This is a genomic window from Massilia eburnea, assembly GCF_050709955.1.
GTDB lineage: Bacteria > Pseudomonadota > Gammaproteobacteria > Burkholderiales > Burkholderiaceae_D > Rugamonas > Rugamonas eburnea_A.
The window spans coordinates 1-57671 of record NZ_JBNZFX010000030.1; the positions used below are offsets into that span (position 1 = coordinate 1).

General features: G+C 63.0%; 48 protein-coding genes and 1 pseudogene (1 of these 49 running past the window's edge). 37 read left to right on the top strand and 12 right to left on the bottom strand.

Annotated elements, in window-relative coordinates; genetic code table 11:
• The 7 genes from ACQ4MM_RS15685 to ACQ4MM_RS15715 form a co-directional block, all read left to right on the top strand.
• On the top strand, nt 1–394 hold a 394-nt coding region (locus ACQ4MM_RS15685; RefSeq protein ID WP_431478216.1), incomplete at its 5' end, for a cytochrome C assembly family protein.
• Nucleotides 391–630, top strand: a complete 240-nt coding sequence (locus ACQ4MM_RS15690) for a PP0621 family protein (RefSeq protein WP_431478217.1) — start codon at nt 391–393, stop codon at nt 628–630. The genes ACQ4MM_RS15685 and ACQ4MM_RS15690, both read left to right, overlap by 4 nt.
• Before the next feature lie 8 nt (nt 631–638).
• Nucleotides 639–2285 carry a sensor histidine kinase gene (locus ACQ4MM_RS15695; RefSeq protein ID WP_431478218.1) on the top strand — a complete coding sequence of 549 codons (1647 nt, stop codon included), beginning with the start codon at nt 639–641 and terminating at the stop codon, nt 2283–2285.
• A complete protein-coding gene (locus ACQ4MM_RS15700; RefSeq protein WP_431478219.1) occupies nt 2282–3778 on the top strand; it encodes a sigma-54-dependent transcriptional regulator in 1497 nt (498 codons plus the stop codon). The genes ACQ4MM_RS15695 and ACQ4MM_RS15700 overlap by 4 nt, the downstream gene beginning before the upstream one ends.
• A gap of 337 nt (nt 3779–4115) precedes the next feature.
• Complete coding sequence (locus ACQ4MM_RS15705) at nt 4116–7007, top strand: ribonucleoside-diphosphate reductase subunit alpha (RefSeq protein WP_431478220.1); 2892 nt, start codon at nt 4116–4118, stop codon at nt 7005–7007.
• A gap of 167 nt (nt 7008–7174) precedes the next feature.
• Nucleotides 7175–8281 (top strand): ribonucleotide-diphosphate reductase subunit beta, encoded by a 1107-nt coding sequence (locus ACQ4MM_RS15710; RefSeq protein ID WP_431478221.1) that lies wholly within the window; start codon nt 7175–7177, stop codon nt 8279–8281.
• Nucleotides 8282–8950: 669 nt separating this feature from the next.
• Complete coding sequence (locus tag ACQ4MM_RS15715; protein WP_431478222.1) at nt 8951–9916, top strand: hypothetical protein; 966 nt, start codon at nt 8951–8953, stop codon at nt 9914–9916.
• 13 nt (nt 9917–9929) lie between these two features.
• Here the strand turns inward: ACQ4MM_RS15715 and ACQ4MM_RS15720 are convergent, their stop codons facing one another.
• A complete protein-coding gene (locus ACQ4MM_RS15720) occupies nt 9930–10652 on the bottom strand; it encodes a substrate-binding periplasmic protein (RefSeq protein ID WP_431478223.1) in 723 nt (240 codons plus the stop codon).
• A 67-nt stretch (nt 10653–10719) separates the two neighbouring features.
• On the opposite strand from ACQ4MM_RS15720, the gene ACQ4MM_RS15725 reads away from it, so the two are divergent.
• From ACQ4MM_RS15725 to ACQ4MM_RS15755, 7 genes are all read left to right on the top strand, one after another.
• Nucleotides 10720–12309 (top strand): mechanosensitive ion channel family protein, encoded by a 1590-nt coding sequence (locus ACQ4MM_RS15725; RefSeq protein WP_431478224.1) that lies wholly within the window; start codon nt 10720–10722, stop codon nt 12307–12309.
• A gap of 88 nt (nt 12310–12397) precedes the next feature.
• The gene (locus tag ACQ4MM_RS15730; protein WP_431478459.1) at nt 12398–13087 is read left to right on the top strand and encodes a substrate-binding periplasmic protein; all 690 of its coding nucleotides are present in this window, start codon (nt 12398–12400) and stop codon (nt 13085–13087) included.
• A 44-nt stretch (nt 13088–13131) separates the two neighbouring features.
• A complete protein-coding gene (locus ACQ4MM_RS15735; RefSeq protein ID WP_431478225.1) occupies nt 13132–13551 on the top strand; it encodes a MarR family winged helix-turn-helix transcriptional regulator in 420 nt (139 codons plus the stop codon).
• Nucleotides 13548–15290 (top strand): chloride channel protein, encoded by a 1743-nt coding sequence (locus ACQ4MM_RS15740; RefSeq protein WP_431478226.1) that lies wholly within the window; start codon nt 13548–13550, stop codon nt 15288–15290. Before ACQ4MM_RS15735 ends, ACQ4MM_RS15740 begins: the two co-directional genes overlap by 4 nt.
• Nucleotides 15291–15388: 98 nt before the next feature.
• Nucleotides 15389–18235, top strand: a complete 2847-nt coding sequence (locus tag ACQ4MM_RS15745; protein WP_431478227.1) for a type VI secretion system Vgr family protein — start codon at nt 15389–15391, stop codon at nt 18233–18235.
• A gap of 15 nt (nt 18236–18250) precedes the next feature.
• A complete protein-coding gene (locus ACQ4MM_RS15750) occupies nt 18251–20602 on the top strand; it encodes a hypothetical protein (RefSeq protein WP_431478228.1) in 2352 nt (783 codons plus the stop codon).
• Nucleotides 20603–21106: a hypothetical protein gene (locus tag ACQ4MM_RS15755; RefSeq protein WP_431478229.1), complete on the top strand. Its 504-nt coding sequence runs from the start codon at nt 20603–20605 to the stop codon at nt 21104–21106.
• A 22-nt stretch (nt 21107–21128) separates the two neighbouring features.
• Here the strand turns inward: ACQ4MM_RS15755 and ACQ4MM_RS15760 are convergent, their stop codons facing one another.
• Nucleotides 21129–21896: a substrate-binding periplasmic protein gene (locus ACQ4MM_RS15760; protein WP_431478230.1), complete on the bottom strand. Its 768-nt coding sequence runs from the start codon at nt 21894–21896 to the stop codon at nt 21129–21131.
• 134 nt (nt 21897–22030) lie between these two features.
• Between ACQ4MM_RS15760 and ACQ4MM_RS15765 the strand changes: the two genes are divergently transcribed.
• From ACQ4MM_RS15765 to ACQ4MM_RS15785, 5 genes are all read left to right on the top strand, one after another.
• Complete coding sequence (locus ACQ4MM_RS15765; protein ID WP_431478231.1) at nt 22031–23008, top strand: tripartite tricarboxylate transporter substrate binding protein BugD; 978 nt, start codon at nt 22031–22033, stop codon at nt 23006–23008.
• Between the two features lie 21 nt (nt 23009–23029).
• The gene (locus tag ACQ4MM_RS15770) at nt 23030–23491 is read left to right on the top strand and encodes a tripartite tricarboxylate transporter TctB family protein (protein WP_431478232.1); all 462 of its coding nucleotides are present in this window, start codon (nt 23030–23032) and stop codon (nt 23489–23491) included.
• A 9-nt stretch (nt 23492–23500) separates the two neighbouring features.
• Entirely contained in the window at nt 23501–25003 is a 1503-nt protein-coding gene (locus tag ACQ4MM_RS15775; RefSeq protein ID WP_431478233.1) for a tripartite tricarboxylate transporter permease, read from the top strand.
• Between the two features lie 331 nt (nt 25004–25334).
• Nucleotides 25335–27035 carry a methyl-accepting chemotaxis protein gene (locus ACQ4MM_RS15780; protein ID WP_431478234.1) on the top strand — a complete coding sequence of 567 codons (1701 nt, stop codon included), beginning with the start codon at nt 25335–25337 and terminating at the stop codon, nt 27033–27035.
• A gap of 3 nt (nt 27036–27038) precedes the next feature.
• A complete protein-coding gene (locus tag ACQ4MM_RS15785) occupies nt 27039–28544 on the top strand; it encodes a chemotaxis protein CheW (RefSeq protein WP_431478235.1) in 1506 nt (501 codons plus the stop codon).
• Nucleotides 28545–29220: 676 nt separating this feature from the next.
• Here the strand turns inward: ACQ4MM_RS15785 and ACQ4MM_RS15790 are convergent.
• Nucleotides 29221–30150, bottom strand: coding sequence for a hypothetical protein (locus tag ACQ4MM_RS15790; RefSeq protein WP_431478236.1), 930 nt, complete (start codon nt 30148–30150; stop codon nt 29221–29223).
• Nucleotides 30151–30178: 28 nt separating this feature from the next.
• Here ACQ4MM_RS15790 and ACQ4MM_RS15795 point away from each other — a divergent pair, with 28 nt between their 5' ends.
• A complete protein-coding gene (locus ACQ4MM_RS15795) occupies nt 30179–30307 on the top strand; it encodes a hypothetical protein (protein ID WP_255357324.1) in 129 nt (42 codons plus the stop codon).
• Nucleotides 30308–30390: 83 nt separating this feature from the next.
• The gene (locus ACQ4MM_RS15800) at nt 30391–30918 is read left to right on the top strand and encodes a YggT family protein (protein WP_255372299.1); all 528 of its coding nucleotides are present in this window, start codon (nt 30391–30393) and stop codon (nt 30916–30918) included.
• Nucleotides 30919–31117: 199 nt separating this feature from the next.
• On the opposite strand, the gene ACQ4MM_RS15805 is transcribed toward ACQ4MM_RS15800, so the two are convergent.
• The 9 genes and pseudogenes from ACQ4MM_RS15805 to ACQ4MM_RS15845 form a co-directional block, all read right to left on the bottom strand.
• Nucleotides 31118–32062: a carbohydrate kinase family protein gene (locus ACQ4MM_RS15805; protein ID WP_431478237.1), complete on the bottom strand. Its 945-nt coding sequence runs from the start codon at nt 32060–32062 to the stop codon at nt 31118–31120.
• Nucleotides 32063–32069: 7 nt separating this feature from the next.
• A complete protein-coding gene (locus ACQ4MM_RS15810; protein WP_431478460.1) occupies nt 32070–34694 on the bottom strand; it encodes a DUF3426 domain-containing protein in 2625 nt (874 codons plus the stop codon).
• A gap of 24 nt (nt 34695–34718) precedes the next feature.
• A pseudogene (locus tag ACQ4MM_RS15815) lies at nt 34719–34820 on the bottom strand (MJ0042-type zinc finger domain-containing protein); the annotation flags it as partial.
• 16 nt (nt 34821–34836) lie between these two features.
• Nucleotides 34837–35748 (bottom strand): 50S ribosomal protein L11 methyltransferase, encoded by a 912-nt coding sequence (gene prmA / locus ACQ4MM_RS15820; RefSeq protein ID WP_431478238.1) that lies wholly within the window; start codon nt 35746–35748, stop codon nt 34837–34839.
• 24 nt (nt 35749–35772) lie between these two features.
• A complete protein-coding gene (gene accC, locus ACQ4MM_RS15825; RefSeq protein ID WP_090435078.1) occupies nt 35773–37131 on the bottom strand; it encodes an acetyl-CoA carboxylase biotin carboxylase subunit in 1359 nt (452 codons plus the stop codon).
• A gap of 72 nt (nt 37132–37203) precedes the next feature.
• On the bottom strand, nt 37204–37668 hold the full coding sequence (accB, locus tag ACQ4MM_RS15830) for an acetyl-CoA carboxylase biotin carboxyl carrier protein (RefSeq protein WP_431478239.1): 465 nt from the start codon (nt 37666–37668) through the stop codon (nt 37204–37206).
• A 94-nt stretch (nt 37669–37762) separates the two neighbouring features.
• Nucleotides 37763–38200: a type II 3-dehydroquinate dehydratase gene (aroQ, locus tag ACQ4MM_RS15835; protein ID WP_431478240.1), complete on the bottom strand. Its 438-nt coding sequence runs from the start codon at nt 38198–38200 to the stop codon at nt 37763–37765.
• A 115-nt stretch (nt 38201–38315) separates the two neighbouring features.
• The gene (locus ACQ4MM_RS15840) at nt 38316–38861 is read right to left on the bottom strand and encodes a redoxin family protein (RefSeq protein ID WP_431478241.1); all 546 of its coding nucleotides are present in this window, start codon (nt 38859–38861) and stop codon (nt 38316–38318) included.
• On the bottom strand, nt 38858–39469 hold the full coding sequence (locus ACQ4MM_RS15845) for a hypothetical protein (protein ID WP_431478242.1): 612 nt from the start codon (nt 39467–39469) through the stop codon (nt 38858–38860). The genes ACQ4MM_RS15840 and ACQ4MM_RS15845 overlap by 4 nt, the downstream gene beginning before the upstream one ends.
• Before the next feature lie 193 nt (nt 39470–39662).
• Here ACQ4MM_RS15845 and mpl point away from each other — a divergent pair, with 193 nt between their 5' ends.
• The 16 genes from mpl to ACQ4MM_RS15925 form a co-directional block, all read left to right on the top strand.
• Nucleotides 39663–41030 (top strand): UDP-N-acetylmuramate:L-alanyl-gamma-D-glutamyl-meso-diaminopimelate ligase, encoded by a 1368-nt coding sequence (mpl, locus tag ACQ4MM_RS15850; protein ID WP_431478461.1) that lies wholly within the window; start codon nt 39663–39665, stop codon nt 41028–41030.
• Nucleotides 41030–41611, top strand: a complete 582-nt coding sequence (locus tag ACQ4MM_RS15855) for a YqiA/YcfP family alpha/beta fold hydrolase (protein WP_431478243.1) — start codon at nt 41030–41032, stop codon at nt 41609–41611. The genes mpl and ACQ4MM_RS15855 overlap by 1 nt, the downstream gene beginning before the upstream one ends.
• Nucleotides 41608–42192 carry a chorismate--pyruvate lyase family protein gene (locus tag ACQ4MM_RS15860; RefSeq protein WP_431478244.1) on the top strand — a complete coding sequence of 195 codons (585 nt, stop codon included), beginning with the start codon at nt 41608–41610 and terminating at the stop codon, nt 42190–42192. The genes ACQ4MM_RS15855 and ACQ4MM_RS15860 overlap by 4 nt, the downstream gene beginning before the upstream one ends.
• Nucleotides 42189–44222 carry a ribonuclease catalytic domain-containing protein gene (locus ACQ4MM_RS15865; protein WP_431478245.1) on the top strand — a complete coding sequence of 678 codons (2034 nt, stop codon included), beginning with the start codon at nt 42189–42191 and terminating at the stop codon, nt 44220–44222. The genes ACQ4MM_RS15860 and ACQ4MM_RS15865 overlap by 4 nt, the downstream gene beginning before the upstream one ends.
• A gap of 45 nt (nt 44223–44267) precedes the next feature.
• On the top strand, nt 44268–45149 hold the full coding sequence (locus ACQ4MM_RS15870; protein WP_431478246.1) for an energy transducer TonB: 882 nt from the start codon (nt 44268–44270) through the stop codon (nt 45147–45149).
• Nucleotides 45149–45970 (top strand): shikimate dehydrogenase, encoded by an 822-nt coding sequence (gene aroE, locus ACQ4MM_RS15875; RefSeq protein ID WP_431478247.1) that lies wholly within the window; start codon nt 45149–45151, stop codon nt 45968–45970. Before ACQ4MM_RS15870 ends, aroE begins: the two co-directional genes overlap by 1 nt.
• Nucleotides 45967–46659, top strand: a complete 693-nt coding sequence (mtgA, locus tag ACQ4MM_RS15880) for a monofunctional biosynthetic peptidoglycan transglycosylase (protein WP_431478248.1) — start codon at nt 45967–45969, stop codon at nt 46657–46659. The genes aroE and mtgA overlap by 4 nt, the downstream gene beginning before the upstream one ends.
• Nucleotides 46656–47033, top strand: a complete 378-nt coding sequence (locus ACQ4MM_RS15885; RefSeq protein WP_431478249.1) for a DUF4124 domain-containing protein — start codon at nt 46656–46658, stop codon at nt 47031–47033. Before mtgA ends, ACQ4MM_RS15885 begins: the two co-directional genes overlap by 4 nt.
• 102 nt (nt 47034–47135) lie before the next feature.
• A complete protein-coding gene (gene corA / locus ACQ4MM_RS15890) occupies nt 47136–48101 on the top strand; it encodes a magnesium/cobalt transporter CorA (RefSeq protein ID WP_431478250.1) in 966 nt (321 codons plus the stop codon).
• Nucleotides 48102–48107: 6 nt separating this feature from the next.
• Nucleotides 48108–50096 (top strand): acyltransferase family protein, encoded by a 1989-nt coding sequence (locus tag ACQ4MM_RS15895; protein WP_431478251.1) that lies wholly within the window; start codon nt 48108–48110, stop codon nt 50094–50096.
• A gap of 162 nt (nt 50097–50258) precedes the next feature.
• Nucleotides 50259–50951 carry a hypothetical protein gene (locus tag ACQ4MM_RS15900; RefSeq protein ID WP_431478252.1) on the top strand — a complete coding sequence of 231 codons (693 nt, stop codon included), beginning with the start codon at nt 50259–50261 and terminating at the stop codon, nt 50949–50951.
• A 3-nt stretch (nt 50952–50954) separates the two neighbouring features.
• On the top strand, nt 50955–51830 hold the full coding sequence (locus ACQ4MM_RS15905) for a hypothetical protein (RefSeq protein WP_431478253.1): 876 nt from the start codon (nt 50955–50957) through the stop codon (nt 51828–51830).
• 192 nt (nt 51831–52022) lie between these two features.
• Complete coding sequence (locus ACQ4MM_RS15910) at nt 52023–52715, top strand: hypothetical protein (protein WP_431478254.1); 693 nt, start codon at nt 52023–52025, stop codon at nt 52713–52715.
• Between the two features lie 4 nt (nt 52716–52719).
• The gene (locus tag ACQ4MM_RS15915; protein ID WP_431478255.1) at nt 52720–53601 is read left to right on the top strand and encodes a hypothetical protein; all 882 of its coding nucleotides are present in this window, start codon (nt 52720–52722) and stop codon (nt 53599–53601) included.
• Nucleotides 53602–53816: 215 nt separating this feature from the next.
• Nucleotides 53817–54935 (top strand): ATP-binding protein, encoded by a 1119-nt coding sequence (locus ACQ4MM_RS15920; protein ID WP_431478256.1) that lies wholly within the window; start codon nt 53817–53819, stop codon nt 54933–54935.
• A gap of 71 nt (nt 54936–55006) precedes the next feature.
• Nucleotides 55007–57671, top strand: partial view of an alpha-2-macroglobulin family protein gene (locus ACQ4MM_RS15925; RefSeq protein ID WP_431478257.1) — the 5' portion only. Its footprint extends 3206 nt past the window's final position; 2665 of the gene's 5871 nt are visible here — the first part of the coding sequence; it begins with the start codon at nt 55007–55009; its stop codon lies off the right edge, out of view.

Here is a 57671-nt window from a genome sequence, read left to right on the forward strand (position 1 = left end):
GCTGATGGCGCTGCAGGAGTCGCGCCTGCATACGCGCAGCGACAGGCCGGGGTTTTTCGCCGCGGCGCTGGACCAGTTGCCGGCCTTGCTGACGATGGAAAAGCTGCTGTTCCGCCTGATCGCCTTCGGCTTCGCGCTGCTTAGCCTGACTGTCCTGTCGGGCATCGTGTTCAGCGAAGAATTGTTTGGCCGGGCGCTGAAGTGGGACCATAAATCGGTCTTCACCCTGCTGTCCTGGGTGCTGTTCGCCGCCTTGCTGGCCGGCCGTCATTTCCGCGGCTGGCGCGGCAAGACGGCCCTCAGCTTCACGCTGGCGGGCTTTGCCACCCTGCTGCTGGCTTATGTCGGCAGCCGTTTTGTCCTGGAAGTGGTTTTACATCGAGGTTTGGCATGACACGACTCCTGTTCTGGCTGGCGCTGATCTTCCTGGTGATCGCCGCCATCCGCAGCAAATTGCGCAAGATGAGCGGCCCGCCGCAAGGCGGCCAGCCGCAACAGCCGCGCGCGGCCGAGCCGCAACAGATCGAAAAGATGCTGCAATGCGCCCATTGCGGCGTGCATTTCCCTGCGTCCGAAAACGTGCCGGCCAACGGCCTTGACTACTGCAGCGCGGCGCACGCGCCGCATTAAGATACAGCGTGTTTGCCCGTCTCCATACCCTGTCGGCCGCCTCGCGCGACACCTTCTGGCGTTCGCTGAAAGCGCTGGGCGCGACGCGCATTGTGATCGCCCTGGTCCTGGTGCTGTATTTCAGTGCCGGCGACCTGTTTTCGCGCGAACTGAAAGTGCAGGTCTGCGGGGTCTACCTGCTGACGGCGGTGGCGACGCAGGTGCTGGCCATGCGCTGGCGCCGCCACTTCATGCTGCAGCTGATGTCGCAGGTGGCCTGCGACCTGACCTGCATTTCTCTGCTCTACCTTGCGGCGGGCGGCTTGCGCTCCGGGCTGGCGATCCTGTACCTGTTCCCGCTGGCCGGCTGCGCCATCCTGGCGCCGCTTGTGCTGTCGCTGTTCAGCGCCTCGCTGGCTACCTTGTTCATGCTGGCCGACAGCACCTACCTCGCCATTTCGGGCGGCGAGTCGCTGGTCTTGCAGGCCGGCTTGTACGGCGTTGCCTGGTTTGCCGTGGTGTTGATCGTGAACCGCATGGCGGCGCGCCTGATCGGCCAGGAAGAGCTGGCGGCCCAGCGCGGTATTGAAATCGGCGTGCAGCAGGCCGTCAACCGGCTGGTGATCGCGCATTCAGCCGACGGCATCCTGGTGGTCGGGCCGGACGGCACCATCCATATGAGCAATCCGGCGGCGCAGCAAATGCTGGGCGGCGCGGCGCAGGTGCTGGACGGCGTGGCGCTGCAGCCGATCGCGGTCGCCTACGAAACCTGGCGCGGCGATCCGCAGCAGGCCAGTGCCTTCATCACCATCAAGCCGTTCGAAGACCCGGAGCAGGCAGACCTGACGGCCGCCTGGAATTCGCGGCGCGACGTCTCGCTGCACCTGAAGCTGCGCTTTGCCGCAGCCGATACCAACGGCCTGGATGTGGAACGCAACGTGATCTTCCTGGAGGACGTGACCGGCATTGAGGAAAAGGCGCAGCAGCTCAAACTGGCCTCGATGGGCCGCCTGACTGCCAGCATCGCGCATGAAGTGCGCAACCCGCTATCGGCTATCGGCCACGCCAATTCGCTGCTGGAAGAGGATTTGCAGGCGCCGGTGCACAAGCGCCTGCTGCGGATCATCAGCGACAACGTGGCGCGCGTGAACCGCATGGTGGAGGACATCCTGCAGCTGTCGCGCAAGGCGCAAAGCCACCATGACCCGATGGAACTGGAATCCTTCCTCAATGAGTTGAAGGCCGAGTTCGACGAAACCCATAAGCTGGACCGAAAGATCGTATGCCTGGGCGGCATGGCCCAGGTGATGGTGCGCTTCGACCCGCTGCATTTGCGCGAAGTGCTGATCAACCTGCTCAATAACGCGGTGCGCTACGCCAGCGGCACCCCGGCCAGCATCCGCGTCTTCGTCGTGCAGGTGGCCGGCCGGCCGCTGGAATTGCACGTGCAGGACGATGGCCCTGGCATTTCGCCGCAGGTGCGGGCCCACCTGTTCGAACCGTTTTATACAACATCGAGCAAGGGCACCGGCCTGGGCCTGTATCTGGCGCGCGAATTGTGTTTGAATAACGAAGCCATGCTGGACTACGAGCACCGTTTCGAAGACAGCGTGACAGAGGGCGGCGCGCGCAAGTCGAGTGGCCGCTTTGTGATTACATTTGCGAAAAACACATGACTTCTCCACGTGTCCTGGTCGTTGACGATGAAGCCGACCTGCGCGAATTGCTGGAAATTACCTTGCTGAAGATGGGGCTGGACGTGGACAGCTCCGAAACCCTTCAGCAAGCGCGCCAGCATTTTGCCGAAAAAGATTATCAATTGGTGCTGACCGACATGCGCCTGCCCGACGGCCTCGGGCTGGACCTGGTGCGCGAGGTGACTGCCAGCGGCAAGAACATCCCGATTGCGGTGGTCACGGCGTTCGGCAGCGCCGAAAATGCCGTGGTGGCGCTGAAGGCGGGTGCCTTTGATTATGTCAGCAAGCCGGTGCAGCTCGAGCAGCTGCGCATTCTGGTGCAGTCGGCCTTGAAGGTGAGCGACAGCGCGCCGGCCGCCGCCCCGGCGCGCGGCCAGCTGCAAAGCCGGCTGCGCGGCAGTTCGGCCGCGATCCAGGCCCTGCGGGCCCAGATTGCCCGGCTGGCGCGCTCGATGGCACCGATTGCCATCAATGGCGAGTCGGGCAGCGGCAAGGAGCTGGCGGCGCGCGAAATCCACGCCCAGAGCTCGCGCGCGGACAAGCCTTTCATTGCCGTCAACTGCGGCGCCATTCCGGAAGCGCTGATGGAGGCCGAGTTCTTCGGCTACCGCAAGGGCGCCTTCACCGGTGCGGCCGACGAACGCGATGGCTTCTTCCAGGCTGCCAATGGCGGCACCCTGATGCTGGACGAAGTGGCCGACCTGCCGCTGGCGATGCAGGTCAAGCTGCTGCGCGCGATCCAGGAACGGCGGGTGCGCAAGATCGGCGCCACGGCCGAAGAGCCGGTCGACGTGCGGATCATCTCCGCCACCCACAAGAACCTGGAAAAGCTGGTGGAAGATGGCCTGTTCCGGCAGGATTTGTTTTACCGCCTGAACGTGATCGAGCTGCGCCTGGCGCCGTTGCGCGAGCGGCTCGATGACCTGGATGAGCTGGTCGAAGCGATCCTGACGCGGCTCGGCAGCTTTGGCCAAAAGGTGGTGCTGGCGCCCGGCGTGCTGGACGTCTTGAAGGGCTATTCCTTCCCGGGCAATGTGCGGGAGCTGGAGAACATCCTGGAACGCGCGCTGGCATTTTCCAACGATGGCGTGATCTCGGCGGAAGACCTGGCGCTGAAGGGCGGCGCCTTGCCGCCGGCCGTGCCCGCCGCCGCGCCGGTGGCAGCACCGGCCGCACCCAGCGGCCAGCCGGCCGGTCCTGCCGGCACGGCAGCGGCGCCAAGCCTGGCGGCTGACGCTGCGGCTGCGGCGCCGGCGCCAACGGGCAGCGAGCCATCCATGCCGCCGCTGCCGGTGTTCGACGTCCTGCCCAGCAATCTGCCGGCCTATCTGGAAGCGGTCGAGCGCGATATCCTGACTCGCGCCCTGGCCCAGACCAATTTCAACCGCACCCAGGCTGCCCAGCTGTTGGGCATCAGCTTCCGCCAGCTGCGCTACCAGATGCAGAAGCTGAACATCCAGGATCCGGGCTGACGGTTGGCGGCGGCGGGGCAGCCGCCGCCCGATTGGTCTATAATCCCGCTCCGCCGCGAAAAACCCCTTGCCAGCTGTAGCGTTTTCGCCAATGCACAAGACTGTGCTGCACTGCAACATTGCTTATTAAATCAGCACACAAAAAGCAGTGTTAGTGCTCGCTCACCGCCGATCGCCTTTAGCGATGGGGGCTATGAAAAGTCAATAAGAAAACGTGGCCTAAACGAAAAAATTTCACCTTGTACGATCCGGATCCCGTCACTACAATTAGTGGACAGAATTCGATGGTTCACTAGATATAGTGGTCATAAACAAATACTGAATACGCGGAGCATAAATGCAATCTACCCAAGACATTTCCACCACTCAGGCATCTCAAGTGCCTGTTTCCGCTGGCGAAACCGCTGGCGGCGTCGCTGTTTCCGCTAGCCAACTGGCCGACTACCGCATCATCCGCCGCAACGGCGCCGTGGTAGCTTTCGAGCCATCCAAGATCGCCGTGGCAATGACCAAGGCCTTCCTGGCGGTGAATGGCGGCCAGGGTGCGGCTTCCGCCCGCATCCGCGAACTGGTGGAAGAACTGACCCAGAAAGTGGTGACCGCCCTGATGCGCCACCAGCCAACCGGCGGCACCTTCCATATCGAAGACGTGCAAGACCAGGTTGAACTGGCCCTGATGCGCTCCGGCGAACACGATGTGGCGCGTTCCTACGTGCTGTACCGCGCCAAGCACATGGAAGAACGCCGCCTGAAGAAAGAAGCTGCCGGCTCCGCCGCCGCCGCTGAACCGCAGATCAATGTCACCGAGAACGGCGTTGCCCGTCCGCTGGTGATGCAGGAAGTGCGCGACCTGATCGGCGCCGCCTGCAAGGGCCTGGAAAAGCACGTCGATGCCGACGCCATCCTGGCCGAAACCGTGAAGAACCTGTACGACGGCGTGCCGGTCGAAGAACTGCACAAGTCCGCCATCCTGGCTGCCCGCGCGCTGATGGAAAAGGACCCTGCGTACTCCCAGGTGACCGCCCGCATCCTCCTGCACACCATCCGCAAGGAAGTATTCGGCAAGGAAGTGCCGCAAGCCGGCGCCGCCGCAGCCTACATCGAGTACTTCCCACAGTACATCGCCAAGGGTATCGCCGCTGAACTGCTGAACGAAGAACTGGGCAAGTTCGACCTGGCCAAGCTGGCCAAGGCCCTGGTGGCCGACCGCGACCTGCAGTTCGGCTACATCGGCCTGCAAACCCTGTACGACCGCTACTTCCTGCACGTGCGCGATATCCGCATCGAAATGCCGCAGGCCTTCTATATGCGCGTCGCCATGGGCCTGGCCCTGAACGAAACCGACCGCGAAGCGCGCGCCATCGAGTTCTACAACCTGCTGTCGACCTTCGACTTCATGTCGTCGACCCCGACCCTGTTCAACTCCGGCACCCAGCGTTCGCAGCTGTCCTCCTGCTACCTGACCACCGTGTCCGACGACCTGGAAGGCATCTACGACGCCATCAAGGAAAACGCACTGCTGGCCAAGTTCGCTGGCGGCCTGGGTAACGACTGGACCCCGGTGCGTGCACTGGGCGCCCACATCAAGGGCACCAACGGCAAGTCGCAAGGCGTGGTTCCATTCCTGAAAGTGGTGAACGACACCGCGGTGGCAGTGAACCAGGGCGGCAAGCGCAAAGGTGCAGTCTGCGCCTACCTGGAAACCTGGCACATGGACATCGAGGAATTCCTCGACCTGCGCAAGAACACCGGCGACGACCGCCGCCGCACCCACGACATGAACACCGCGAACTGGATTCCGGACCTGTTCATGAAGCGCGTGATGGAAAAGTCCCACTGGACCCTGTTCTCGCCGTCCGAAACGCCTGACCTGCACGACAAGGTCGGCAAGGCCTTCGAAGAAGCCTACCTGGGCTACGAAGCCAAAGCCGCTGCCGGTGAAATCCGCGTGTTCAAGAAGATCGAAGCGCTGGACCTGTGGCGCAAGATGCTGTCGATGCTGTTCGAAACCGGCCACCCATGGATCACCTTCAAGGACCCATGCAACATCCGTTCGCCGCAGCAGCACGTCGGCGTGGTCCACAGCTCGAACCTGTGCACCGAGATCACCCTGAACACCAGCGACGACGAAATCGCCGTCTGCAACCTGGGTTCCGTGAACATGCCTGCCCACATGAAAGAGGGCAAGATCGACCACGTCAAGCTGCAAAAGACCATCCGCACCGCGATGCGCATGCTGGACAACGTCATCGACATCAACTACTACGCAGTTGAAAAAGCACGCAACGCCAATATGCGCCACCGTCCGGTCGGCATGGGCGTGATGGGCTTCCAGGACTGCCTGCACATGATGCGCGTACCGTACGCCTCGATGGAAGCGGTGCAGTTTGCCGACACTTCGATGGAAGCGGTCTGCTACTACGCCTACCTGGCATCGACCGAACTGGCCGAAGAACGCGGCAAGTACGAGTCCTATGAAGGTTCCCTGTGGTCGCGCGGCATCCTGCCGCAAGACTCCGTGCGCCTGCTGGCAGAACAGCGTGGCGGCTACCTGGAGCAGGACCTGTCGTCCGCGATGGACTGGACCCCGGTACGTGAACGCATCGCCAAGTTCGGCATGCGTAACTCGAACTGCGTAGCGATCGCCCCGACCGCGACCATTTCGAACATCATCGGCGTGTCGGCTTGCATCGAACCGACCTTCCAGAACCTGTACGTGAAGTCCAACCTGTCCGGCGAATTCACCGAGATCAACGCCTACCTGGTGCGCGACCTGAAGGCACGCGACCTGTGGGACGAAGTGATGATCGCCGACCTGAAATACTTCGACGGCTCGCTGAGCAAGATCGATCGCGCACCGCAAGACCTGCGCGACATCTACGCCACCGCGTTCGAAGTGTCGCCAAGCTGGCTGGTGGAAGCCGCATCGCGCCGCCAGAAGTGGATCGACCAGGCCCAATCGCTGAACATCTACATGGCTGGCGCATCCGGCAAGACCCTGGACGAAACCTACAAGCTGGCGTGGCTGCGTGGCCTGAAGACCACCTACTACCTGCGCACCATAGCTGCTTCGCACATGGAGAAGTCGACTTCCCGCACCGGCGCCCTGAACGCCGTGTCCGCGAACGTGCCGGACGCCCCAGCTGCCGTAGTTGCTGAGCCAGATGGCGCCGCCTGCTACCTGCGTCCTGGTGACGACGGTTTCGAGGAATGCGAAGCCTGCCAGTAATACAATAAGGTAAACCCGGCAAACCAGGGTCTGACCCAAGGGTCAGACCCAGTCAATTCAAAGTTCGCGGCCTAAAAGCACCGCCGACAGTCGAGCAGACAGGGTCAGACCCTTGGGTCTGACCCAGGTTTGCCGGTTCAAAGAATAAATCAAAGAGGAAAAAACAAATGCTATCCTGGGACGATGAAGCCGCGGCCGCCCCGCGCCAAACCCCACCACAGGGCGCCACTGCCGAAGCCAGCGCCGAACAAGTCGCCCTGCGCGTCAACGCCGACGACAAGCGCATCATCAATGGCCAGACCGACGTCAACCAGCTGGTGCCGTTCAAATACAAATGGGCCTGGGACAAATACCTGGCCGGCTGCGCCAACCACTGGATGCCGCAGGAAGTGAACATGCAGCGCGACATCGAGCTGTGGAAGAATCCGAACGGCCTGACGGAAGACGAGCGCCGCCTGGTCAAGCGTAACCTGGGCTTCTTCGTTACCGCCGACTCGCTGGCAGCCAACAACATCGTGCTGGGCACCTACCGCCACATCACCGCTCCCGAGTGCCGCCAGTACCTGCTGCGCCAGGCGTTTGAAGAGGCGATCCACACCCACGCCTACCAGTACATCGTTGAGTCCCTGGGCCTGGACGAGCAAGAGATCTTCAACGCCTACAACGAAGTAGCGTCGATCCGCGACAAGGACCAGTTCCTGATCCCGTTCATCAACGTGCTGACTGAACCAACCTTCAAGACCGGCACCCTGGAGACCGACCAGCAACTGCTGAAGTCCCTGATCGTGTTCGCCTGCCTGATGGAAGGCCTGTTCTTCTACGTCGGCTTCACCCAGATCCTGGCGCTGGGCCGCCAGAACAAGATGATGGGCGCCGCCGAGCAGTACCAGTACATCCTGCGCGACGAATCGATGCACTGCAACTTCGGTATCGACCTGATCAACACCATCAAGCTGGAAAATCCACAACTGTGGACCCCGGCCTTCAAGGAAGAGATCAAGGGCCTGTTCCTGCAGGCAGTCGAGCTGGAATACCGCTATGCGGAAGACACCATGCCACGTGGCGTGCTGGGCCTGAACGCAGCCATGTTCAAAGGCTACCTGCGCTTCATCGCCAACCGCCGCGCCACCCAGATCGGCCTGGAAACCCTGTTCGACCAGGACGAGAATCCATTCCCATGGATGTCGGAAATGATCGACCTGAAGAAGGAACGCAACTTCTTCGAAACCCGCGTGACCGAGTACCAGACCGGTGGCGCGCTGAGCTGGGATTAATTCCCGGTTGTCCCCAAGCAAAAGCCCGGCCAATGCCGGGCTTTTGCTTTTTCATGGATTTTGCAAACAGCAATGCTCGACTAACAGTGCAGAAGGCGCAATTGGGCCTTTTTGTCGATTCGCCGCTGCTTCGCTCGTCGTGTCTTTACGAACCCGAGGAGACGACGATGACACCCACCATCCTGCTGGCGTATGCGCGCCCAATGGCAATCTGGGGTTGGCACGTGGCATATGCCTTCGCCGAACGCTTTCGATTCTTGGATCAAGTTCTACGGGTGTATGAGCATCCTTACTTTTAGGGAGGAGCACTTGGGACGGCGAAGTCTGGAAGCTGGACGCCAGCATGCGCAAGTAAATAAACACTGCGGTCGCCATCAACTGCGAGGCCGGCGATAACAGAGTGAATGCGAAATTCTCCGCTGGCTTTTGGCTCGGTGAGCGAAGCTATCACGTGGTCCAAAATACAGCCGTCGCCATCCGCCCGATAGATTGCGTGGGCATTGCCTAGCTTGTCAGTGCCAACGAACCGTCTTCAGCGGCGGAAATGACCGCGCCATAGCTATCCCATTCGGCAACAGGCTGCTAGTTCCATTCGGGTGCGCACGGCTGAACTCAAGTTTCCTTGGCTTTTGTATAATTGCGCGTCTATTAACATTGCCAGTGTACAACATGGAAGAAACCACTATCCCGGAACAGCCAAAACGCGTCAAAAAGCTGGGCCGCATTGCTATCTATATCTTTGCCGCAGTCGGCCTGCTGTTTTCGGTGCTGATCGCCGTGATGGCGCTGCAATCCAAGCCGCAAGCGCCGCGCACCTTCGACGCCAACGAAGCTATCGACGGCGTCATGACGCGCAACTATGGCAAGTACTCTGAGACCCAGCAAGGCTGGCTCTATGTCGATGAAACGAGCCATGTAACGTACCTCGTGACCGTTGTGCAGCAAAAGAAAGTGGACGGCAAAGAAGGGGATGAGCTCTACCTGGTCACCAGCGGCCGTGCCATCGCATCGAAGGACGAGGACGATTCGTTCTACGGCGTGTTCCAACTGCGTTACCGCGATGGCCAGCTTTATGAACACAGCGATCCGCGCCGCCCGAGCGGTGTCGATCCGGTGACGCCGGAACGCGTGCATTTCGAAGCCCTGAGTGCGGATGTGTGGGGATGGGTGGTGAAGACCATCTCGAATGAGTCTGGCGTGGGCGAACATTTCACCACCACCAGCAACGTGGTGCTGGCGCCTCGCAACGAGCAGATCGCCGTGCTGACTGAGTTCAACGCCGCATTCCAGGTCCTCGGGGCCGGCAACTGCAAGGAAACCGAGAGCCAGTATGCCGACTGGGAAAAGGCCAAAGGTGAAAAGAAGACGGCTCCAGCGGAAGGCGAGGGCGCGCAGGAAGCCTCGGGTGAAGAGGGGGAGGAGGAGTTCGAGCTTGTTCCACCACGTTGCACCCAACTGCAATGGTCTTATCGTACAGACCCTGTGACTGATGCGACCTTTACCCCGCTGTACATCACGCGCAATGCCGGCATGGAGGGCGGCTCGCAGGTCGAGGCCAAGACGTGGAAGGTGATGTTCGATCCCAAGAGCTACACCTACCTGATGCCGGAAGAGCTGAAGAACGTCGGCTCGTGAGCCGAACCGGTGCCTAACGGAACTGGGCCAAGATTCGCGCGAGCGTGCCGTCCTTGCTGGCGGCAGCGATCGCGCGATTAGCCTCTTCCAGGCTGAGATGGCCCTTGCGTGAGACCGCGCAGCGTGTGTTGAAACTTGCCGCGGGCAGCGGCGGATGCAATTTCAGCGGAATGGCCCGCAGGCGCTGCCGGTATTCGAGGACGCCGCGCGCAATCAAGATGTGGTGCACGCGGCCGCGCGCGAGTTTCTCGAGGTTGGTTTCCATATTGGGCGAATCGTCCCGCACAAAGCCGGCACCCAGGATCTTTTCGATTTCCGGGTGCTGGTAGCCGAGGATGGTGCCGATGGCCTGTCCGCGCAGGTCGGCAATGGCATGCGGTTGCGGCTGGCTGGCATCGGTCACCAGCACTTCCTCCGCCGTGAATACTGTCTCGGTCCAAAGATAGTCCCCCTCGATCCATTCCGGCGTGTAGCCGCACAGGATGTCGGCCTCGCCTTGCTGCAAGGCCCTGGCAATTCGCTTGCGCGGCAACAGCAGGAAACGCAGTTCGCGCCCGGTGCCGCGGGCCAGCGCCTCTCCCAGCATTTTGTGCACGCCGTCCGTCAGGCGGCCATTCTCGATGCGCGACATGGGCATGTCGGCGGCGCGGTCGACCAGCACGACGAGTTCACCGCACCATCCGCGCGGGGCGGACAGCAGCAGGCAGAAGAGGGTGAGCAGGCGCAACGTTTTCATACGTAGGGGCGCGAGGGCACCAATTGAGTTGTACGGCATTGTGTGCAATGATGACACGCAAATTGACATGAAGGAATCCATGCTGCTACGCGCGTTTTTCTGTCTCTTCCTGCTCACGCTTAGCCAGTTCAGCCACGCCCAGCAAGCGGTCACGCCTCCTGTCCAAGCACAGGCACCTGCCGCGCGGCTCGCAGTCGGCAACCGGACCGTCTTCGTGTTCCGCGCCATGCTGAGCGGCTACACCCCGCACGATCGCGCCGAAGCGGCGGATAAACGCCTCGAACGCGCGCTTGCGCAAGGTGGGCCGCAGCAGGCAGGCATTCGCTCGATCGCCGAAGGCACGCAAGTCCTGCTCGACGGTTCGCTGCTGTTCCTGGTGTCGCCCGGCGACGTCAATGCCCTGGCGGGCGATACCACCGACCTCCTTGCCCATGAAAGCGCGGCGCAATTGAGCAAGGCGCTGCTGGAGCGGCGCGAGCAGCGCAGTCCTGCGTATATCGCGCAAGCGCTGGCCCTGTGCGCCCTGGCCAGCTGTGCGCTGGTGCTGTTCCTGTGGCTGCTGGCGGCGCTGCGCCGCCAGGCCCGGCGGCGGCTGGAGGCGATCCTGGGCCGGCGCCTGGCACAGGTCAAAGTCCGCAACGTGCGCGTGCTGGATGCCGAACACCTGGTGCATTTCATGCGGCTCACCATGAACGTTGTAGTCTGGTTCCTGGGACTGCTCGCTGCTTACGTCTGGCTGGCTTTCGTCCTGGCGCGGATTCCTTTTGCACGCAACTGGGGCGAGCGCCTGCAGCAGTTCCTGCTTGATACCGCCGCCGAAATCGGTAGCAACGTGGCCGGCGCTATCCCCGGCCTGCTGTTGGTTGCCGTGATCGTGGTCCTGGCCCGTCTTGCCAGCGCCACGCTGGCCTCCATTTTCAAGCGCATCGAAAGCGGCGAGCTGCATTTCGGCTGGCTCGATCGCGACACGGCTGTGCCGACGCGCAGGCTGGGAACCGTGGTGATCTGGCTGTTTGCGCTGGCCATGGCTTATCCCTACCTGCCCGGTTCGCACACTGCCGCATTCCAGGGCGTGACGGTACTGGCGGGGCTGATGCTGTCGATTGGCGCGTCCAGCATTGTGGGCCAGGGCGCGGCGGGCCTGATCCTGATGTACACCAGGGCGCTGCGCAAGGGCGACTACGTCAGCATCGGCGACGTGCAGGGCACTGTGGTGGAGCCCGGAATCTTCGACACCCGCCTGCGCACCGGCATGGGCGTGGACGTCGCGATGCCCAATGCCTGGGTACTGTCGAATACGATCAAGAACTATTCGCGCGCCGTCCCTGGCGCCTACGTGCTGGATACCACCGTGACCATCGGCTACGACACGCCCTGGCGCCAGGTCTACGCAATGCTGGAGGAAGCGGCTGCGACGACCGAGGGCATTGCTGCCGAACCGCGGCCGTATGTGATCCAGAGCGCGCTGTCCGATTTCTATATCGAATACAAGCTCGTGGCGTGCTCGGTATTGAGCTCGCCCAGCAGTCGCGCCGAGCTGATCAGCCTCCTTCACCAGAAGGTGGTCGACGTGTTCAACCGCGAAGGTGTCCAGATCATGTCGCCGCACTTCACGCAGGAGCCGCAGCAACTGCACATCGTGCCTCCCGTGAAGTAGGGTGCCGGCTATGCGCCTTCATGTCCACGTCTTCGCAGCTGCATGGATCTTGGTTAGCGCGTCGAGTTGGGCCGGGTAGCCGGCGGCGATTCGCGTTGCCGCGCAAATCGATTCCGAGCCGAAGTTTGTCGCGCAGGGCGCTGCGGTCGCCGGCAGTTGCATCGATATATTCCGGGCGATCGAGAGAGTGGATCCTGGGCTCAAGTTTGTCGGCGACCAGCAATGGATGCCGCTCAAGCGCATCGAAGCAATGATCGCGGGGCGCAAGCTGGATGCGGCTTGCGGGCTGGTGCGCAGCGATGAGCGCATCGCAGCTTACAAGATTCCGGATACGCCTCTGTTCTCAGTCAACTACCACATGCTGGTTCGTGCCGATGACACGGTCATTGCCAAGAACTTCGACGACGTGCGCAAGCTGAATGAGGATGGCGTGGTGCTTGTCAACGCGGGCAGCGGGGCGATTGCGGCGCTCAAGAAAGCGGGCAACCTGAAGATAGACAGCACAGCCAATACCACCGCACAGAATATCGACAAGCTGCTGGCGGGCAGGGGGCGCTTTTTTTATTACCGCATTCCAGGCCTGGCCTCGGAGATCAGGAGGGGCCGGCACGAACAGAAGGTGCGGATGCTGCCTTCGGTGTTCGACACGCAGGTTTTCTACATGGTGCTGGGACGGCATGTCGGCAAAGAGCTTGAGGACAGGATCGCACTGGCGCTGGGCCGGCTCAACGAGCACGGCGAAATGAAGCAAATCGCGGAAAAGTGGTCGGCTTATTGATGGTGGTACGATGATCGGCTATTTACATCATATTGTGATACAAAATGCCGTCTCCACCCGATTCGCTGGCCAAGGCCGACTTCATGGCCCTCTCCGAATTCCGCTACCAGATGCGGCGCTTCGAGCGCTTCTCCGAAAACGCCGCCCAGGCAGAGGGCATCACGCCGCTGCAGTACCTGCTGCTGCTGCATATCAAAGGCTTTCCCGGCCGCGACTGGGCCACGGTCGGCGAGCTGGCTGAACGGTTGCAGGCGCAGCAGCATGGCGTGGTGGCCTTGCTGGGCCGCTGCGAAGCGGCCGGGCTGGTGCAGCGCCGCCCCAATGCGCAGGACCGGCGCCGGGTCGAAGTCCACCTGCAGCCGGCCGGCGAAGAAGTGCTGCTGCGCCTGGCTGCCATCCACCGCGCCGAACTGCAATCGCTGCACGGCGTGTTCACCATTCCCCACCTGCCGTCCAAACCATGAAACCGTACGACCCACGCCGCGACTTCAGCGGCGACGCGCGCCTGTTGCCGATCGGCGCCATGGCGGCCTTGATCGGCATGCTGAGCACGGGCACCGCCTGGCTGCTGCTGAAGGCGATATCGCTATTTACCAACCTGTTTTTCTTCCAGACCCTGTCTACCGCGCCGCAGTCGCCGGCGGCCCATGCGCTGGGCGCCTGGGTCATCGCGGTGCCGGTCATCGGCGCCGTGCTGATCGGGCTGATCGCGCGTTACGGCTCGGAGCAGATCCGCGGCCACGGCATTCCGGAAGCGATCGAGGCCATCCTGTTCAAGCGCAGCGCCATGTCGCCCAAGGTGGCGGTGCTCAAGCCGCTGGCGTCGGCGATTGCCATCGGCAGCGGTGGTCCGTTCGGCGCCGAGGGGCCGATCATCATGACCGGCGGTGCGGTCGGCTCGCTGTTTGCCCAGCATTTCCACCTGAGCGACGCCGAGCGCAAGACGCTGCTGGTGGCGGGCGCGGTCGCCGGCATGACGGCTGTTTTCGGCACGCCGATTGCTGCGCTGTTGCTGGCGGTCGAATTGCTGTTGTTCGAACTGCGTCCGCGCAGCCTGCTGCCGGTGGCCGTTGCCTGCGCGGTCGCCGGCTTCCTGCGGCCGCTGCTGATGGAAACCGGGCCGCTGTTCCCGCAGCAAAGCCCGGTGCTGCCGCCGGTGGCCTTGCTGTCCTGCGCTGTGGCAGGGGTGCTGTGCGGCGCCATGGCGTGGCTGCTGTCGACTGCCCTGTACCGCGTGGAAGACGGCTTCCACCAGCTGCCCATTCACTGGATGTGGTGGCCGGCGCTGGGCGCCCTCGCCATCGGCATCGGCGGCTACTTCCAGCCGCGCGCGCTGGGTGTTGGCTATGACGTGATCGGGGACCTGCTGCAAAACCACCTGGCCGCCGGCGTGGTGGCGACGCTGCTGGTGGCCAAGGCCGTCATGTGGTTGATTGCGCTCGGTTCGGGCACGTCCGGTGGCGTGCTGGCGCCCTTGCTGATGCTGGGCGCCGGCCTGGGCACAGTGCTGGCGCCCTACCTGCCGGGCGGCACGCCTGCCGTCTGGCCGCTGGTGTTCATGGCCGCCACGCTGGGCGGCATGATGCGCGCACCGATCATGGCCACCGTGTTCGCCTATGAGCTGACGCATGACGCCAATGCCCTGCTGCCGGTACTGGCCGCGTCGGTGGTGGCATATGGCTTTACCGTCATCACCATGCACCGTTCGATCCTGACCGAGAAGATCGCCCGCCGCGGCCATCATATCTACCGCGAATACGGCATTGATCCGCTGGAGCGGCATAGCGTGGAGGAGGTGATGACGGCCACCCCGATGTCGATCGACGCCGATGCGCGGGTGGCCGAGGTGCTGCTTTCCCACTTCGGCACCACGCAGCGCCACCGCGCCTATCCGGTCACCAGCCAGGGCATGGTGCTCGGCATGCTCGATCGCGCGACGCTGGAGCAGGCCGGCCATGCCGTGCACGTGCGCGAACTGTATGGCGTGAACGCCCCCATCGTGGCGCTCCGCGGCGAGACTTGCCGCACGGTGGCGGTGCGGCTGGCGGTGCATGGGCTGGAGCGTTTGCCGGTGGTGGCCGATGCCGCCGGCCGGCAACTGGTGGGCGTGATCAGCCGCAGCGACATGGTCAAGTCGTCGCTTGCGCTGGACAACGAGGAGCACCGGCGCCACCGCTTCCGCCGCTTGACGCTGCGGCCCTGAAAGGAAGGCGCGGCGCTCCGTTAGCTCAACAGTGCGAACGCATTTCTGTAATGCTGTTATCGTTTGCGTTTTGATAATTATTGCTGCGCGGATATTCGATGCGGAACGAGCTCCTCACCCAGGTTTACGCTGGCCTGGCACAGTTTTCCAGTGCCAGCCGTTTGTATGAGTTAAAGCTGGAGTCGGAAGGAGAGTATGGTTCCGGCGGCTTGCTGGTGGAAGCCTTCCTGGCCGATGACGCCTTGCAGGAAGTTGGCGCGCGCGAGCTGATCGTGCTGTCCACCAGCGCCGGGGTCGCCCTGCAATCGCTGCTGGGCCGGCGCGCCGCCGTCCAGGCCAGCCTGGCCGATGGCAGCCGGACCAGCTTCCACGGCTATATCAGCGGCGCCGCCATGCTGGGCAGCGAAGGCGGCCTGGCGCGCTATCGCCTGCGCCTGACACCCTGGCTCTGGCTGGCGACCCAGCGCCGCAACAGCCGGGTATGGCAGGACAAGAGCGTGGCCGACATCGTCGATGCCGTCTTCGCCGACTATTCCCCGCACGCCAAATGGCGCTGGAGCGACGACGCACACACTGCCATGCAGGCGATCCCGCCGCGCAGCTATTGCTGCCAGTACCGCGAATCCGATTACGACTTCGTGCGCCGCCTGTTGACGGAGGAGGGTATCGGCTGGCGCTTCGAAGATGGCGACCAGGAGCAGACCATGCTGCTGTTCGCCGACAGCACGCTCAAGGAAGCCACGCCGGAGGACGCCAGCAGCGCCGCCGGCGGCGGCTTGCGCTACCACGCCGCGCGCGCTGGCGAGCAGCGCGACAGCATCCAGTCGCTGCGCGCTGCGCGCAGCCTGATCAGCGGCGCTGTCGCCGTGACCAGCTACGACTACAAGGCCAAGAAAGCGGTCAGCAAGAGCGTGCCGACGCGCCTGAACAACTTCGGCAAGCATGCCCAGTTGCCGGAAAGCTTCGATTATCCCGGCCAGTATTTTTACGCCGATGGCGGCGAGGCGGAGCGCTATGCCACGCTCCATATGCAGGCCCTGGAAGCCAATAGCCAGCTGTGGCAGGCCCGCTCCACGGTGCGCACGCTGCGCGCCGGCACCCGCTTCACCCTCACGCAGGGCCCGCTCGATAGCGCTGGCGGCAGCCAGCATATGGTGGCGCTGCGCGTGATCAGCGTCGGCGTCAACAACTTGCCGGTGGCGCTCAAGCAAGGACTGGCTGAATTATTCGGGCCTGTTCCGGAATTGCTGGAAGACCTGGGTGCGCCGCTGGCCGGCTTGCCGGAAGATTTCAGCGCTACGCTGGCGCAGGCGGCCGACAGCGGTTACGCCAACGGCTTCACGGCGCTGGACGCAGCCTTGCCATGGCGGCCCGTGCATGCCGGCGGCGAGGCCCGCCAGCATTGCAAGCCTACGGCCCTGGGCTCCCAGAGCGCAATCGTGGTGGGGGCCGATGGCAACGACCGGCCAAACGGCGCAGACGAAATTTACTGCGATAGCCTGGGGCGGGTGCGCATCCGCTTCCACTGGCAGGATCAAGCCGATGCCACGTGCTGGGTGCGCGTAGCCCAGCGCCTGGCCGGCGGCGGCATGGGCAGCCAGTTCCTGCCGCGCATTGGCCAGGAGGTGCTGGTGCAGTTCCTGGAAAACGACATTGACCGGCCACTGATCGTGGGCGCCCTGTACAACGGCCAGGGCGAAGGCGGCGTGCCGCACACGCCGGGCGGCGCCACGCGCGAGCAGGCCGCCGATGCCTTCGGGCAGGCGCATGACCATGCCGTCTCGGGCCAGGGTAACCTGGCGGGCGGCCATAGCCCGGCATGGCACGGCGCGGCCGGCGGCAGTCCGGGCCACCGCAACGCGGCGGCGCAGTGGGGCGTGCGCAGCAAGGAGTTCGGCGGCGAAGGCTATAACCAGCTGCTGTTCGACGACACCGACAACCAGGGCCGCGTCCAGCTGCGCAGCACCTTGGCCGCGACTGAATTGAACCTGGGGCACCTGGTGCATGGCACCGATAATTTCCGTGGCAGCCTGCGCGGCCAGGGCGCGGAATTGCGCAGCGATGCCTACGGTGCGGTGCGGGCCGGCGCCGGGTTGCTGGTCACCAGCTACCGGATCCAGCATGGCGCCGGGCAGCGCGATCCGGCCGGCGACAACACGGCCGGCATCGCAATGCTGAAGCAGGCGGTCAAGCTGGCAGAAACCTTCAGCGATGCGGCCGTCAAGCACCAGACGGTTGGCATGGCTGCGCACGTGGGGGCGCGCAAGGCCAAGGCCAGCGTGCTGGATGCGAAGGAAGCGCCGTTGCAGGCCTTGCTGACCACCGTTTCCGGCATGGTCGGCGAGCGCCATCTCGATGCGGCATTCAACGATGCCGGCGCGCGCAAGACGGCGCCGGGCGCAGGCCGCTTGCCGCATGTGAGCGCCGCGCTGGTGGCGATTTCGGCCAAGGATGGCCTGGCGCTGACCGCGGCCAGGGATGTGCAGCTGGCAGCGGGCGAAGTGGTGGTTGTCGCCAGCGGCCAGGACAGCCAGTTCGCCACCGGCGGCCAGCTGCGCGTGCACAGCGGGCAGGCGCTGGGCGTGCTGGGCGGGGCGGTCGGCCCGGGCGCGCAGGATGTCGGCGTGCAGCTGATCGCGGCGCGCGACCCGATCGACGTCCAGGCCCAGGCAGGCGCGCTGGGCGTGCAGGCGCACGGCATGGTCGACGTGAAGAGCGCGAACGCCCATATCGACTTTGCGTCCGCCAAAAGAATCAGCCTGTCCACCGTGGGCGGCGCCAACATCACCATCGATGGCGGCAATATCACCATCCAGTGCCCGGGCAAGATCACGGTCAACGCCGGGAAAAAAGCCTTTGTCGGGCCGGCCCGCAGCAATTACGCCATGGCGACCTTGCCGCGCTCCGAAATGAAGCTCAAGAAGAAGTATGCCTTTTCGTCTTAAAGTGTCCGGTTCCAGATGATTATCAGTCCCCCATTCCTGCCGACGCGCGCCAATAATGCAGAGGATGCCGCTTATGTGGCAGCGGCGATGCCGGCGGCGACCGTCAACTGTCCTGCCAGCAGCGTTCCTGAAGGCAGTTTTCCCGTCAGCCTGAACCTGGGCTGGCACGGCGGGGTGCACCTGCACGCGCCGGCCCAAGCCGGCACCGCGCTGCCGCTGTGCGCCATTGCCGACGGCGAGATCGTGTATGCGCGACGGCCGACCGCGCAGGTGGCCGAGCCCACCCACGCGCTCAATTACAACCCGTATGGCGAGGCGGCGGCGTGGACCGACGACGGCATGGTCATCGTGCGGCACCGCACCGAGACCGGCGCCGGCGCCAATGCCGAGGATATCGAGTTCTATTCCGTCTTTGCGCATTTGTCCGCATTGCGCGGCAACGCACTGGTGGTGGCCGGCGGCAATGCCACTGCCGCGCAGCGGCGCATCTTCCGCAAGGATGAAATCGGCGTGGCAGGGCGCATTTACAACGCCGCCGATCACCTGCATATGGAGATTGTGTGCGATGACGCCAACCTCAACAAACTGGTCGGACGCCGCACCGGCACGTTGCCGCTGACCGCCGATGGGCGGGCCGACGCCGTGTACGGCGAGGTGTATTTCCACGTGCCGGCCGGGGCCGCCCTGTATGGCGGCAACCAGCCAGCTGGCCATACCCAGACGCCGGCCAGTGCCGCCATCGAAACCACCACGACTGACCTGATCATCGGCATGCGCTACGCCAGCGGCGACGGCGCCGCCGCACAGCGCGGCAGTGCCTGGATGACGACCTACCAGCTGGACGGAACGCGCATCGGCGCACCGCTGGAAGACGACGATGCCGACTACGATATGTATACGCGGGCGAACAACATCAGCGAGCACTATGTGGGGGGCCGCCCCGCGCCCAGCGCCGTCTATGAAATGCTGCGCTTTGGCCGGCTGCTGGCTGGCTCGGCCGAAACGCTGACGCCGGCGAATTGTCCGCACTGGCGCCGGGTCCAGGGCAACCAGCAAATCGGCTGGATCAATCTTGCGGCAGCCGGGATCCGGAAATTCAGCGATGCCGACTTCCCGCATTGGAAGGGCTGGCGCCTGGTGGACGACGACGCCGATGACGATAGCCGCTCGGAGTCAGCCATGCTGCGCGCGCTGATCGAAGATGCCAGCAATGCCGATGGCCAGTTGACGCGCGAAGAAATGGTCACGCGCATGGGTATCCCGGCGGTGCGGGACGCGCTGGCCAAATGCATCTGCAGATTTCCCAGCGAGTGGAACCGCGACAGTATCGATGCGCGTTGGGGCTGGCTGCAGTCGGATCCGGAGTATGGCCTGGATGCCGAGTCCTGGACCCGCCTGCGCAGCCATATTTCGGCCTTGACGGTGCCGGCTGCCGAATTGCCGGCGCCCTTGGTCGCAGCGCATTGGCATTTCCATCCGCAGCAGTTCATCACCCACTTCCGCAAATGCCATTGGCTTAGCGCGCGCGAGTTCAAGCAACTGGTGCCGCGCCATGCCATGCGGCGCCACCAGGGCCAGTATTTGTGGGAGGAGATTCTCACCAACCTGACGGCTGCGACGTCGGCGGCGGTCACCCAGCGGGTAGGCTTGAACCGGACCGCCCGCAAATTTGGCATCAATTCGCCGCTGAGGCTGGCTTCTTTCCTGGGCAACGGCATCCAGGAAACCCAGTGGCTGGGGCGCCTGTCGGAAGGTGGCGGCTCGGGATATTGGTACGCCCCCTGGTACGGCCGGGGCTTCCTGCAGCTGACCCACTCCAGTAATTATCTCGATTATTGGGCCTTCCGTGGCAGGCAGGTGCCGGCGGCCTTGAGCCAAGCCATGCGCGCTGCGCTCACCGTGCAAATGGATTTGCCGACGGCCCAGCGCAGCAGCGCGACCCTGGCTGATGCGAATTTCCCCCAGTTGACGCCGCAGATTCGGGGTTGGCGCGAGGAGGTGCGCGGGGTGGCCATGGCCGGTTCGACCGATTCGGGCTATGCGCCCTCCGATAGCGCCGGCTTTTACTGGGCGAAGTTGCGCATGGCATCGTATGCCGACGCCGACCACGTACTTGAGCGGCGCGCCATTACGGCAGGCGAGGCAACCCGCGTGTATTACCGCAGCCCCAGCTTCTGGCGCGCATCGGCGGCGGTCAACTTGCCAAGCCGCATCAACGACCTGTATGCAGCGGCCTTGAATGGCTACGATGCGCGTTGTGTGGCCTATGCCTGCTCGTTGGCCGTGTTGTCGGAGGTACGTTTCCCCAATGCCGCAGGGGCAGCCACATTTGCCTTCCCAGAAGGTTATGAATACAGGAGAAATTGAATGAAGTGCAAACCGTATTTGTTGGGCTTGTTGTTGCTGTGTGGATGCGCCGCAGCGGAGCCCGCACCCGATTCGCCGGCAATGCAGGAAGTGACAGTGCCAAACCAGATGCCGAAAGAAGCTGCTTGCGTTGCCAAGCTGCCCCCGGCAAAGTTCGCGTGTACCGCCAATGGCTGTTCCATGCCGGCACCCGCGAAAAGCTCGCTGAAATCAATCGAGCTGACATTCAGCTGCATTTCCAAATCGTCTCCGAACGAGTTCGACAAGCCGGTAGAAGACATGAAGGTGCTGTCGCTGCGGGCGCGTAACGCCCGCGGTAATCTGGGCCTGATCGACGAAATTGACGGCGAACCGGAGGAGTTGATGCGGGAACTGAGTTTTTGCCTTTACGGCAAAACAGCCAATTTTTGCGGCTTCTCGAAAATCCTGCGCTTGAAAGATGGCGCCAAAGCAGACCCCACCAAAGCCATCAAGGCCTTCATCGAAGGCATCGAGTTACGCTGAGACCAGGGCCCGCGCGCGGCCTTCACCGTTCCGGCCGGGTCGCGCTGACCCGCTCGCCTGGCGGCGCTGGCCGCCAGTTGGCATACTTGCGGTCAATCGCTGCCGAAGTACCGTCTTTCACCATGTCGGCCATGGCCGCCGCCATCGCGGCGACCTGCGCATCCGGCACCGCCTTGTTGCAGGCCAGGTAAGCGCGTGAAGTGCGGAAGGTGAGCAGCGGCACGATCTTGCCGAGCAAGCCTTCCTGCGCCAGCACTCCGTTGGCCAGCTGGTGGCTGGTCACCCACAGGTCGATGCGCCCGCCAAGCAATTTGCGCGGGTTGGAAAAATTATCCGTTGCCGTATCCACCGTAAAGCCGCGCGCTACGAGGTATTGGGCGCGCACATCGCCGTTGTAGCCGCCGATGCGCAAGTGCCTGGCATCGTCCAGCGTCGCCAGCTGGAAGGGAGGATGGGCCAGGCCGTACAGCGTCCAGTCCACCTCGCGCAGCGGCCCCACCCATTTGAACAGCGCTTCCCGTTCCGGCGTGCGTGAGGTGGAAAACACACAGGAATCGGGCGTGCGCAGCGCCAGTTCGTAGGCGCGGCGCCAGGCCATGATCTCGATGGTGTAGCCGATGCCGGCGCGTGCCATGATTTCTTTCACCTTGTCCGGCGAGATGCCGACAATCTTTTCACCTTCGCGCATGATGTCGGGCGGCGTGTACTCGGTAAACAGCTGAAGCGAGCCCGCCGACGCCGCCAAAGGCAGCGCCAGGATGGTGGCGGCAAGGTGCTGCTTGGGAGCCATAGTCCGCCAATCATGTGCGCCTTGGCGGGCGAAGTCAATCAAAGTGAAGGGCCTTACTTGTGTCCTCGAATAATTGCTGGTACAACATTACTAGTAGCGCAAATCCAACAATTAATCAGCAACTGGAGAACCACATGAAACGACGCGCCCTCATCACCGCAATGGCATGCCTGCCGCTGTTCGGCGCCGGCCTCGCGCAGGCTCAGAGCTACCCAACCAAGACGATCACCATGATCGTGCCGTTCGCCGCCGGCGGACCGACCGACACCGTGGCGCGCCTGCTGGCGCAGTCCATGGGTACCAAGCTGAAACAGCAGATCATCGTGGAAAACGTCGGCGGCGCCGGCGGCACCATTGGCGCCGCGCGCGCCGCCAAGGCCACGCCCGACGGCTACACCATCTTCCTGCACCACATCGGCCATTCCACCGCACCAGCCCTGTACCGCAAGCTGAGCTACAACGCCATCGACAGCTTCGAGCCGATCGGCCTGGTGACCGACGTGCCGATGACCGTGGTGGCGCGCAAGGATTTCCCGGCCAAGGACTTCAAGGAAATGCTGACCTATATTAAGGCCAACAAGGCCAAGGTCACCTACGCCAATGCCGGCCTGGGTTCGGCGTCCCACCTGTGCGGCATGCTGTTCATGACCGCCATCCAGACCGACCTGACCACCGTGCCATATAAAGGCACCGGCCCGGCCATGAACGACCTGCTGGGCGGCCAGGTGGACTTCATGTGCGACCAGACCACCAATACCACCAGCCAGATCAAGAGTGGCAAGATCAAGGTCTACGGCGTGACCACCAAGACCCGCGTGCCGTCGATGCCGGATGTGCCGACCCTGAACGAGGCCGGCCTGCCGGGCTTTGAAGTGGCAGTGTGGCACGGCATGTACGCACCGAAAGGCACGCCGAAACCTGTGATCGACACCCTGGTCGGCGCGCTGCAGGTGGCGCTGAAAGATCCGGCCGTCAAGCAGCGCTTTGCCGACCTGGGCACCGAACCGGTGGATGCCAAGCGCGCCACGCCGGAAGCCCTGCGCACCCACCTGAAGGCCGATATCGACCGTTGGGGCCCGATCATCGGCAAAGCCGGTGTTTACGCTGACTAAGCGCCGCTCAAGGAGTCTGTGATGTCTTCCGCAATCCGTCACCCGAGAGATTTCTGGATCGGGGTGATATTTATCGCTGTCGGGCTGGGCGCCGTGTTCACGCGCGGCGACCTGGCCATGGGCACATCGTTGCGCATGGGGCCGGCCTTCTTCCCGGTCGTGCTGGGCGTCCTGCTGGCTGTGATCGGGGCAGCGGGCGTGCTGCGCTCCTTCTTCCGTCACGGCGCGCCGATGGAAAAGCTGCACCTCAAGCCGCTGGCCCTGGTCACGCTCGCTGTGGTGCTGTTCGGCATCCTGATGCGCGGCGCCGGCCTGGTGCCGGCCGCCATGGTGCTGGTGCTGGTAAGTGCGTATGCCAGCCCCAAGTTCCGCTGGAAAGAGGCGGCGCTGCTGGCCATTGGCCTGGCGGGGTTCGCCTATGCGCTGTTCATTAAACTGTTGGGATTGCCGATACCTGCGCTCGGCCCCTGGCTCGGTTTCTAGGGAGCTGGCATGGAAATTTTAAGCAACCTGGGTTTGGGCTTTGAAACCGCCTTCACCCTGACCAACCTGATGTACTGCCTGATGGGCGTGTTCATCGGCACCGCGGTCGGTGTGCTGCCGGGCCTGGGCCCGATCGCCACCATCGCCATGCTGCTGCCGGCCACCTTCGGCCTGCCGCCGGTGGCGGCGCTGATCATGCTGGCCGGTATTTATTACGGCGCCCAGTATGGCGGTTCCACCACGGCCATCCTGGTCAACCTGCCGGGGGAGTCATCCTCGGTGGTGACCGCCATCGACGGCTACCAGATGGCGCGCAACGGCCACGCCGGCAAGGCGCTGGCGACGGCCGCCATTGGCTCCTTCTTTGCCGGCACGGTGGCCACCGTGGTGGTGGCATGTTTCGCGCCGCCGCTGGCCGACCTGGCGCTGAAGTTCGGCCCGGCCGACTACTTCTCGCTGATGGTGCTGGGCCTGGTGGCCGCCGTGGTGCTGGCCAGCGGTTCCTTGCTCAACGCGATCGGCATGGTGGTCATGGGCCTGCTGCTGGGCATGATCGGCACCGACGTCAATTCCGGGCAGCAGCGCTACACCTACGATGTGCCGGAGCTGGCGGAAGGGATTTCCTTCGTGATCGTGGCGATGGGCATGTTCGGCATCGGCGAGATCGTGCGCAACCTGGAGCATAGCGAAGAGCGCCACATCCTGATGAAGAAGGTATCGGGGCTGATGCTGAACAAGGAAGACTTCAAGCGCATCCTGGCGCCGGTCTTGCGCGGCACCTTGCTCGGGTCGACGCTCGGCATCCTGCCCGGCGGCGGCGCCATGCTGGCTTCCTTCGCCTCCTACTCGATCGAGAAGAAGGTGTCGCCGAATGCCAAGGAGTTCGGCAAGGGCGCCATCGAAGGGGTGGCGGCGCCGGAGTCGGCCAACAACGCCGGCGCCCAGACTTCCTTCATCCCGATGCTGACGCTGGGCATCCCGTCCAACCCGGTGATGGCCCTGATGATCGGCGCCATGATCATCCAGGGCATCACGCCGGGACCGGCGGTGATGACGGAGAAGCCGGACTTGTTCTGGGGCCTGATCGTGTCGATGTGGTTCGGCAACCTGTTCCTGGTGGTGCTGAACCTGCCGATGATCGGCCTGTGGGTCAAGATGATCACCGTGCCTTACCATCGCCTGTTCCCGGCCATCCTGATGTTCTGCGCGATCGGCGTGTTCAGCCTGAACAACTCGCAGTTCGATGTCTGGCTGATGGCGTTGTTCGGGGTGTTCGGCTACATCTGCGCCAAGCTCGATGCCGAGCCGGCGCCGATGCTGCTCGGCTTCATCATCGGACCGATGCTGGAAGAGTACCTGCGGCGCGCCATGACGCTGTCGCACGGCGATCCGATGGTATTCGTCAACCGCCCGATCAGTGCCACCCTGCTGGCGCTGGCGGCCCTGGCGCTGGCGGTGGTGCTGTCGCCAGCCTTGCGCAAGAAGCGGGAAGAAGCATTCCACGAGGAATGAGCGACGGCGCTGCGGCCGTGGCCGTCTGGTCAAGGTTGCAGTGCCAGCCGTCGGCGCCATGAACTAGTCGGTTACACGCTGCAAGGCCAACCGGCTGCCGCGGCGGCCTTGATCGAAGCGGCATGGCGCATGCCGGACCTGGATGCCAGCTTGCCAAGTTGTGTCCAAGCCGGATAGCTTTCGTTGTGGCCCCGCAACGAAGCTATGCCCTTTATTTAACTGCTTAAAGCGCAGGCAGGGGCGGGTGACAAAGGGTGAGATTCCTGGCGGGGGTGCTGTCTATACTGAAGATTCTCAGTGGCAACACCCCCCCTTCAGGAGCTCACCCAAAATGAACAGCCCAGCCATCCAGCAAAGCCAGCTACAAGAAGTCGAACTGCAGGCCATCAACGCCGCCCTCAATCGCGTCCAGGCAGTCATCGAATTCCAGCTCGATGGCACCATCCTGCACGCCAACGACAACTTCCTGAGCGCGGTCGGCTACACGCTGGACGAAGTCCAGGGCCACCATCATTCGATGTTTTGCGACGCGGCTTTTGCGGCCAGCGAAGCTTATAAACAATTCTGGGAACGCCTGCGCGGCGGCCACTTCGAGCACGGCGAATACAAGCGCTGCGGCAAAGGCGGGCGCGAGATCTGGATCAACGCTTCCTACAACCCGGTGTTCGATGCCGACGGCAAGCCTTATAAAGTAATCAAGTTCGCCACCGACATCACCGCCAACAAGCTGCGCAACGCGGAGTACGAGGGCAAGGTCAGCGCGATGGACAAGGCGCAGGCCGTGATCGAGTTCGACATGGGCGGCCATGTGCTGACCGCCAACGGCAACTTCCTCGATGCGATGGGCTACACGCTGGACGACATCAAGGGCGAACACCACCGCATGTTCTGCGAGACCGAATACGCGTCCAGCGTCGACTACAAACGCTTCTGGCAAAAACTGAACCGCGGGGAATTCGACGGCGGCCGCTACAAACGGGTCGGCAATGGCGGCAAGGCGATCTGGATCCAGGCCACCTACAACCCGATCCTGGACATGAACGGCACGCCTTTCAAAATCGTCAAGTTCGCCTGCGACATCACCGAGCAGGTGCTGATGGAGCAGGGCATCAAGGACAAGGCAGCCAGCGACGCGGCCAAGATCGAGCGCCTGCTCGATGCAGTGGCGCGCGCGGCCAAAGGCGACCTGACGGCCGAAGTGCCGTTGGCCGGCGATGAACCGCTCGACCAGCTGGGCGCCGGCATCGGCAAGATGATGGGCGACTTGCGCGGCGTGATCGGGCAGGTGGTGATGTCGGCCACCGCCTTCGCCGACGACGCCGAGGAGATCGCCAACCGCGCCGGCGTGGTGGCCGGCGGCTCGCAGGAGCTGGGCGCCACGGTGGAGGAAATGAATGCCACGGTGGACGGCCTGACCCGTTCCATCGATGCGATTGCCACCAGCACCGGCCATGCCAATGAGCTGGCCAAGTCGACGCAAGACGAGGCCGAGGCGGGCGCCAAGGCGGTGGCGCGCTCGATCGAGGCGATGGACCTGATCAATCGTTCTTCGGAAGACATCGGCGAGATCGTGAAGGTAATCAGCGATATTGCCAACCAGACCAATATGCTGGCCTTCAATGCCGCCATCGAAGCTGCGCGCGCCGGCGAACACGGCCTCGGCTTCTCGGTGGTGGCGGACGAGGTGCGCAAGCTGGCCGAGCGGTCTTCGCAGGCGACCAAGGAGATCTCCAAGCTGATCAGCGAGTCGGTCAAGCGGGTGAATACCGGCACCGCCATCTCGCACCAGGCCAGCGAAGCCTTCGATCGCATCGTGAAGGGCGTCGGCAAGACCAGCGAGGCGATTGCCGAGATCTCGCACGAGGCCAGGGAGCAGCTGTTGTCGGCGCGCGAGGTCAGCGTGGCCATCAACCATATCGCCGAAGCGGCCGAGCAGTCCGCCGGCAGCTGCGACAGCATAGCCTCGTCGACTTCCAGCCTGAATTCGCGCGCCGGGGAATTGAACAAGCTGGTCGCCGGCTTCGTGGTGTAAGCCATGGAAGCCTTGCGTGTGGTGTCGGCGTCGCCGCAGGCGGACGCCGCGGCAACGGTCGAACTGTTCGGCTCCTTCATGCTGGGCGGGGACGAGTTCGCGCTGCCTGCCCTGAGCATCCGGGAGGTGGTCAACTTCCCTGAACGCATGACCAGCGTGCCGCTCGCTCCCTCTTATCTGGAAGGCATGTTCACGCTGCGCGGCAGTGTGATTCCGGTGGTGAACCTGGGGCGCCTGTTCGATCCGGCGGCGCCGGCGGCGCAAGCGTCGAACAAGATCGCCATCATCGACTACCTGGAAGCGCAGGTCGGTTTGCTGGTTCACGCAACCGGCGAAATCCTGCGCGTGCGGCCTGAACAACGCAGCCGGTTGCGTTATGCGGAGGGTTCGACACAAGGGGTAGTGGCCGGCACCATTTTGCTGGAGGAGGGCAGGCGCCTGGTCCAGGTGCTCGACATCGAGCGCCTGGTGCGTATCGAGAACGTGCCGCAGGTGCAATCGATGCGCGCCAGCGGTGCCGAAACGCGGCGTCAGTTGCGCGTGGTCGGCGAGCGCCGCCACGCGATCAGCTTCCGCGCTGCCGGCGCCCGCTTTGCGATGGAAATGAAGGCGATCCAGGAAATCATCCGCGTGCCCGAGCTGGCCGAATCGATCCTGGCCAGCCCCCTGTGCCGCGGTCGCATACAGTTCCGCGGCATGCAGGTGCCGGTGGTGGACTTTGCGGCGCTGGCAGGCGGCCAGCCGGCACAAGCCAGTGCCGAACAGCGCATCCTGGTGGCGCACATCGGCGAGGCGACGCTCGGTTTCCTGGTCGACGAAGTGGAAAGCATCCTGCATTTCACCAGTGATGAAGTACTGGCGATCCCTTTGCTGAGCAAAGAGCGCAGTGCCATGTTCGCTGGCTGCGTGGCGCGAGCCGGAGAGGAGGACGTGATCCTGCTGGACCACGAAGGCATCTTCTCGCGCAGCGAGATGGGCCAGATGGACCTGGGGCACCGGCAGCTGTATCCGGCCCAGGGTGGGGCATCCACAGCAGCCGGTCAGCGCGCCGGCCGCCAGGTCTACCTGAGCTTCCGGGTCGGCGAACTGTTCGCGCTGGAGTTGAAGCAGGTGCGCGAGATCATCGACCACGCCGGCGATATCAGCCATCCGCCCGGCATGCCGGACTACCTGTGCGGGGTGCTGAACCTGCGCCAACAGCTCATCAGTCTGGTCGACTTGCGCCGCCTGTACGGCATGGCGGCGGGCGAGGGCGCGGGCAAGGTGCTGGTCATCGAGCGCGACGAAGGGCGCTACGGCCTGGTGGTCGATGCGGTTGCCGACATCGTCACTGTCGGTGACGGCAAGCGTTTCGCCGCGCCCTCGCTGGTCAAGGTCTCGGCGACAGCGCAAGGCCTGTCGGCTGAATCGAACGAAGTGGTGGAGCTGCCGCAAACAGATGGAAGCACGCACAGCACCTGTTTGCTCGATCTTGAACGCGTGATGAAGCGAATTTTGCATGTCGCGTAATCGCGACGAAAAAAAAATTTCAAACGCATCCTTCAGCCGCCCCGGTCTCGCGCCCAAACGCGAACCGGGGCGCTTCACTTTTTATACAGCCTTTACCTAAAGGCGTTATGCGAAGGTTGTTGGCGACGCGATGCGCGATCGATGTGCGTGAGCGGCTCGTGAAGCGCACTTCAATGTGCGCGAACTCGCAGATCGACGCAAAAAAAGAAGAAGAAAATCATTCGTGCTGGTTGCGCATCGACAAGCTTTCGTGTACTTTGCGAACTTGAAATCGCGTGAATTTGCAAGCACTGTTTTTTGAGTGTGTTGTTACCGCAAAAATCGAAGAATAATGGGAACCAAAAACGCATAGGTATGCTTAAAGACCACACGACGACAGCGAAGCCGCTCACCTGATCTCTCGATCAGGCCGGGCGGTTTTTTCTTTGAACGCTGGTCGTATCACGTGGCCCGACGAGGGGTCGAGGAGCTGAATTCACGCCCCACCCGCGCAATCGTCGCGACAAAGAATTTGAGTCCTGCGCTGCCGAGCACCGGCGTAGGAATCGATGGCTGAAGCGCTGCACTTGTGAGGAGGTGCAGCAGTTCAGCCGGGTGCCGAATTCATTAGCGCAAACCGCAACCGTGTTTGTGCCGATGAATAATTCGCCTGGTCCAGCGCAGGGCCGGACGGGTTTTAAATTTGTGCGTGAATTTTTCCCATCCCAGATGAAGGAGAACTAAAAATGGCAACCGCCGCTAAGAAGAAACCAGCAGCCGCTAAAGCAGCTGCTCCAGCAAAGAAAGCTGCCGCTAAGCCGGCCGCTAAAGCCGCAGCGAAACCAGCTGCTAAACCAGCTGCAAAGAAAGCCGCTGCCAAGCCAGCTGCTAAACCAGCCGCTAAGAAAGCTGCCGCTAAGCCAGCAGCAAAACCAGCAGTGAAAAAAGCAGCAGCAAAACCAGCTGTGAAGAAAGCCGCTGCCAAGCCAGCAGCAAAACCAGCAGCTAAGAAAGCAGCAGCCAAGCCAGCAGCGAAGAAGACCGTCGCCAAGGCAGCAGCTAAGCCAGCAGCTAAAAAAGTAGCCGCTAAACCAGCAGCTAAAAAAGCCGTCGCTAAAAAAGCCGCAGCTAAGCCAGTAGCCAAGAAAGCCGCAGCTAAGCCTGCAGCCAAGAAAGCTGCAGCGAAACCAGCAGCGAAAAAGACCGTAGCGAAAGCTGCCGCCAAGCCAGCCGCCAAGAAAGCCGCTGCCAAACCAGCTGCCAAGAAAGTTGCTGCTAAACCAGCCGCTAAGAAAGCCGCTGCTAAACCTGCTGCCAAGAAAGCTGCTGCTAAACCAGCCGCCAAGAAAGCCGCTGCCAAGCCTGCTGCCAAGAAGGCCGCTCCTAAAGCTGCTGCCAAGCCAGCCGCAAAAAAGCCAGCCGCTAAGAAAGCTGCTGCCAAGCCAGCTGCTAAAAAAGCCGCTCCTAAAGCCGCCGCAAAACCAGCTGCCAAGCCTGCAGCTAAAAAGGCCGCCCCAAAAAAAGCCTCGGCTAAGCCAGCAGCTAAGCCAGCTGTTGCGCCAGTAGCCGTAGCACCGGCTGCAGCTCCTGCTGCAAAACCAGCTGCCCCTAAAAAGGCCGCTACCAAGAAACCTGCTGCTCCTAAGAAGGAAGCTGTGAAGCCAGCTGCCGCTCCAGCACCTGCTGCTGCAGCCGCTCCAGCTCCAGCTGCCGCTCCGGCAGCTAAGACCGTGATCGCCCCGGCAGCCGCCTGGCCGTTCCCGACCAGCACCCGTCCTGCCTAAGCCCTTAAACGCTTAGTGCCGGATGGCGAAAACACCGCTGTGTGAGACAATCGCACAGCGGTTTTTTTATTTGGAGTGAACTCGTGTTTAGTATTCTTAAGCTGATCGTCGATGTCGCAGCCGGCCTGCTTGGCGGCGTTCTGTTGCTGCGATTCTGGATGCAGGCTATCCGCGTCCGCCCGCCTTCGTCGGTGGCACAGTTTACTTTTCAGTTATCGGATTGGCTGGTGCGCCCTCTGCGCCGCATCGTCCCCGGCATGGGGGGCTACGACTGGGCCAGCCTGATTGGCGCGTTCCTGATCGTGATCCTGGCGACCTCGGTGCTGTTCCTGGTTGGCGCGACGCCGGAGATCGTGCTGCTGGCGGCTTTGCAGCGCTTCCTGGAATGGGTCTTGTTTGGCTTTATGGCGCTGCTGATCATCGAAGCGATTTTCAGTTGGGTCAATCCGCATGCGCCGCTGGCGCCCTTCGTGCGCGCGCTGAACGACCCGCTGCTCAGGCCTATCCGCAAAGTGGTGCCACTGGTCGGCAACCTGGACTTGTCGCTGCTGGTGGCCTTGATCCTGCTGCAAATCTGCCAGATCCTGCTTGGCATGTTGTTCGGCCGATGAGCCGTTGCGGGTGCTCGCCGCGGCCGGAACCCGGTAAGGCGGGGTCTGACCCAAGGGTCAGACCCCAGTAATGCGACGGCCGCGGGTCCGGGTTGTACGCCTCTGACCTTCGACGAAGATCAACATCGCACAACCCAAACCCGCGGCCGTGAGACCGTACTGGGTCTGACCCTGCGGGTCAGACCCAGGTTTACCGGTTTTAGAAACGATAGCCGAACGCCGCTTCGAACTTGTCGGCGATTTCGGCAGGCGTGAACACATGGTTCTGCGCGCCTTTGGTCACAATCTTGATCGCACCCAGCAAGCTGGCCAGGCGGCCGGTCGATTCCCAGCCCAGGTCGTTGACCAGGCCAAACAGCAAGCCGGCGCGATACGCATCGCCGCAGCCGGTCGGGTCCAGGTCGAGCGAAGAATCCACCACCACGGCAGGAATATCAATCCGCTTGCCCTGGGTATAAATCTCCGAACCCTTTTCGCCGCGCGTCACGATCAGCGCTTCCAGCTTGGCAGCGATATCCGGAATGGTCAGGCCGGTGCGCGACATCAGCAGCTCGATCTCATAGTCATTGCAGGTGACATAAGCAGCCTTCTCAATGAAGCCAATCAGCTGTTCAGGAGTGAACATCGGCATCTGCTGGCCCGGGTCGAAGACGAACGGGATGCCCAGGCGTGCCAGGTCATCCGCGTGCTTCAGCATGCCCAAGTGGCCGTCCGGCGAAATGATCGCAATGCGGGCCGCGCCGGCTTTCTCGATCGGGTTCTCATGCGCAAACGACATGGCGCCTGGGTGGAAGGCGTTGATCTGGTTGTGGTCCGCATCGGCGGTGACGAAGCACTGCGCGTTGTAGGCATCCTTCTTGATCAGGATGTTGTCGGTCGAGATGCCGAGCTTCTGCAAGCGTTCCAGGTAGGCCGCGCAATCCTGGCCCAGCACACCGACGATGCGCGGGTCGCCGCCCAGCATCTTCAGCGAGTAGGCGATATTGCCGGAGCAGCCGCCAAACTCAGTGCGCATGGTCGGCACCAGGAACGATACGTTGACTTTGTGCAGCTGATCAGCCAGCAGGGTGTCGCCGAAGCGGCCTTCGTATTGCATGATGATGTCGATAGCCAGCGAGCCACAGACAAGCGCGGTTTTAGTCATAGTATTTTTAAGGGTAGAAAATGGCGATGTGATAGCCGGAAGCTTTGAGCTCTTTCAGCTCGAAATACAGTTTAATGTTTTGTTCACTGCGCGGGCCGAAGCCTTTTTCGGCCTCGGTCGACGACGGCAGGTATTCGATCGGGGCGAACACTCGGCGCAGCACCGGCTTGTCGGCGTTGTCGTTCAGGGTCAGTTCGACGTGCGGCCAGGCTTGCGGGGTCTTGGACTGGTTGCGAAGGACGGTGCTGAAGCTGAAGGTGTTTTCAGTCATGCTGGCCAGCTCGCCCGGTTCGACGCTGAGGGCATCAAGCTGGCTTGGCAGGGCGATCTTGCAACCGAGCGGTTGGCAGACTGCCGTCAGGGCCGGCTTCAGTTGTGGATAGTTGGCGGCCAGTGTATCGCGGAAGGTGGTGGCGGCTTGCAGCACCAGGCCGGCCAGCAGGATCGGGACGCCGACTGCCATCGTGATCGTGACGGCCCTGCCGTATCTCTGGCTGCGGTCGACGCGCTTGACGAAATTCAGGTCGGCGTGGTCGAGGTCTCCGCTTGCGGCGGCGGTTTCATCGACGCCGGCGATGGCGCGCATGCGGGCGGCGACCTGCTCGGCGCTGTTTTCCGGCTCGGGACCGTTTTCTTCGAGGGCGAAGACTTCGTGTTCGGCGACCGGGCCGCTGGTGTCGCGGCGCGATTTGGCGCGTTTCAGGGCGCGTTCACGGCGGGATTTGGCTGGCCGGTCGGCTGCTTCGTCGTCGGTGACGGAGGCGCCGTCATCCGGGGCGTCCGTGTTGACTGCGGCTACCGCGTGCAGGGCGGTTTCGTCGGGTTCGGACAGGCTCCATGGTTCGCCATCCGGCACCGGTGTTTGCTCTGCCGCCGTGTCGGTGCCAAACCAGGGTTCGGCATGCAGGGACGGTTCGCTGGTGCCGTCCACCTCGGCGTCGGCGGCCGGCAAATCCGGCGCGGGCAGCTCGTCGGACGACAGGTCTTCAAAGTGATGCGCGTCATCGAGCGCGGCGAGGACCAGATGCTCTTGTGGCGTGTCGAGCGAAGGCTCGATGCGACCGTCAGGGTGCGTATTATCGGCCGACCATTGGTCGATAGCATCCACCAGGGAGGCGCCGGCTGGTTCGCCGGTTTCGGCAGCTGCACTCGCTTCGTCGGCAGGCGGCTCTACCTGCTCGAGCAACGATGGGGCTTCGACAGGCTGTGCTGGCTCGGCTGGCGTTTCGTCGCGCGGCGGCGGCAGGTCTTCCGTCGGCAGCTCGCTTTCTTCGGCAACTTCCACAGGGTCGGCCGGGGCCTGGTCGAGCTGCGGCGGCGCTTCGAATGCGACGGCATGGTCCGCCGGGAGCGAGTCCTCGACGTCGATGTGCTGGAGCGCGGCGGGTATGTCGTCTTGCGGCGGCATTTCAGCCGCAGGGGTGGCGGCGCGGTCAAGCGGCGCCGGCGCTTCGATTGCTAGCGCACTTTCCGAGGGCAGCGAGGCCTCTACGGCGTTGCCCTGAGGTTCGGCGGGCGCTGCGTCTGGCACAGGCGTCGCTTCAGCGGCTGCGGCAACTGCGTGGCTAACTTGCGGTGGCACGTCGAATGCTGGTGCCTCTTCCGGCGCGACCTTGCTCTCGTCGGCCGCATGCGCAGGTTCGGCGGGCGCTTCGGCTCGAGGCGGCGGCAGGTCGGCGGTAGGGCGGGTTGCCGGGGTTGCCGTGGCTGCCGGAACGGGCGGCGGCGTGAAAACGGTTCGCGGTGCCGGGGTGGCCGGTGGCGGGGCAGCAGTTGTGGTTCCGGTAGCGGCCGAAAAGGTGGCGTCAGGCGAAAACACGTCCAAATGCTGGGCCGAGCCGGTGGCCGGCGCTGCTTTTGCAAACGACGGGGTGGCTGGCGGCGGAGGTACCAGTGGTGGCGACGGTTCTGCGGTGGCTGAGAAGACGGCGTCTGGCGCCACCAGGTCGGCCAGCGACGACAGGCCGGCAGGCGACTTGGCCCGTGCCGGCGACTGCATGGCATGTGGTTCGGGCACCAGCGGAGGCGATGGTTCGGCGGCAGCAGTGAAAGCTGCGTCGGGCGAAACGACGTCGATCAGCGAGCGCGTGGCCGGCGAAGATGTTGTGCGAGCTGGCGCCGCGGCAGCGACAGGCGCTGGCGCCTGCTCGGCAGCGCGTTGCGGCAGCTGGGCTTGCGCCGGTGCGGCGGCTTGCGATGGGGCGGCAGCCTGCGACGGTTCGGCCGCTGGCGTTGGCGTTGGCGCCGGGACGGCGCGTGGCTGTTCGGCGGTTGGCAACGGCAAGCCGGCTGGCGACACCGATGCTGGCGTCGACGGGGCGTCATGCGTGGTCACGGCGGCGAATGCGCGGGCCACGGCGGCCAGGGCGATGTCGTCCGGTGTGGGCGCATGCGGCTGGGCAGCGGGTGCGGCGGCGCTGCGCCAGACAACTGGCGACGGAGCGGCAGGCGCTGGCTCGGCCTCGGCCGGCGCGGCAGCAGGGGGCGGTACGGCAATTGGCTCGTCGCTGAAGTCGATCTCGAAGTCGACCGGCGCACCGTGCACATAGTCGGAGACTGCCGGCTTCGCAGGCGGCGGCTCAGCAACGATATCGGGAATAACAGGCGTCGGTTTGGGCGCGGGTTCGACCAAGGCTGCATTGCCGTCGAAAACCAGCGCGCAAGAGCCGCAACGGACAATGCCCCCGCGCAGTTTCAGTTGGTCAGCCGCGACCCTGAAGATCGTACTGCAATGGGGGCATTTAGTGGCGAGCGCCATCAGTCAGGAAGGAGCCTTATGCCAGCGTGCCGGACAGGCACACCCAGCCTTCGTGCTCAGCCCAGACGCCCAGTTTGATGAACGGTGCGTAAGCCGCCGCAACCTCTTCCGCCTGGCGCGCCAGCACGCCGGACAGCACCAGCGAACCGCCGGGCGCCACGCGGCCGGACAGCATCGGCGCCATCAGCTTCAGCGGTGAAGACAGGATGTTGGCGACCACGATATCAAAACGCTGCGAGGCAAACGCCGATTGCGCGAAATCATCCGGCACGAAGTACTGGATATCTTCCACGCGGTTGCGCAGCGCATTGTCGCTAGCCGACACGATAGCCTGTGGATCGATATCCACGCCGGCGACAGTAGTGGCGCCCAGCTTGCGTGCAACCATGGCGAGGATGCCGGAACCGCAGCCGTAGTCCAGCACGGACTTGCCAGGCGCCGGGTGGGCTTCCAGCCATTCCATGCACAGCTTGGTGGTCGGGTGCGAGCCGGTACCGAAGGCCAGGCCGGGGTCCAGTTCCAGGATCAGGGCGGATGGATCGGGGGCTTCGTGCCAGCTTGGCACGACCCAGATGTTCTTGCCGATATGGATCGGCTCAAATTGCGACTGGGTCAGGCGCACCCAGTCGGCGTCTTCCACCTTGCGGGTGGTGAACTTTGGCAGGTGAGCCAGCCCGATCGCGCCGGCGGCAGCCGCCACGATCAGGGCCTGGTCTTCCTCATCATCGGTCAGCGCGACCACACGGCTATGATCCCATGCCGCTTCGGTCGGCTCCATGCCCGGCTCGCCGAACAGGGGTTTTTCGGCGTCGGTGCCTTCATCGGCATCCTCCACCGACACCGACAGCGCGCCCGCATCCATCAGCGCCTCGGACAATGCCTCGGCGTGTTCACGTGCTACTTCGATGACGATTTCAGTCCAGCTCATTTATTACTTACCTGCCTTGTATATTTACTTGCCTGCCTTCGGCATTTCTGCCAGGCGTTGTTCCAGATAGTGGATGTTGGTGCCACCTTCGATGAAGCGTGCATCAACCATCAGCTCGCGGTGCAGCGGGATGTTGGTCGAAATGCCTTCAACGACCATTTCCGACAGTGCAATCTGCATGCGGCGGATCGCCTGCTCGCGGGTTGCGCCGTAGGTAATGACCTTGCCGATCATCGAATCGTAGTTCGGTGGTACAAAGTAACCCGCATAGGAGTGCGAGTCAACACGCACGCCTGGGCCACCCGGAGTATGCCATGCGGTGATGCGGCCTGGCGACGGGGTGAACTTGAATGGATCCTCGGCATTGATACGGCATTCGATGGCGTGGCCGGACAGCATCACGTCGCGCTGGCGGAAGCGCAGCTTCTCGCCCGCAGCAATGCGGATCTGTTCCTGCACGATGTCGATACCGGTGATCATTTCGGTCACCGGGTGCTCAACCTGCACGCGGGTGTTCATTTCGATGAAATAGAACTCGCCGTTTTCGTACAGGAATTCGAAGGTGCCGGCGCCACGGTAGCCGATCTTGCGGCACGCTTCGGCACAGCGGTCGCCGATCTTTTCGATCACCTTGCGCGGGATGCCGGGTGCCGGTGCTTCTTCGATCACCTTCTGGTGGCGGCGCTGCATGGAGCAGTCGCGTTCACCCAGCCAGACGGCGTTCTTGTGTTCGTCGGCCAGGATCTGGATTTCCACGTGACGCGGATTCTCCAGGTACTTCTCCATATACACTTCCGGATTGCCGAAGGCAGCGCCGGCTTCCGATTTGGTCATGGTGACCGCGTTCAGCAGCGCAGCTTCGGTATGCACCACGCGCATGCCGCGGCCACCGCCGCCGCCGGCGGCCTTGATGATCACCGGATAGCCGATTTTGCGCGCAATCTGCACAATGGCTTTCGGATCATCCGGCAGGGCGCCTTCGGAACCTGGCACGCAAGGCACGCCGGCTTTGATCATCGCGTGCTTGGCCGACACTTTGTCGCCCATCAAGCGGATCGATTCGGCGCGCGGGCCGATGAAGACGAAACCGGATTTCTCCACGCGCTCGGCAAAGTCCGCGTTCTCGGACAGGAAGCCGTAGCCAGGGTGGATCGCTTCCGCGTCGGTTACTTCGGCCGCGGAAATGATGGCCGGCATATTCAGGTAGGACTGCGCCGAAGGGGCTGGGCCGATGCAGACGGACTCGTCGGCAAGCTTCACGTACTTGGCGTCACGGTCGGCCTCTGAGTGCACGACCACAGTCTTGATGCCCAGTTCGCGGCACGCGCGCTGGATGCGCAGGGCGATTTCGCCGCGATTGGCAATAAGGATTTTTTCGAACATGGTAGCTTCGCTGTAGGATTGTTCGCTTGTTGTGCTGGCCGCCTGGTCAAGCTTGGCGGCCATGGTCCGGCTTTAGCCGATCACAAACAATGGCTGGCCGAATTCGACCGGTTGGCCGTTCTCGACCAGGATCTGGGTGATGGTGCCGGATTTGTCGGCATCGATCTCGTTCAGCAGCTTCATCGCTTCGATGATGCACAGGGTGTCGCCTTCTTTCACGGTGGCGCCCACTTCAACGAAAGCTGGGTTGCCCGGTGCGGAAGCGCGGTAGAAGGTGCCCACCATCGGCGACTTGACCACGTGGCCGGTTGGCTCGGCGGCAGCAGGAGCGGCAGGCGCAGCGACCGGTGCGGCGACCGGCGCGCCGGCGGGTGCGTAATGGGTTGGCGCTTGCGACGGCATCATCATTACCTGGTTTTGTGCCAGACCGCCGGACTTGACGATGCGAACTTTGCTTTCGCCTTCGGTCACTTCCAGTTCAGCGATGTCCGACTCTGCTACCAGGTCGATCAGCGTCTTCAGCTTGCGTAGATCCATTTGTTGGCTCCCTTGTTCTATCTATTATGTTGACGGTTACTTTGATGTCGCCTTATGGGCGGCATCGCGTTAGATGTGCGCAGATCGCGGTAGATTACTTGCTTTTTAAGGCAAAGTCGATGGCGAGACGATATCCGTCGATACCAAGCCCGCAGATCGTCCCCTGTGCGATTGCGCTGAGATAGGAATGGTGGCGGAACTCCTCCCGCCGATAAATATTCGAAATGTGCACTTCAATAAAAGGGATCGCTACGCCTGCCAATGCATCGCGCAAGGCGACACTGGTGTGGGTATAGCCTCCCGGGTTGATGACGATGAAATCCACGCCCTCGGTTCGGGCTGCGTGGATGCGGTCAATCAACGCTCCTTCGTGGTTGCTTTGGAAACAGGCGAGCCGTGCACCAGCTGTTCCGGCCTGTGCCTGCGCCGCCTGTTCAACGTCTGCCAGGGTGCTGGCGCCGTAGGTTTCAGGCTCGCGCGTGCCCAACAAATTCAGGTTGGGGCCATTAAGTAGCAGCAGGTTCGATGCCATGATTCCCTGACCATTTTCCGCGAAAGTTCCGCATTTTGCCGCCATCTACGAGCATTGGCAAGAGAAAATAACTTGGCGGAAGTTAATAGAACGGTCGTTCGCCGGCCAGCTTCTACTAGTTGAAGGCCGCCAGGTCGGCCTTCAGGTCATCGAATTTGAGGCGCGCCAGGTAAGTCTTTTTGACCGTGCCGTCAGCGCCAATCAGGACCGTGAAGGGCAGGCCGCCTTGCGTATTGCCGAACTGGCGAGACAGTTCGGTGCCGCTCATGCCGGCCACGTAGATGGGGTAGGCGACCTTCACCTTCTGTGTGAATTCTGCAATATTGGATGGCGAATCGATGCCGATGCCGATCACCTGGACCTTCTTGCCGAGCTCGGAATTTTGCAATTCAGACAATTCCGGCATCTCTTCCACGCAGGGCGCGCACCATGGAGCCCAGAAGTTGACCAGCAGGGTTTTGCCTTGCCATTTCGATAGCGCTTCCTTGACGCCTTTGTCATTTGGCAATGATTCGGCCATCATGGCGGCTACCGGGCCGGTAACGCCGGCCGGGGCGGTGCTGGTGATGGGAGCGGGAGCTTGTTTTTTATGGCTGCCGTACCAGGCGCCGGCGCCGGCAAACAGGACGGCGACCACGGCGTACATTGCAATTTTTTTCATTGTTGGGCTGGGTGAGAGCTGTTGCTGAGGATGCTGCGCAGTTCCGCGATATCGGCGCGCAGCAGCTTGTCGCCGCTTTTCTTTTTGGCGCCGCGCAAGTCGTCCTGCTCATACAGTTCGACGTGCACGCCCACGTTCTTCCACATGAAGCTGGCCGTTTCCACGTCTTCGAAACGGGGACCGCGGAAGTGGGGTGATTCGGAAATCTCGATTTGCAGGTTCTTGTTCAATAGATAAATCTCCACTTCCTTGGCGCTGTCCACGAAGACTTGCAGGTGAACGTCGTCGTGCATGCCCGCGCTGCCATGCAGCACGGAGCCGGTCAGGAAGGGTTGGTATTGTTCCAGCATTTCCATCACTTGCAAAGCCAGGCCGCGCAATCTGAATAAATGCGCTGGGTGGGTATCGGCGTTATACAAGGCGTGGTATAGGCGGACCTCTTCTTCGATCTGCTCGTTGTCGGGCAGGATGTCGGACAGGTCGCGGGCCTGGGCATCGCCGAGTATCTGGCGGGCGGCCTTGCGTTTGGCGCTACCGTAGTCGACGCCATCCTGCGCGATCATGCGGGCGGCGGCGGCGGCGATTTCGGTTTTGATCTCGGGGTTCATGATTGCATCATACCTAAAACCGGTAAACCTGGGTCTGACCCACAGGGTCAGACCCAGTCTGCTCATCGGCCGCGGGTTCTGGTTCCAGGCCTTTGACTTTCGTCGAAGATCAACATCACACAACCCGCACCCCAGGGAGGTTTACTGGTTCCAATCAGGTAAAATCCGGCTCTTGATCTTTTTCATCACCACCATGCACATCCACATCCTAGGCATTTGCGGCACTTTCATGGGCGGCCTTGCCGTTCTGGCAAAGGAAGCCGGCCACCGTGTAACGGGTTGCGACGCCAATGTCTATCCCCCGATGAGCACGCAGCTGGAAGCCCAGGGTATTGAGCTGATCCAGGGCTTTGGCCCCGAGCAGGTGGCGCTGAATCCCGATCTGTATGTGATCGGCAACGTGGTTTCGCGCGGCAATCCGCTGGTGGAAGAGATCATGAACCGCAACCTGCCGATGATCTCCGGCCCGCAATGGATCGGCGATCACATCCTGAAAGACAAATGGGTGCTGTCGGTCGCCGGCACGCACGGCAAGACCACCACTTCGGCCATGCTGGCCTGGATCCTGGAACACGCCGGCTACGCGCCCGGTTTCCTGATCGGCGGCATTCCGCAGAACTTCGGCATCTCGGCGCGCCTGACCGGCCCCGGCGCCAACTCGGAGTTCTTCGTTATCGAAGCGGACGAATACGACACCGCTTTCTTCGACAAGCGCAGCAAGTTCGTGCACTACCACTCGAAGACAGCCATCCTGAACAACCTGGAATACGACCACGCCGACATCTTCCCTGACATCGGCGCCATCGAAACCCAGTTCCACCACCTGGTGCGCACGGTGCCGGGCATCGGCCGCGTGATCGCCAATGCCGACGAAGCGAGCCTGCAGCGCGTGCTGAATCGCGGTTGCTGGAGCGAGCAGGAAACCTTCGGCGGTGCGCAAGGCGCCGACTGGGTGATGGCCGAACATGCCGACGGCAGCTTCGACGTCATCTTCAAGGGCGCCAAGGCCGCTACCGTAAGCTGGCAGCTGACCGGCAAACATAACCGCTCCAACGCGCTGGCCGCGATAGCCGCCGCCCGCCACGTGGGCGTGCCGATCGAGGTCGCGGCCCAGGCGCTGGACAGCTTCCAGAGCGTCAAGCGGCGCATGGAGGTGCGCGGCACCGTCAACGGCGTGACTGTGTACGACGATTTCGCCCATCACCCGACCGCTATCGAAACCACCGTCGGCGGCCTGCGTCAGAAAGTCGGCGGGAATGTCCGCATCCTGGCCGTGCTGGAGCCGCGCTCCAACACCATGAAGCTGGGCACCATGAAAGACGCGCTGCCGGGCAGCCTGAAAGACGCCGACCTGGTATTCGGCTTCGGCAGCGAGAAAGCCCTGGGCTGGAAGCTGGGCGAAGCGCTGTCGCCGATGGGCGCAATCGCCTCGGCCTACGAAGACCTGGACCTGATGGTGCAAGCCATCGTGGCGCAGGCCAGGCCGGGCGACCATATTATTGTGATGAGCAATGGCGGCTTCGGCGGCGTCCACCAGAAATTGCTGGAGGCGCTGAAGTAATGATTTTGTACTTGCATGGCTTCCGTTCCTCGCCGCTGTCGATGAAGGCGCGGCTGAGCGGGGAGCGGATGGCGCAGCTTGGCCGCAGCGGTGAATTCCTTTGCCCGCAATTGCCCGCGAGTCCAAAGCAGGCGATGGAACTGGCATTCGGCCTGGTCGCAGGCCTGCCTGCCGAAGCGCTGAGCATCGTCGGCTCTTCGCTGGGCGGCTACTACGCCACCTGGATGGCGGAAAAACTGGGCTGCCGCGCAGTCCTGCTGAACCCCGCCGTGGTGCCGATGCTGGACCTCGACCAGCACGTTGGCGTCAGCACCGCCTACCATTCAGACCAGCCGTTCGAATTCAAGCGTGAATATATAGAGGAGCTGCGCGCGCTGGCCGTGCCGCAGATCAGCAAGCCCGAGCGCTACTTCCTGCTCGCCTGCACCGGTGATGAAGTGCTGGACTACCGCGACATGGTGGCGCATTATGCCGGCGCGAAGCAGAAGGTGGTGCAGGGCAGCGACCACGCCATCAGCGAGTACCCCGATTACCTCGACGAAGTGCTCGAGTTCTGCGGCATCTCGGCCGAAACCCGATGAAAGGTCAATCGCTGCGCCAGGCCAACTGGCACGGTCACGTGCTGGCGACGAACGCCCCGCACCCTTACCGCCACTGGCTGGCCAGCGGCGGATCGCTGACCAATAAGCTGAAAGCGCACAGCAGCGTCTTCCGCGTGCAATTGCTGCACCAGGACACGGCAATCTGCCTGGCCGACGAAGCCAACATCATCGGCTATCGGCGCCCCGGCCGCGTCTGGGAGAGGGAAGTCCTGCTGCGGTGTGATAATACGCCTGTGGTCTTCGCCCACACCGTGGTGCCGATGTCGGCCGACGCCTCGGACTGGCCGCTGTTCAGCGCCCTGGGCGAACGCTCGCTCGGCAGTACATTGTTCGGCGACCCGCAGGTGCGGCGCGGCGGACTGGAATTTGCGCGCTTGCGCGCGACGCATCCGCTGGCCCGGCGTGCCCGCAGCGCCCTGGCGGCGCACGGCGCCGAAGTACCGGATGAAGCTTTACTATATGCACGGCGCTGCCTGTACCAGCGCCACGAAGGAACTTTGCTGGTGACCGAGGTTTTCCTGCCTCCGGTGCTCAAGCTTGAACGGAATAACGTGAAATGAATGTATTTTTTGAAGAATCTGGCGATTTCAAAGTAGGCAGCGTACTGTCGCAAGCGGGCGAGGCCTACCAGGTTGAGATGGCAAGCGGCAAGCGCAACAAGGTCAAAACCAAGGACGTGATGCTGCAGTTCGACAAGCCGTCGCCGGCCGAGCTGCTGGAGCAGGCCAAGGCCATCGCCGCCGACGTCGACCTGGACTTCCTGTGGGAAGTGGCGGGCGAAGAGGAATTCGGTTTCGCCGAACTGGGCGCCGAATATTTCGGTCATGCGCCGCAGCCGGCGGAAGCGGCCGGCCTGATCCTGAGCCTGCATGCAGCGCCGATCTATTTCCACAAAAAGGGACGCGGCCGCTATAAGAAAGCGCCGGAGCAGACCCTGAAGGCGGCGCTGGCCGGCATCGAGAAGAAGAAACAGCAAGCCATCATCCAGGGCCAGTATGCCGAGGAACTGAAGGCGGGCACCTTGCCGGCCTCGATGCAGGGCATCGTCAGCCAGCTGCTGTTCAAGCCGGACAAGAACACCATCGAATACAAGGCGCTGGAACAGGCCGCGAACGAGGCGCACACCACGCCGGCGCGCCTGATGCTGTCGGCCGGCGGCATCAAGTCGCCGAAAGACCTGCATATGGCGAAGTTCCTGTTCGAGAACTTCCCGAAAGGCCATGGTTTCCCGGAATTGCCGGTGCCGTCGGCGCCGGCCAGCCTGCCGCTGGCGGCAGTGGAAGCGTTCTCCATCGACGACGTGACCACCACCGAGATCGACGACGCCTTCTCCGTGGTGCACCAGGCGGACGGCAAGGTGCGTGTCGGCATCCACATCGCCGCGCCTGGCCTGGGCATCAAGCCGGACGACGCCATCGACAAGATCGCGCGCGGCCGCATGTCCACTGTCTATATGCCGGGCGATAAGATCACCATGCTGCCGGACAGCATCGTTGACGCTTTCACCCTGGCTGAAGGCAAGACCTGCCCGGCCTTGTCGCTGTACGCCGTGCTCGATCCGGCCGACTGGTCGGTGATCTCGACCGAAACCAAGGCCGAGCTGGTCCCGATCGCCAACAACCTGCGCCACAACACGCTGGACGAGCTGGTCAACGAGGAAACCCTGGCCAGCGGCGCCGGCGACTATCCGCGCAAGGCCGAATTGACCTTGCTGTGGGGCTGGGCCCAGCACCTGGAAGCCGGCCGCATGGTCAAGCGCGAGGGGTTCGGCCTGAAGCCGGAACAGAACAACCGCGTCGACTTCAACTTCTATGTGGAAGACGACGTGGTCACCATTTCCCGCCGCAAGCGCGGCGCGCCGCTGGACAAGATCGTGGCCGAGCTGATGATCTTCGCCAACAGCACCTGGGGCAAGCTGATGCACGACCACGGGGTGCCGGGCATTTACCGTACCCAGGGCCAGGGCGTGGGCGGCTGGGCCGCCAAGATGCAGGTGCGCATGATGACCCAGGCGGCACCGCACCAGGGCTTGGGCGTGGACCAGTACGCCTGGTCGACCTCGCCGCTGCGCCGGTATACCGACCTGGTCAACCAATGGCAGATCCTGGCCTGCGCCTCGCATGGCGTGACGGCGCCGATGGTGGCGCCGTTCAAGCACAAGGATGCCAACCTGTTCGCCATCGTGTCGGCCTTCGACGCCGCTTACGCGGCGTATGCCGACTTCCAGTCGAATATGGAGCGTTACTGGTGCCTGCGCTGGCTGGGCCAGGAAAATGCCAAGGAAGTCGAGGCCGTGGTGCTGAAGGATGAAGTGCTGCGCCTGGCCGAGATTCCGCTGATCGTGCGCATGCCGGGCATGCCGTCTGTTGCACGCGGGTCACATGTGAAGCTGGACCTGCTGCGCTGGGACGAAGTCGACCTGGCGCTCGAGACGCGGCTGCAGGAAGGCTCGATTACCCTGCCGGTCGAGCCCGAAGCGGAACTGGACGAGGAAGAGGCGCCGGCCGACCCGGCGCAGCCGACCGAGGCCGATGCGGAGGAAGCTGCGCTCGCCAGCGAGACGGTTGTTACCGAACCCGGCCCACAGTGAAGTAGAATTCAAGATTCTCAAAAGCATCATTTCTGATTCCAGCGCGTGAAGTATTTCAAAGAAAACCAGTTCCTTGTCATCGCCTCCGCAGTATCGGTGGTGTTCCACGTCGTGGCGCTGACGGTGCATTTCGTCGCCCCCAAAGATTTCAAGGTCGAGCCAACCGACCCTGGCCTTGAAGTCATCCTGGTCAATGCCAAGCATGCATCCAAGCCGTTGAAGGCCGATGCACTGGCGCAGGCTGACCTGGATGGCGGCGGCAATGCCGATGCCGGCCGGGCCAAATCGCCGCTGCCCGACATGCGCCGCATGGAAACCGGCGAAAGCATCAAGGCCTCGCAGCGTTATATGCAGGAGCTCGAAGAGCGCCAGAAGAACCTGCTGACCCAGGTGAAGAAGAGCCCTTTGACCGCCGCCCCGGTGACGGAGAAGAACCAGACCGACCCTAGCCGCACCGGCGCCGAGCTGATTGAAAGCAGCAAGGCGATCGCTCGCATGGAAGCGGAAATCACGCAAACCATCGAGGACCAGAACAAGCGGCCGAAGAAGACTTTCCTGTCGCCGAGCACGCAGGGCGTCGGCTATGCCATGTATTACAACGCCTTCCGCCGCCGGGTGGAGGATATCGGCACGCTGAATTTCCCGCAGAAGGATGGGCGCAAGCTGTATGGCGTGGTGGTGCTGAGCATTCCGATTTTCCAGGACGGCAGCGTTTATGAAAAAGACGGCGGCACCGTGGTTGAGCGCAGCTCCGGCAACCCGGCCCTGGATGCGGCGGCCATCAGCATCGTGCGCCGCTCGGCGCCGTTCGGCAAGTTCCCGCCGAATATGCGTTCCAAGGACCGCGACGACCTGTGGGTGATCGTGCAGAAGTTTGTGTTTACCCGTGAAGAGAAGGTCCAGGTTTCCTACGGAAGCACCGAGTGATGGACAAGTACTGCGTTTTCGGCAACCCGATTGCCCACAGCAAGTCGCCTGAAATCCACGCGGCCTATGCGGCGCAGACCGGCCAGCAACTGAGTTACGAAAAATGCCTGGCAGCGCTGGATGGCTTCGGTGCCGCGGTGCGGGCCTTTATTGCCGCCGGCGGCAAGGGTGCCAATGTCACCGTGCCGTTCAAGCTGGAAGCGCACAAGCTGGCGACATCGCTGACCGTGCGCGCCCAGGCCGCAGGCGCCGTGAATACCCTGGTGTTCGACGCCGACGGCAGCATCACCGGCGACAATACCGATGGCGCCGGCCTGGTGGCCGACATCGTGCAGAACGCCGGTGTGCCGATTGCCGGCAAGCGCGTGCTGCTGCTGGGTGCCGGCGGTGCGGCGCGCGGCGTGGTGCTGCCCATCCTTGAACATCGTCCCGCTGCACTGGTGATCGCCAACCGCACGGTCGCCACGGCGGAAGCGCTGGTCGACCAGTTTGGCGCCCTGGCCGGGCTGGGCGTGCTGTCGGCCTGCGGCTTTGCCGACGTGCCGGGCGCCTTCGACATCATCATCAACGCCACCTCCGCCAGCCTGAGCGCCGACCTGCCGCCGGTGCCGGCTACGGTATTTGCTCCCGGTGCGCTGGCACTGGACATGATGTATGGCGCCAAACCAACCGTCTTCATGGAATTCGCCGCCAGCCACGGCGCCGTCACCCGCGACGGCCTGGGCATGCTGGTCGAACAAGCCGCCGAGGCCTTCCAGGCATGGCGCGGCGTGCGCCCGCAGACGGCCGCAGTGCTGCAGCAGTTGCGCGCCAAGCTATGATCAGGAAGCTGAAGTGGTTCATCATCGTGCCCATCGCGATCTTCCTCGCGGTGCAGCTGTATTTCTTCGTGCAGATCTGGTGGTGGGTCGACCATAACCCGGGCATGACGGCTTTCATGCGCGAGCAGCAGGCGGCCATGCAGGAAAAGGACCCGAAAGCGCGCGTGCAGCAGGCGTGGGTCAGCTACCAGGCCATTTCGCCCAGCCTGAAACGGGCGGTGATCGCATCGGAAGATGCCAACTTCGCCGAGCACGAGGGCGTGGACTGGGAGGCGATGCAGAAAGCCTACGAACACAACCAGGAAAAGAAGAAGGGCGCCAAGATCCACGGCGGCTCGACCATCACCCAGCAACTGGCCAAGAACCTGTTCCTGTCCGGCTCGCGCAGCTACCTGCGCAAGGGGCAGGAGCTGATCATCACGTACATGCTGGAGACGTTGATGGATAAGCGCCGCATCCTGGAGATCTACCTGAACGTGGCCGAGTTCGGGCGCGGCATCTACGGCGCGGAAGCGGCGGCGCGCCACTATTACCGGATTCCGGCGTCGAGGCTGGGACCGGAGCAGGCGGCGCGGCTGGCGGTGATGCTGCCGCGCCCTAAATATTATGATGCGCACCGCGAATCGGCTTACCTGGCGCGGCGTACCGGCATCATCATGCAACGAATGAATTCGGCGGACCTTCCATGAAACAATATCAATCCGGCATCAGCCTGATCGCGGTGGCGGTCATTATGGGCGTGTTGGGCGGCGCAGCAGCATTTGCGCTGATCTCGATGCGGCAAGAGCGCAACCTGTTTGCCGAAGGGCTCAACAAGGTCAGCGCCAAGGCGGCGCAAGCGGCGGCGCCCGTGGTGGCGTCGGTGACGCCGCCGGCGGCGCCGATGCGCAAGTGCGTCATCAATGGCAAGACCATCGTTTCCAATACCGAGTGTGGTGAAAAAGGCAAAGTGATCGAAATCCACGACTCGCGCGGGATCGAGGCGCCGAAGGAGCCGCCCAAGCCGCCGCCAGCGGCGATGCCGGGTCCGAAAGACCGCGCCATCGAGCAGGCGACGCGTTAAATATATGCCTCGCCGGGGTGGCAAGCGCTACCCCTTTGCGGGTACACTTGCGAAGTTTTTTAGAACCCGCGCTCTACACCTCCTGTCCGGCTGAGATTGCCTATGATCAATGTTTTCGTTTTACAAAATGGCCGGCTCAACCAGGTGCCTATTGAGACGCGCGAAGACCTTGAACAAGCGGCACCGGTCTGGGTCGACCTGACCGATCCGACAGAAGACGAGCGCGCCTGGGTCAAGTCCATTTATGGCGTGATCCTGCCTGGCGAAGACGAAGTCAAGGACATCGAAGCCTCGGCCCGTTACTACGAAGCGGAAAACGGCGACCTCCACCTGCGCACCGATTTCCTGCTGGAAGAAGATGAAGGCCCGTCGCGCGTAGTGACGGTGGCGTTCATCCTGGCCAAGAAAATGCTGTTCTCGGTGCACACCGACGACCTGCCGGTATTCCGCCTGGTGCGCATGCGCGCCCGTTCGCGTCCCGGTTCCATCGCCGACTACATGGACGTGCTGCTGGACCTGTACGCCACCGACGCCGAGTACTCGGCGGATGCGCTGGAAGGCATCTACCAGAACCTGGAAGAAGTCTCCGGCCGCGTGCTGCAGGAAGAATTCACCGACAAGGACGCGGCCGACGCCCTGAGCGCCATCGCGCACGAGGAAGACTTGAACGGCCGTATCCGCCGCAACATGATGGACACGCGCCGCGCGGTGTCGTTCCTGATGCGCGGCCGCCTGCTGAATTCCGACCAGTTCGAGGAAGCGCGCCAGATCCTGCGCGACATCGAATCGCTGGACGGCCACACCTCCTTCCTGTTCGACAAGATCAACTTCCTGATGGATGCCACCGTCGGCTTCATCAACATTAACCAGAATAAGATCATCAAGATCTTCTCGGTGGCTTCGGTGGCCTTCCTGCCGCCGACCCTGATCGCTTCGGTGTATGGCATGAACTTCGACTTCATGCCGGAACTGAAGTGGCAGATCGGCTATGGCTGGGCTTGGGGCCTGATGATCGTCAGCGCTGCTGCGCCGCTGCTGTACTTCCGCCGCCGCGGCTGGCTCAGGTAAGCCACCATGTCGCCAGCCCAGCCCCAGGACTACCGGCCTGACATCGATGGGCTGCGCGCGGTGGCGGTGCTGGCAGTCATCGTCTTTCATTTGCGGGCGGAATGGCTGCCCGGAGGTTTCGTCGGCGTCGACATCTTCTTCGTCATTTCCGGCTACCTGATCACCCGCTACATCCTGCAGGAACTGCAGGCCGGCACTTTTTCACTGGCCGAATTCTATCGCCGCCGCATCAAACGCATCGCGCCCGCCCTGTTGCTCGTGGTGGGGACGACGCTGGCCCTGTCGGCCCTGCTGATGCTGCCTGACGATATGCACAAGACGGCCAAATCGGCGGTCTGGTCGCTCGGCTCGCTGGCCAACTTCTATTTCTGCTTTTTCAAAGAGTTCGGCTACTTTGGCGGCGGTAACGAAGTCTATCCCTTGCTTCACCTGTGGTCGCTCGGCGTGGAGGAGCAGTTCTACATGCTGTGGCCGTTGCTGCTGATGGTCTGGCGGCCGCGCAGCCGGCGCAGCTACCTGCTGGTGGCGGGCATCCTGGCGGCAGCCTCCTTCATCGGCGCCGAATGGCTGGCCAGAAGCCACCAGGACCTGGCCTATTTCATGCTGCCCACGCGCGGCGGCGAACTGTTGGTGGGCGCCCTGCTGGCGTGGCCGGTGCAGCGCTCCCATGCCGGCTGGACACCGCGCGTGGCCGGCGCCGCGGCCTGGAGCGGCGCGGCGTTGATCCTGTGGTCCCTGCTGTTCGTGTCCAAGACCGATACCTTCCCGGGTTTGCTGGCCGTGCCGCCGACAGTGGGCGCGGCCTTGCTGATCCAGGCTGGACGCTTCCCGTATCGCGGCGCGCATGTGCTGGCGCATCCGTGGATGGTGGCGATCGGCAAAGTCTCGTATTCGGCCTACCTGTGGCACTGGCCGCTGATCGCACTCTGGGTCTACGGCTACGGCGAACCCGGCGTGGGTACGGCAGTGCTGCTGGTGGCGGTCACGCTGCTGCTGGCGGCACTCAGCTACCGCTGGGTCGAAACGCCGGCGCGCCACTCCAGCGCGCCGCTGCTGCCGCTGGCGTGGCGCCAGTTCATTCTGCCGTCGGCGCTTACCTGCCTGGCAGCGGTGGCGCTGGTGTTTGGCGGGCGAATCTGGCCCAGCCTGGTCGACACGCCGTATCACAACGAGCTGACGCGCTTGTTCGAGTTGAATCGGCCAGCTTTCGGGCAGTCGTATGTCTGCCAGCGGCAGCGCCTGACGGAAATGGATATCACCAACGCGCAATGCGTGGTCGGCGCCAGCGGCAGCCCGGTCAAGGTCCTGCTGTGGGGCGATTCGAATGCGGCCCATTACATCGGCATGCTGAGCGAATTCTCGCGCCACCAAGCGCTGCAGTTCCGCAATGTGGAGATCGGCGAGTGCCCGCCGTTGCTGGACGACCCGACGCCGTTCCTGCTGCCGAAGCGGATCGCCGATTGCCGCAGCTCTCTGGCCCTGGTGCGCGGCACGCTGGAGCAGTACGACACGATTATCCTGGCGGCCTCCTGGTCGGTGTACCAGCAGCGTTCACCGAAGTTCCTGGAAACGGTGCAGGCCACCGTGACCGAGCTGGCGCGCCGCGGCAAGAAAGTCGTCCTGCTCGGGAAGGCGCCGGAACTGGCGGGCGTGCACCGCAGCTGCCCGATGAAGGCGCTCACCTATCCGGTGCTGGATTGTTCGCCGCTCAGTGTCGCGCTCAAGCCTGAAATCGCGACGGCCAACAGCTTCCTGCGCGCGCTCGCCATGCGCCAGCCGAATGTCGCGTATTTCGACGCCAATGCCTACCTTTGCGACAACGGCGTCTGCCCGTCGCACGAGGCGGACGGCGCACTGCGCTACGCTGACGGCTCGCATTTCACGATGCGTTATTCCTGGCAGCTGGGGCGCCGTATTTATGAGGCGGAAGGCATTCCGGCCGCGCTTCGCGATTTGACGGCTGACAAATCGGCAAATATGCAACAGGGAATGTAAGCAATAAGCAGGCTGGACCGGTCCAGTGCAACGCCGCGCCCAGCGTTTTGATAATTTGCGTTAATAAAATACAACATTATTATTTGCTAAGTCTTGTTCCTGATAGGTAAAATTCTGCGGCAATTTTGAATTGCGAAAATTTTAACTATACAAAGGACTGAGATGACATTCCGATTTGGGCTGGTGTTCGCTGCTGCTGCAGTATTCCTGACTGGCTGCGCGACCCCGCCGCAGTACCCGGTGGCCTTGGGCACCAATACCTTCGCCGAACAGGGCCTGCGGGTCGGCGTCGCCATGGGCAAAATGCCCAAGGTTGATACCAGCTTCCCTGGCGCTGGCTGCCTGTTGTGTGCTGCGGCGGCTTCGGTTGCGAACTCCTCATTGACTGCCTATACCCAGACTTTGCCGTCCGACGACTTGGCGCGCCTGAAGACCGATATTGCCGACGCGCTGAAGCTGAAAGGCCAGGTGCCGGTGGTGATCGAAGAAGCCATTCTCGTGAATGACCTGCCAAAGTCGACGAGCACAGTACCGAACGCGGCGCGCAAGGACTACTCCTCGCTCAAAGCCAAGTACAACATCGATAAGCTGGTGGTGGTCGAACTGTCCGAAGTCGGCATTACCCGTCCATACTCGGCCTATATTCCGACCGGCGAACCAAAAGGCGTGGTGAGTGGCGCGAGCTACATCGTCAACCTCAAGGACAATTCCTATGAATGGTACCTGCCGGTGTCGCAGCAAAAAGGCGCGCAGGGTCCATGGGACGAGGCGCCGAAATTCCCGGGCTTGAGCAATGCCTACTTCCAGGTTGTGGAAGAAGCGCGCGACAGCATCCTGAAGCCACTGGCGAACTGACCTATGATCCGTCGTCAGTTGCTGACGCTTGCCGTGCTGCTGGCTTGCCAGCAGGCGGCGCAAGCTGCGGACCCGGCAGCGGAAACGGCTGATTGGTCCTTGCGCCTGCCGGTCCAGGAGAAGGTTGTTTTCCGTGGCCAGGTCAATTACGACAAGGCGGGGACGGGGCAGGGCGGGATGGTGTATCCCGCGCCTGGCTTGGTGGGACTCCTGGCCGCCATTGCCACGCATGCGGTCATCGTCAATGGCGTGCGCCAAGGGCAGCGCAGCGAAATCGAGATCGCTGCCGACAAGGTCCTGACGCCGTATAAGGAAACGCTGGACGCCTTCAACTACGGTGAACTGGCCGGACTGGCCCTGCCGCCGGAGCTTGGGGTGCCAACGCTGGCAGCGGACGCCAAACCAAAGTCGGGATTGATCATTTCGAGTGCACCGGTGTTTTACATGACACAGGACCAGAGCGCCCTGATCCTCGACAACACGGTGTCGGTGTTCAAGGCCGGCAACGACAAGCCGGTGTACACCAACACGGTGCGGGTTGTCTCGCGTGCCGGGGAAGCGGAAGACCTGGTCGCGCACTGGAAGCAAGAAGACGGCAAACGGCTGCGGGAGGAAAGTGCCTCCTTGTTCCGGCAGTCGGTAGATATCGTGCGTTCGTACGCCCTGGCACCCGCCAGTGCCGCGACCGCCTCCGCCCACAGAACCTTCCGCTATCTGGAAGGAAAGGTGGATGCGATCGAGCGCGCGGAACCGCTTAGCGAACAGTGCGGCCGTGCGCTGGTGAAGAACTTGCGTGGCTGGCTGATGTCGATTCCACTCAAGCGCGCACGCCCGGCAGCGCCCGAATGCGCGGCGCCAGCCGAGTCGCCAACGCTGTAGTAACGGCTTGGGGTCATTCGCGCCAGGCATGGCGTGGATGACCATTTCGCCGCCGCGCGTTCAGCCGGTTCGGCCGCCGTACTGGCGTCGTTGACCCAAAGCAACATATTTATTTGCTAAGTCCCATTTCATAGGTAGAATTTCGCCGGCAACTCCGGGTTGCGGAAATTTAAACGATACGAAAGGGCTGAGATGAGATTCGGATTTGGGTTGCTGGCCGCCGCTGCCGCAGCATTCCTGACCGGCTGCGCCACCCCGCCTCAAGCAGCGGTATCGATGCCTTATCGGCCGTTTGCGGAACCGGGCCTGCGCATCGGTGTCGCGATGAGCCGGTTGCCCAAGGTCGATACCAGTTTTCCTGGTGCCGAGTGGCCGCTGTGCCACGCCGCCGCCGCGCTGGCGAACGCCAAGCTGACGGCGCACACCCGGACTTTGCCGGTGGACGACCTGGCCGGCCTGAAGGACGACATCGCCGAAGTACTGAAACGGAAGGGCCAGGTAGCGGTCGTGATCGACGAACCGATTGTGGTGGAGCAGCTGCCCAAAACAAACTCTACAGTGCGCAACGCGGCCGGCAGGGATTATTCTTCGCTGCAAGCGCGCTACCAGCTGGACAAGCTGCTGGTGGTGGAGGTGACCGAATTGGGCATCACCCGACCATATTCTTCGTATGTTCCCACCGGCGAACCGAAGGGAATCGTCAGCGCCAAGACCTACATGGTCGACTTCATGGACAACTCCTACGAATGGTATGTGCCGGTGCTGCAGTACAAGAGCGCCCAGGGCAACTGGGATGAGGCGCCGGCTTTCCCGGGCTTGAGCAATGCCTATTTCCAGGCGATCGAAGCGGCGCGCCAGGCCATCCTGCAACCGCTGCTGAACTAAGACCATGGCCTTCCATCACTTTATTTCGCTGGCCGTGCTGCTGGCTTGCCTGCCGGCGGCGAATGCGGCGGAATCGGCGGCATCGGCGCCGGCCGATGCCATCTGGGCGCTCAGTTTGCCGGCCAGGGAAAACATCGACTTCCGCGGCCAGGTCAATTTTGACAAGGCAGGCCAGGAGCCGGGCACCATGCTGTATCCGGCGCCTGGTGTGGCCGGTTTTATCGTGGCCCTGGCAACGCACGCCGCGGTGGTCAAAGGCAAAATGAAAGAGCAGCGCAGCGAGATTGAAGCGGATGCGGACCGGATCCTGGTGCCTTTCCGGAAGAGCTTGGATACCTTCAGCTATGGCGAACTGGCGGAGCGGGCTTTTCCGGCGGCGTCCGGCGTGCCGTGGCTCGGTAGCGGTAGCCGGCCGCAGTCGGGATGGCTGATTGCCAGTTCACCGGTGTTTTACATGACGCAGGACCAGAGTGCGCTGATCGTTGACAATACCGTGTCGGTGTTTCAGGCGGGAAGCGAGCTACCGGTCTACACCAATACGGTGCGGGTCGTGTCGCGCGCCGTCGAAGTGGAGAACGAGGCCGTATTCTGGCAATGGAACGGCGGGGTGCGCTTGCGGGAGGCGAGCGCCGCGCTATTTCGCGCGTCAGTCGAGATCGCGCGTGCGCATGCCCTGGCGCCAGTGGCAGCGGCCGCCGGCGCCCAGCGCACGTTCCGCTACCTGGAAGGGAAGAACGACGCGGTCGAACGCGCCGAACCGATCAGCGAGCAATGCGGCCGTGCGCTGGTCCGGAACTTGCGTGGCTGGTTGATGTCGATTCCGCTCAAGCACGCGCGCCCGGCCGCGCCCGGGTGCGAGGCGCCAGGCTCGGCGCCTGCGCTCTAGCCAGGCCGCCAGCGCATTCGCGCCACTCCCCGCTGCAAGAATGCAACACTGCCTGTAACCATTGGTTAAGCGGTCAATCGGCGCGCGAGCCCGGCATGCCCGTGCCGCAGCGTTTTTGTACTTATCAGTTAATCAATGCTGCCGGCTGTGTATTGACACGAAAGTCGCTGCGCCACATTCTTTCGTTTCACAATTCACATTTGCCCGGAGGCTCAATGACTGAGGTCGGTTTGTCTCCTTCATCGCAAGCGATGCTGGCATTGCGCGACCAGGTGATCGAAGCTTGGCGCCAGGCGGCGCGGGAGACGCTGGGCAAGGCCGGCGAGCTGCCCGATCCGATCTTGCTGAACACCTTGCCGACTTTTTACGAGCACCTGGCACGCCTGCTGACGCAGGAGTATTTCCAGGCCAGCGGGGTCGACGTGGCGCTGATCGCCCAGGAGCACGGCGGCGAACGGGCGCGCCTGAGCGGCTACGACACCACCACCCTGATCCGCGAATACCAGCTGTTCCGGCAAGTGCTGTTCAAGATGCTGCATCAGTGCCGCGTAACGCTGACGCATGAACAGCGCGAGGCGATCGCCACCTCGATCGACAGCGCCATTCGCGAAAGCGTGACGGCGTTCGCGCTGATCCAGTCGGCCTTGCGTGAACAGTTCATCGCGGCGCTGACGCACGATTTGCGTACGCCGTTGTCGACGGTCAGCGTGGCGGCGCAAGTGATCGAAAGCAAGGCGCCAAGCGACGATATCCGGCGCCTGGCCGAGCGCATCGTGGTCAATGCGCAGCGCATCGAGACCATGACGCGCGACCTGCTCGATTGCATGGTGTTCGAAGGCGGCCAGCGCCTGCCTTTGCACCTGGAAGAGTTCGACCTGGCCGTGCTGGCATACGAGGTGGCGCAGCAAACGATGGAGCGCAGTGCGGTGCAGGTGCAGGTGAAGTTCGAGTCGGCAGTGGGGCACTGGTGCCGCGCTTCGCTGCAGCGCGCGCTGGAGAATTTGCTGGGCAACGCCATCAAGTACCGCGCGCCGGGTACGCCGATCATGTTGCGCGTGGCCAGCCGTGGCGTGCGCGTGCAACTGGAGGTGCATAACGAGGGCGAACCGATCCCGCTGGAGGAACAGGAATCGATCTTCCAGGTGTACCGGCGCGCGCGTGGCGGCAAGTGCAGCAAGGATGGCTGGGGCGTGGGGCTGCCGTATGCGCGCCGCGTGGCGGAGAGCCACGGCGGCAGCATCCTGGTCACCAGTTCGGTGGCGATGGGCACCACCTTCCTGATCGACATCCCGATGGACGCGCGGCCGTTCAGCGCGGCGCCGGTGGCAGGCTAGTGCACTGGATCAAATAGCCCGCTACGTATAGAATCCCCGCCAATCTTATCAATTTGTCTAAGGGGAGCCGGGTGAAACACATCTGGAATCTGCTCGTACGCGTCGCCGCCACCATCTTCGGCAGTGTGTCCTGGTCTCCTCCCGCCTGGCTGCGCGGCATCGGGCAGCGCTTGCAGCCGCTGCGCGCCTGGGCCGGGCGCCATCTGCGCGTGATGGCGGCGCTGGCCGTGGTGACGGTGGCCAGCCTGGCCGCCTATCCCTATATCAAGAGCCGCATGCCCTACATCAAGCCGGACAAGGTCGCATCCAGCGATGCCGGCGTGCGCATCTTTGCCCCCGGCCGCACGGAGCTGGAAAACGAAGGGCAGCCGCAGCCGCTGCGGATCGAATTCAGCGCATCGGCGGCGCCGCTGGCGCGGGTGGGGCGCGAGGCGACGGACCTGCAGTTGTCGCCGGCGATCGCCGGCAAATGGACCTGGAACAGCGATCATGAGCTGTCGTTCCAGCCGGCCCAGGATTGGCCGGTTGGCCAGAAGTTCACGATCAAGTTCGGTCCCAAGGCGCTGGCTTCGCAAGTGAAGGCGGAACAGGAATACCAATTCGAAACCGCACGCTTTGCCGTCACGCTTGCCAACGGCGAGTTTTACCAGGATCCCACCCAGTTCAACTTGCGCAAGGGCGTGTTCGAGGTGAAGTTCACGCACCCGGTGGCGCCGGCCGAATTCGAAAAGCGCATGCGCATGGAGCTGGATGGCAAACCGGTCAAATTCACGCTCACTTACGATAAGTGGAAAGTCGGCGCCACCGTCCAGTCCGAGCCGCTTGCTATTCCGCAGGAGACGGCGGCACTCACGCTGCATATAGAACCGGGCGTGAAGGCCCAGCGCGGCGGCGACGGCACGCCCGAGGAAGTGACGAAGGCGGTGGCGGTACCCGGCCTGTTCGGGCTGGAGGTGCAGGCGATCGAGACGCAGATCGTCACCGGACAGAGCGGCGACATGGAAAACGTGCTGCGCATCAGCACCGGCATGTCGGTCACCGAGAAGGAAGCGGCGCGCACGGTCAGCGCCTGGGCGCTGCCGGCGGCCACCAATGAAACCAGGAGCTGGGACGATCCGGCCGAGGTCACCGACGCGGTGCTGAAAAACGCCAGGCGCCTGGCGCTGACGGCGTTGCCGCAGGAGCGCGACAACAGCGAAATCCATGCCTTCAAGTTTGAGGCCGATCCGGGCAGTTTCATGTTCGTGCGCATCGCGCAGGGGATGAAGTCGGTCGGCGGCTACCAGCTTGGCCAGAAGCGGGAAGCGATCCTGCAGGTGAAGGCCTCGGCGCCGGAATTGTCGATCATGGGCACCGGCGCGCTGCTGGCGCTGAATGGCGAGCGCAAGCTGCCGATCATGGTGCGCGACATCCCGGGTGTGAAGATCGAGATCGGCCGCGTGCTGCCGCACCAGTTGCATTTCCTGGCCACGCACTCGGCCGGCAGCTACGCCAAGCCCGAGTTCTATCAGGGCCTGGCGCCGGACAGCCTGACCGAACGCTTCGAGAAAAAGCTGCCGCTGAAGCTGGCGCCCGGCAAGACCCATTTCGAGACCATCGATTTTTCGGAGTACCTGAAAACCGACGGCGCCGAGCGGCGCGGCATTTTCCTGGTCAAGATCAATGGCTACGACCCGTCCAAATCGGACGATGGCCAGCCGCGTGTCCCGCAATACGACCAGGAACAAGGCGAAGGCGAGGGCATGCCGGAGGAGCAGTACAACGGCGATGCCGGCGCGCTGTCGGACAGCCGCCTGATCATGCTGACCGACCTGGGCCTGGTCAGCAAGCGCGCGCTGGACGGCTCGCAGCAGGTGTACGTCCAGTCCATCAGCAGCGGCGCCCCGGTGGCCGGCGCGACGGTCGAAGTGTGGGGCCGCAACGGCCTGGTGCTGCACACCCAGGCGACCGACGCCGGCGGCACGGTGCGGCTGCCGGACTTGCGCGGCTACATCCGCGAAAAACAGCCGGTGCTGCTGGTGGTGAAGAAGGCCGGCGATACCGCCTTCATGGCGCTGAACCGCAACGACCGCGCGCTGGACATGTCGCGCTTCGACGTCGGCGGCACCCACAGCGGCGGCCTGCCGAACCAGATGCGCGCCTACCTGTTCTCGGACCGCGGCATCTACCGCCCCGGCGACACCATCCAGGCCGGCATCATCGTCAAGAGCGGCGACTGGAGCCAGAACCTGAAGGACTTGCCGGTGGAGGCCGAAGTGGTCGATGCGCGCGGCCAGACCGTGCGGCGCGAAAAACTCAAGCTGGGCCCGGCCGGCATGGCGGAAATCGCCCATCCTACGCTCGATAGCGCGCCGACCGGCAACTACACGCTTTACCTGAACCTGCCGCGCGATGGGGCGCAGGGTGAACCGGTGCGCCTGGGCTCCACCACCGTCAAGGTGCAGGAATTCCTGCCGGACCGCACCAAGGTCGCGCTCAAGCTGTCGGCCGAGGCAGGCGAGGGCTGGGTCAGCCCGCAGTCGCTGACGGCGCAGATGAACGTGCAGAACCTGTTCGGCACGCCTGCGCCCAACCGCAAGGTGGAGGCGGTGGTGACGCTGGCGCCGGCCTATCCGGCCTTCGCCTCCTGGCCGGGCTACAGCTTCTACGATCCGCAGCGCGCCAAGGAGCGCTTCAGCGACACCATCGCCGACCAGAAGACCGACGACAAGGGCGATGTCAGCTTCGACCTTGGGC

Coding starts and splice junctions, on each gene's coding strand:
- ACQ4MM_RS15690 (WP_431478217.1), top strand. CDS start 391: ATGACACGACTCCTGTTCTGGCTGGCGCTGATCTTCCTGGTGATCGCC.
- ACQ4MM_RS15700 (WP_431478219.1), top strand. CDS start 2,282: ATGACTTCTCCACGTGTCCTGGTCGTTGACGATGAAGCCGACCTGCGC.
- ACQ4MM_RS15705 (WP_431478220.1), top strand. CDS start 4,116: ATGCAATCTACCCAAGACATTTCCACCACTCAGGCATCTCAAGTGCCT.
- ACQ4MM_RS15710 (WP_431478221.1), top strand. CDS start 7,175: ATGCTATCCTGGGACGATGAAGCCGCGGCCGCCCCGCGCCAAACCCCA.
- ACQ4MM_RS15715 (WP_431478222.1), top strand. CDS start 8,951: ATGGAAGAAACCACTATCCCGGAACAGCCAAAACGCGTCAAAAAGCTG.
- ACQ4MM_RS15720 (WP_431478223.1), bottom strand. CDS start 10,652: ATGAAAACGTTGCGCCTGCTCACCCTCTTCTGCCTGCTGCTGTCCGCC.
- ACQ4MM_RS15725 (WP_431478224.1), top strand. CDS start 10,720: ATGAAGGAATCCATGCTGCTACGCGCGTTTTTCTGTCTCTTCCTGCTC.
- ACQ4MM_RS15735 (WP_431478225.1), top strand. CDS start 13,132: ATGCCGTCTCCACCCGATTCGCTGGCCAAGGCCGACTTCATGGCCCTC.
- ACQ4MM_RS15740 (WP_431478226.1), top strand. CDS start 13,548: ATGAAACCGTACGACCCACGCCGCGACTTCAGCGGCGACGCGCGCCTG.
- ACQ4MM_RS15745 (WP_431478227.1), top strand. CDS start 15,389: ATGCGGAACGAGCTCCTCACCCAGGTTTACGCTGGCCTGGCACAGTTT.
- ACQ4MM_RS15750 (WP_431478228.1), top strand. CDS start 18,251: ATGATTATCAGTCCCCCATTCCTGCCGACGCGCGCCAATAATGCAGAG.
- ACQ4MM_RS15755 (WP_431478229.1), top strand. CDS start 20,603: ATGAAGTGCAAACCGTATTTGTTGGGCTTGTTGTTGCTGTGTGGATGC.
- ACQ4MM_RS15760 (WP_431478230.1), bottom strand. CDS start 21,896: ATGGCTCCCAAGCAGCACCTTGCCGCCACCATCCTGGCGCTGCCTTTG.
- ACQ4MM_RS15765 (WP_431478231.1), top strand. CDS start 22,031: ATGAAACGACGCGCCCTCATCACCGCAATGGCATGCCTGCCGCTGTTC.
- ACQ4MM_RS15770 (WP_431478232.1), top strand. CDS start 23,030: ATGTCTTCCGCAATCCGTCACCCGAGAGATTTCTGGATCGGGGTGATA.
- ACQ4MM_RS15775 (WP_431478233.1), top strand. CDS start 23,501: ATGGAAATTTTAAGCAACCTGGGTTTGGGCTTTGAAACCGCCTTCACC.
- ACQ4MM_RS15780 (WP_431478234.1), top strand. CDS start 25,335: ATGAACAGCCCAGCCATCCAGCAAAGCCAGCTACAAGAAGTCGAACTG.
- ACQ4MM_RS15785 (WP_431478235.1), top strand. CDS start 27,039: ATGGAAGCCTTGCGTGTGGTGTCGGCGTCGCCGCAGGCGGACGCCGCG.
- ACQ4MM_RS15805 (WP_431478237.1), bottom strand. CDS start 32,062: ATGACTAAAACCGCGCTTGTCTGTGGCTCGCTGGCTATCGACATCATC.
- prmA (WP_431478238.1), bottom strand. CDS start 35,748: ATGAGCTGGACTGAAATCGTCATCGAAGTAGCACGTGAACACGCCGAG.
- accC (WP_090435078.1), bottom strand. CDS start 37,131: ATGTTCGAAAAAATCCTTATTGCCAATCGCGGCGAAATCGCCCTGCGC.
- accB (WP_431478239.1), bottom strand. CDS start 37,668: ATGGATCTACGCAAGCTGAAGACGCTGATCGACCTGGTAGCAGAGTCG.
- aroQ (WP_431478240.1), bottom strand. CDS start 38,200: ATGGCATCGAACCTGCTGCTACTTAATGGCCCCAACCTGAATTTGTTG.
- ACQ4MM_RS15840 (WP_431478241.1), bottom strand. CDS start 38,861: ATGAAAAAAATTGCAATGTACGCCGTGGTCGCCGTCCTGTTTGCCGGC.
- ACQ4MM_RS15845 (WP_431478242.1), bottom strand. CDS start 39,469: ATGAACCCCGAGATCAAAACCGAAATCGCCGCCGCCGCCGCCCGCATG.
- mpl (WP_431478461.1), top strand. CDS start 39,663: ATGCACATCCACATCCTAGGCATTTGCGGCACTTTCATGGGCGGCCTT.
- ACQ4MM_RS15855 (WP_431478243.1), top strand. CDS start 41,030: ATGATTTTGTACTTGCATGGCTTCCGTTCCTCGCCGCTGTCGATGAAG.
- ACQ4MM_RS15860 (WP_431478244.1), top strand. CDS start 41,608: ATGAAAGGTCAATCGCTGCGCCAGGCCAACTGGCACGGTCACGTGCTG.
- ACQ4MM_RS15865 (WP_431478245.1), top strand. CDS start 42,189: ATGAATGTATTTTTTGAAGAATCTGGCGATTTCAAAGTAGGCAGCGTA.
- aroE (WP_431478247.1), top strand. CDS start 45,149: ATGGACAAGTACTGCGTTTTCGGCAACCCGATTGCCCACAGCAAGTCG.
- mtgA (WP_431478248.1), top strand. CDS start 45,967: ATGATCAGGAAGCTGAAGTGGTTCATCATCGTGCCCATCGCGATCTTC.
- ACQ4MM_RS15885 (WP_431478249.1), top strand. CDS start 46,656: ATGAAACAATATCAATCCGGCATCAGCCTGATCGCGGTGGCGGTCATT.
- corA (WP_431478250.1), top strand. CDS start 47,136: ATGATCAATGTTTTCGTTTTACAAAATGGCCGGCTCAACCAGGTGCCT.
- ACQ4MM_RS15895 (WP_431478251.1), top strand. CDS start 48,108: ATGTCGCCAGCCCAGCCCCAGGACTACCGGCCTGACATCGATGGGCTG.
- ACQ4MM_RS15900 (WP_431478252.1), top strand. CDS start 50,259: ATGACATTCCGATTTGGGCTGGTGTTCGCTGCTGCTGCAGTATTCCTG.
- ACQ4MM_RS15905 (WP_431478253.1), top strand. CDS start 50,955: ATGATCCGTCGTCAGTTGCTGACGCTTGCCGTGCTGCTGGCTTGCCAG.
- ACQ4MM_RS15910 (WP_431478254.1), top strand. CDS start 52,023: ATGAGATTCGGATTTGGGTTGCTGGCCGCCGCTGCCGCAGCATTCCTG.
- ACQ4MM_RS15915 (WP_431478255.1), top strand. CDS start 52,720: ATGGCCTTCCATCACTTTATTTCGCTGGCCGTGCTGCTGGCTTGCCTG.
- ACQ4MM_RS15920 (WP_431478256.1), top strand. CDS start 53,817: ATGACTGAGGTCGGTTTGTCTCCTTCATCGCAAGCGATGCTGGCATTG.